Below are 57,336 nucleotides of genomic sequence, written 5' to 3'. Positions count from 1 at the left end.
CACGCGCGGCTGGTACGAGCGCGGGGCAGCCGCGTGACCCGGCGCCCGGGCCCCGCCTGTCCCTCCCTCGCCAAGGATGGTGGATGACCTTCGAACGCCTGCGAATCCTGCCCGAGCCCGATGCGCTGCCGGCGCTCGACCCGGCCTTCGCCCATCGCCGACCCGCGCAGGGCCTTGCGACCGATCAGCCGCCGCCGCGTATCCTGCTGCTCTACGGCTCGCTGCGGGAGCGCTCCTTCTCCCGGCTGGCGGTGGAAGAGGCGGCGCGGCTGCTCCGCTACTTCGGCGCCGAGACCCGCATCTTCGATCCGTCCGACCTGCCCTTGCCCGACCAGATCCGCGGCGACGACCATCCCGCCGTCCGCGAACTGCGCGCGCTGTCGCTATGGTCCGAAGGGCAGGTCTGGTGCAGCCCGGAGCGCCACGGCGCCGTCACGAGCATCATGAAGGCGCAGATCGACCATCTCCCGCTGGAGATGAAAGGCATGCGTCCGACCCAGGGCCGCACGCTGGCCGTGATGCAGGTGTCCGGTGGCTCCCAGTCGTTCAACGCGGTGAACACGCTGCGGCTGCTGGGGCGCTGGATGCGGATGTTCACGATTCCGAACCAGTCCTCCATCGCCATGGCCTATCAGGAGTTCGACGAGGCCGGGCGCATGAAGCCGTCCAGCTATTACGACCGTATCGTGGATGTGATGGAGGAACTGGTACGCTTCACCGTCCTGCTGCGGCCGCACGCGGACCAGCTGGTCGATCGCTACTCCGAGCGGCGCCAGCGCGGCACCCCGGTGGATGCGGCGACGGATCTTGCCACGGTGTCGGCGGGGCTGCGCGGGGAGGAATGATCGGCGACCGGTGCTGCTGTCGGCAAACAGCCCGTACAGCACCGCCTGCTGTGAGGCATACGGCATGCCGTGGTACGTAGCGCTGGTCGTTCAGCCGAAGCAGCTCGCTGCTGCCACATCCCGCGGCGCAACGGCGTCTATTTTCCTCGGAAGGAAAATGGTGCCCAGAAGAGGACTCGAACCTCCACGACCTTGCGATCGCCAGCACCTGAAGCTGGTGCGTCTACCAATTCCGCCATCTGGGCACGGGGTAGGCCGGCGCCTCTAGTGGAGGTTCGCGGGGGGTGTCAACGACTTTTTGCGAAAAATGTTGGACTTCGCGTCGCGCTTGCCGTTTAGCCCTTGGCACGGCATTGGGGCCGCACGTTGGCGAGGCAATGAGGCGCAAGATGAAGGATCGGCTGGTAACCCTGATCGGCGGTGGTGGCTTTCTGGGCCGCTACGTGGCGCAGGAGCTGCTCGCCGCCGGCGCGCGTGTCCGCGTCGTCGAGCGCAAGCCCCGCGACGCCTGGTTCCTCAAGACCCAGGGCAATCTGGGACAGACCCAGCTCGTCGTGGGCGACATCACCAGGCCCGAAACGCTCGCCCGCGCCTTGCAGGGCAGCGACGCCGTGGTGAACTTCGTCGGCATCCTGTCGGGCGATTTCGAGAAGGTCCATGTCGACGGCGCGCGCAACGTCGCCGAAGCGGCGAAAGCCGCCGGGGCAGCGGCGCTGGTGCACATCTCGGCGCTGGGTGCCGATGCGGCGTCGCCCTCCGCCTATGGCCGCAGCAAGGCGGCCGGCGAGCAGGCCGTGCTCGCCGCCTTCCCGGGTGCCACGATCCTGCGTCCCTCGATCGTGTTCGGTCGCGAGGATGCGTTCGTGAACCGCTTCGCCGGGATGATCACCGGCGCCCCGCTGAACATCGTCCCCGTCGTCCGCGGCGAGACCAGGTTCCAGCCGGTGTTCGTGGCCGACGTCGCGCACGCGATCACCGCGGCGCTCGCCGATCCGGCAGCGCATGGCGGCAAGACCTACACGCTGGGCGGGCCGGACGTGCTGAGCATGTCGGCGCTGCTCCGCTGGATCGCCGGCGCGATCGGCCGCAAGCCGCATTTCGTGGAGCTTCCCGATTCGCTTGCCGGGCTGATCGCCGCGCTGCCGGGGACGCCGATCACCCGCGACCAGTTCGCGATGCTGCAGGCCGATAATGTCGTGCCGGCGGGTGCCGAGGGGCTCGCCGCGCTGGGCGTGACGCCGACGCCGATGGCGACGGTGGCGCCGACCTGGCTGGTGCGTTTCCGCCAGGCCGGCCGCTTCAGCCGCTTCCGCGCGACCGCCTGATCCCGTTCCCCCTGCCGGGCGGCGCCTTGCAGGGGGTCGCCCGGCGCGACCCCCTGAAGGAGTCTCCCGCATGACCACGCTGTTGGTGGCGATCCTGCTCGGCATCGTCGAAGGCGTTACCGAGTTCCTGCCGGTTTCCTCGACGGGGCACCTGATCCTCGCCAGCGAGCTGATGGGCTATGATTCGGCGCGCTGGGCGATGTTCAACGTCGTGATCCAGCTCGGTTCGATCCTGGCGGTGGTGGTGCTCTACTGGCGCACCTTCTGGGCGGTGCTCGAAGGGCTTCTGAAGCTGAACCCGGTGTCGCTGCGGTTCGTGCGCAACCTGCTGATCGCCTTCATCCCCGCCGCGGTAATCGGCCTCGCGCTCCACAAGCATATCGAGGCGCTGCTCGGCGCGCCCAAGGTGGTCGCCTGGGCGCTGATCGTCGGCGGCGTCGCGATCCTGGTGATCGAGCGGCTGGTCAAGTCCGCCACGATCCACGGCATCGCCGAGATCCCGGTGGTGCGCGTGATCGGCATCGGGTTCGTCCAGTGTCTGGCGATGGTGCCGGGCGTCAGTCGCTCGGGCGCGACGATCATGGGTGCGCTGTCGCTGGGCGTCGAGCGGCGCACCGCGGCCGAGTTCAGCTTCTTCCTCGCCATTCCGACGATGCTGGGCGCCACGGCACTCGAGCTGCTCAAGAATCGCGAGATGCTGGCCACCAGCGGCGTGGGCTGGGGTGAGATCGGCGTTGGCTTCGTCGTGGCGTTCGTCGTTGCGCTCGCGGTCATCAAATGGTTTGTCGGCATCGTGAGCAAACATGGCTTCACGCCCTTTGCACTCTATCGCATTGTTGCGGGAACTGCCGCGCTGATTTGGCTGTCGATGCGATAGGGCCGGAGCGGACCTTAATGGGTGATGTTTTCGCGCTTTCGAGCTGATATTTCCGCCCCAAAAAGTATATAGGACAGCATTACTGTCTTTATCGTTCGGCCTCCCTCCTGTAGGGGGTCGGCATGGCTGACGATCCCATGCTCAAATTCGTCGGACGCGCGCAGGCGTATCCGGCAAAGCGCCCCGCCCAGCTGCGTGCGGAAGACTTTCGCGAGATCGCGGACCGCTATGCGGTGCCCGACGCGGAATCGCAGGCCGGGCGCTGCAGCCAGTGCGGCGTGCCCTATTGTTCGGTGCACTGCCCGCTGCACAACCATATCCCGGACTGGCTGCGCCTGACCGCCGAAGGGCGGCTGCAGGAAGCCTATCAACTCTCCAACAGCACCTCGACCATGCCCGAGATCTGCGGTCGCATCTGCCCGCAGGACCGACTGTGCGAAGGCAATTGCGTGATCGAATTCTCCGGCCACGGCGCGGTGACGATCGGCTCGGTCGAGAAGTTCATCACCGACACCGCCTGGGCCGAGGGCTGGGTGGAGCCGGTGCAGGTCGGGCGCGACCGCGGTCAGTCGGTCGGCATCATCGGCGCAGGACCTGCGGGTCTCGCTGCCGCCGAATATCTGCGCGGCTACGGCTATGCCGTCCATGTCTACGATCGCTACGATCGCTCGGGCGGGCTGCTCACCTATGGCATCCCCGGCTTCAAGCTGGAGAAGGATGTCGTGATGCGCCGGGTCCAGCGGCTGGAGGAGGGCGGCATCGTCTTCCACCGCAATTTCGAGGTCGGCCGCGATGCGACGCTGGGCGAGCTCCGCCAGCGACACGATTCGATCCTGGTCGCCACCGGCGTCTACAAGCCCCGCGGCATCAAGGCGCCGGGCGTGGGTGCGAAGGGCGTGGTCGATGCGCTCGATTACCTCACCGCCTCCAACCGCAAGAGCTTCGGCGACAGCGTGCCCGCGTTCGAGGACGGCAGCCTCAACGCGCTCGGCAAGCATGTCGTCGTCATCGGCGGCGGCGATACGGCGATGGACTGCGTCCGCACCGCGATCCGCCAGGGTGCGGCATCGGTGAAGTGCCTTTACCGCCGCGACCGCGCGAACATGCCGGGCTCGCAGCGCGAAGTCGCCAATGCCGAGGAGGAAGGCGTCGAGTTCGTCTGGCTCTCCGCGCCCGAGGCGTTCGAGGGCACCGAGCAGGTGAGCGGTGTCCGCGCCTCCAAGATGCGGCTGGGCGCGCCCGACGCCTCGGGCCGCCGTGCGCCGGAGGTCGATCCGGGCGGGGCGATGCAGATGCCGGCCGACCTCGTCATCAAGGCGCTCGGCTTCGAGCCCGAGGACCTGCCCAAGCTGTTCGGCACCGAGGAACTGGGCGTCACCCGCTGGGGCACGCTGCGCACCGACGGCAAGACGATGATGACCAGCATGGACGGCGTGTTCGCCGCCGGCGACATCGTCCGGGGCGCGAGCCTGGTCGTCTGGGCGATCCGCGACGGCCGCGACGTGGCCGCGCACATGCATGCGTGGATGAAGGCGCATGCCAAGGCGGCAGCTGCTCCTGCGCGTGCGGCTAGCCTGGCATGAAGCCGCTCGCTGCCGCGCTGCTGATGGCGCTGGGGACGCCCAGCCTCGCCTTCGCGCAGACTCCGCCGGAGACCCGTGCGCCGCAGGCCGGCGACGCGGCGCGACTGGCCGGCCTGCTCATTCCCGAATCAAAGATACCAGCGCTGATCGGTGTCGGCTTCCGCCAGGCTTTCGCGTTGAGCCTGGCGGCGAACGCAGAGGTGAAGGCGCGATACGACGCGCATCCCGGGATGCAGGATTTCGTCGCCGATCGCGTCTCGAAGGAAATCGCCCGGCTGGCGACCGCGGACCTGCCAAGCCTGCGGGAGCAGCTGGGGGAAGTGGTGCGCGACGAACTGGAGCCGGAAGAGATCGTCGACACGATCACCTTCTTCGAAAGCCCCACCGGCGTAAAGATGCGTGCCCGTGCCAATGCGGCGCTCCTCGAAAAGGGTGCGACCAGCGTCGAGGAAGGGCAGAAGACGGCGGTGCAGGCGGCGGTGTCAGACCTGACCGCCGATGATTATCCTGCGATCACCGCCTTCGGCGCCAGTTCGGCGGCGAAGAAGATGCAGCTGGTCAACGCCAAGGTCACCGAAGCCAGCAGGGCGTGGGGCGCCCAGCTCAGCAAGGCGAACGGGCCGGCGCTGGTTGCTGCGCGATCGGCCGCCGAGGCCGAGTTCCTGGCAAAGGAAAAGGTAAAGTGATGCGTCCGACATTGGCCTGCTTGGTGCTTGCGCTCGTCGCCACGCCGGCGCTGGCGCTGGCCCAGACCCAGACCCAGACCCAGACCGTTGCCTCGGCCCAGACCGTCACCGCACCCGATCCCGCCCGCCTCGCGGTCGCCCGCGAACTCTCCGACAAGCTGATCCCGCAGGGCATGTACCAGCGGATGATGGGCGAGAATTTCAACCGCATGATGGAGTCGATGGTCGGCTCCGCCGGCGAGTTGCCGATGCGAGACTTCGCCCAGATCGGCGGGTTGACCGAGGAGGAGGTCGCCCGGCTCGGCAAGACCACGCTCCGCGAGGTGATGGAGATCTACGATCCCTATTGGAAGGAACGCCAGCAGCGGATGATGCGCGCGATGATGGGCGAGATGGGCAAGCTGATGTCCACGCTCGAGCCCAAGGTGCGTGTCGCACTGGCCCGCGCCTATGCGCGCGAATATACGCTGCCCGAGTTGCAGGAGCTCCAGCGCTTCTTCGCCACGCCGGCCGGCAGCCATTATGCGCGCAGCTCGATGGAGCTGATGATGGGGCCGGACATGGCGCAGGCGATGGCCGAGGCGATGCCCGAGATCATGCGGCAGATGCCGGCACTGGTGCAGGCGGCCCAGGCGGGCACCAAGGACCTGCCGCCGCCGCGCAAGCCGGGCGACCTGACGCCGGAAGAACGCGAGAAGATCCTGAAGCTGCTGGGCACCAAGGCCGAGCAGCCCGCCAAGAAGTAAGCACCGCGTCCTCTTCGGGGGATGCGCGAACGAAGATCGAGGAAGACCATGGACGACATCAAGCTGGCCGCCGAGCGCGAACGCCTCGCCCGCGAGGGCATGTACCGCCCCGAATATGAAGGCGATGCCTGCGGCGTGGGCATGGTCGCGGCGACCGACGGCCAGTCGTCGCGCCGGGTCGTCCAGTCGGCGATCGATGCGCTGAAGGCGGTGTGGCACCGCGGCGCGGTCGATGCCGACGGCAAGACCGGCGACGGCGCCGGCATCCATGTCGACCTGCCGCTGCGCTTCTTCGACGAGCAGATCGTCGGCAGCGGCCACCGCGTGCTGCCGAACCAGCTCGCCGTGGGCATGATCTTCCTGCCGCGCACCGATCTGGGTGCGCAGGAGACCTGCCGCACGATCGTCGAGAGCGAGATCATCGAGGCGGGCTACACCATCTATGGCTGGCGGCAGGTGCCGGTCGACGTCTCCGTCATCGGCATGAAGGCGCAGGCGACGCGCCCCGAGATCGAGCAGATCATGATCGCCGGCCCGCAGCCCGATGCGATGGACGCCGCCGAGTTCGAGCGCCAGCTGTACCTGATCCGCCGCCGTATCGAGAAGCGGGTGATCGCAGCGCAAGTCGGCGGCTTCTACATCTGCTCGCTGTCGTGCCGCTCGATCATCTACAAGGGGCTGTTCCTCGCCGAATCGCTGTCCGACTTCTATCCGGACCTCAAGGATTCGCGCTTCGAGAGCCGCGTCGCGATCTTCCACCAGCGCTATTCCACCAACACCTTCCCGCAATGGTGGCTGGCGCAGCCGTTCCGCTGCCTGGCGCATAACGGCGAGATCAACACGATCCGCGGCAACCAGAACTGGATGCGCAGCCACGAGATCAAGATGGCGAGCATCGCGTTCGGCGAGCAGAGCGAGGACATCAAGCCGGTGATCCCGGCCGGCGCGTCGGACACGGCAGCGCTCGACGCGGTGTTCGAGGCGATCTGCCGCTCGGGTCGCGACGCGCCCACCGCCAAGCTGATGCTGGTGCCCGAGGCGTGGCAGCAGGACGAGGACACCCCCGCCTCGCACGCCGCGATGTACCAGTATCTCGCCTCGGTGATGGAGCCGTGGGACGGCCCCGCCGCGCTGGCGATGACCGATGGCCGCTGGGCGGTGGCGGGCATGGACCGCAACGCGCTGCGCCCCTTGCGCTACACCCAGACCTCGGACGGGCTGCTGATCGTCGGCTCGGAGACCGGCATGGTGCCGGTGCCCGAGGCGAACGTGGTCGCCAAGGGCCGGCTGGGGCCGGGCGAGATGATCGCCGTCGACCTCGACGAGGGCAAGCTGCTCCACGACCGCGCGATCAAGGACCAGATCGCCAGCGAGGCGGATTACGCCTCGATGGTGCAGGGCTTCCTGTCGATCGACGACCTGCCCGCGGCGCCGGCCGAGACCTATTACGACCGCGCCGAGCTGTCGCGCCGCCAGGTCGCCGCCGGCCAGACGCTGGAGGACATGGAGCTGATCCTCGCGCCGATGGTGGAGACCGCCAAGGAAGCGATCGGATCGATGGGTGACGATACGCCGCTCGCGGTGATCTCGTACAAGTCGCGGCTGATCAGCCAGTTCTTCCGGCAGAATTTCAGCCAGGTGACCAACCCGCCGATCGATCCGTTGCGCGAGCGCTATGTGATGTCGCTCAAGACGCGGTTCGGCAACCTCGCCAACATCCTCGACAATGAAGGTGCGGGCAGCCCGGTGCTGGTGCTGGAAAGCCCGGTGCTGACCAATGCCGACTGGCACCGCCTCCGCGCGCATTTCGGCGCCAACGCCGCCGAGATCGACTGCACCTTCCCGGCCGATGGCGATCCCGAATCGCTGAAGCTGGCGATCAAGCGGATCCGCCACGAGGCCGAGCAGGCAGTGCGTGCCGGCTGCACCGAGCTGTTCCTCACCGATGAGCATAGCGGCCCGGACAAGGCCGTGATCGCCGGCGTGCTGGCGGCGGCGGCGGTGCACACGCACCTCGTCCGCCGCGGCCTGCGCTCCTATGCCAGCGTCAACGTCCGCACTGCGGAGTGCCTCGACACGCATTATTATGCGGTGCTGATCGGCGTCGGCGCGACGACGGTGAACGCCTATCTGGCCGAAGCCGCGATCGCCGATCGCCATGCGCGCGGCCTGTTCGGCGAGATCAGCCTCGCCGATTGCCTCAAGCGCCATCGCAAGGCGATCGACGAGGGGCTGCTCAAGATCCTGTCGAAGATGGGCATCGCGGTGATCAGCTCGTATCGCGGCGGCTATAATTTCGAGGCGGTCGGGCTCAGCCGCGCGCTGGTGAACGATCTGTTCCCCGGCATGCCGGCCAAGATCTCGGGCGAAGGCTATGCCTCGCTCCACCTCTCGGCGATGATGCGCCACGACGCGGCCTATGATGCCGGCGTGGCGACGCTGCCGGTCGGCGGCTTCTACCGTCAGCGCGCGGGCGGCGAGGCGCATGCCTATTCGGCGCAGCTGATGCACCAGCTGCAGACCGCGGTGTCGAACGACAGCTATTCGAGCTACCTCGCCTTCGCGCGCGGGGTGCGCGATCTGCCGCCGGTCTATCTTCGCGATCTGCTCGAGTTCAACTTCCCGGAAACGGGCGTACCGATCGACCAGGTCGAGGCGATCACCGAGATCCGCAAGCGCTTCGTGACGCCGGGCATGTCCTTGGGCGCGCTCAGCCCCGAGGCGCACGAGACGCTGGCGATCGCGATGAACCGGATCGGCGCGCGCGCCGTCTCGGGCGAAGGCGGCGAGGATTCGGCACGCTACAAGCCGTATGAGAATGGCGACAACGCCAATTCGAGCATCAAGCAGGTCGCCTCGGGCCGGTTCGGCGTGACGGCGGAATATCTCAACGCCTGCGACGAGATCGAGATCAAGGTCGCCCAGGGCGCCAAGCCCGGCGAGGGCGGGCAGCTGCCCGGCTTCAAGGTGACCGAGTTCATCGCCAAGCTGCGCCATGCGACGCCGGGCGTGACGCTGATCAGCCCGCCGCCGCACCACGACATCTATTCGATCGAGGATCTGGCGCAGCTGATCTACGATCTGAAGCAGATCAATCCCCGCGCGCGGGTGTGCGTGAAGCTGGTCAGCTCGGCCGGCATCGGCACCGTCGCGGCGGGCGTCGCCAAGGCGCATGCCGACGTGATCCTGGTCGCCGGCCATAATGGCGGCACCGGTGCGTCGCCGTTCACCTCGATCAAATATGCCGGCACGCCCTGGGAAATGGGCCTGTCCGAGGTGAACCAGACGCTCACGCTGAACGGCCTGCGTGGCCGCATCAAGCTGCGCACCGATGGGGGCCTCAAGACCGGGCGCGATATCGTCATCGCCGCGATCCTCGGCGCCGAGGAATTCGGCATCGGCACGCTGAGCCTGGTGGCGATGGGCTGCATCATGGTCCGCCAGTGCCATTCGAACACCTGCCCGGTAGGCGTCTGCACCCAGGACGAGAAGCTGCGCGCCAAGTTCGTCGGCACGCCGGAAAAGGTCATCAACCTGATGACCTTCATCGCCGAGGAAGTGCGCGAGATCCTGGCCAAGCTCGGCTTCAAGAGCCTGGACGAGGTGATCGGCCGCACCGAGCTGCTCCGCCAGGTCAGCCGCGGCGCCGAGCATCTCGACGATCTCGACCTCAATCCCATTCTCGCCAAGGTCGATGCGGACGATGCCGAGCGCCGGTTCAGCCTCAGCACCTTCCGCAACGACGTGCCGGACAGCCTCGACGCGCAGATGATCAAGGATGCCGCCCCGGTGTTCGCGCGCGGCGAGAAGATGCAGCTCACCTATTCGGTGCGGAACACGCACCGCGCGGTCGGCACGCGGCTCTCGTCCGAGGTGACCAACAAGTTCGGCATGTCGACCCTGCAGGACGGGCACGTCCATGTCCGGCTGCGCGGCTCGGCCGGCCAGTCGCTCGGTGCGTTCCTGTGCAAGGGCATCACGCTCGAAGTGTTCGGCGACGCCAACGACTATGTCGGCAAGGGCCTGTCGGGCGGCGTGATCGTGGTGCGGCCGATGGTCAGCTCGCCGATCGAATCGTGGAACAACACAATCATCGGCAACACCGTGCTCTACGGCGCGACCTCGGGCCGGCTGTTCGCCGCAGGCCAGGCGGGCGAGCGCTTCGCGGTGCGCAATTCGGGCGCCGATGTCGTGGTCGAGGGCTGCGGGGCGAATGGCTGCGAGTATATGACCGGCGGCACCGCGGTGGTGCTCGGCCGCGTCGGCATGAACTTCGGCGCGGGCATGACCGGCGGCATGGCGTTCGTCTACGACGTCGACGGCAGCTTCGAGCGGCACGCCAATCCGGAGAACATTACCTGGCAGCGGCTGGCCTCCAGCCATTGGGAGGGCAAGCTCAGGGCGCTGGTCGAGGCGCATGCCGAGGAAACCGACAGCAAATGGTCGAAGGGCCTGCTGGAGGACTGGGACCGCGAAGTGGGCAAGTTCTGGCAGGTGGTGCCGAAGGAAATGCTCACCCGCCTGGCCCATCCGCTGAGCGACACGGTCGAGGCGGTGGCGGCGGAGTGATCGGAAGGGGCGGGGGCGTTACCCCGCCTCGGTCATCCCGGCGAAAGCCGGGATCCATTCGCCTCGCCGTCTAAGCAAGAGCCGAGATCGAGACCCCAATGGATACCGGCTTTCGCCGGAATGACGGACTTGAGGGCTGGGCTCAATCGAGGGCGGCGGCCACGTCGGTATAACGGAAGTCGTCGCCCTTGAAGAGCAGCGGGCAGTCCGCCAGTGCGGCAACCGCATAGGCCATGCAGTCGCCATAGTTGAGCCGCGCGGGATGGCGGCCTTTGCCGAAACGATCGAACGCGTCGGCGGCTAGCTGCAGGTGATCCTCGCCGAACGGGACGATCACGAACGGCGGCTTGGCGATCAGCGCTGACCCGGCGTCGGCAGCGGCGCGAGTAGATTGCCCGAGCACGACCATTCGAAATTCCAGCACCGTCGGTGCGCCTATCAGCACGGTGTCAGTTTCATCCAGCCTCGCTGCGATACGGTCCGCTTCTGGCTCGCCGAAGAGCAGGGCAACCAGTGCCGAGGTGTCGATGGCGATCACTGCGGCAAGCCGCGCTCATCATATCCCAGAATGTCGTCGGCGCTTCTATCGTTGCGCGGCTCAACCGCCGCGACTGCCTGCGCGCGCTTCAGCCGATCGGCAAAGCTGTCCGTACTCGTGCGATCGCGATCCATTGCCTCCCGCACGGCCATCCGGATCGCGGTGGTGTAGCTCACCCCCTTGGCGCGGGCATAGCGGCGCACCAGCCGGTCGGTCTCTTCGTCCTTGATGCTGAGCGCCATGGTGCGGCTCCGTTCTAGAATGCTTCTTGAAATATAGAAATGCGACCCGCGGCACAACGGCTCTTCCCCGTCCGATTTCCGCTGCTTATGGCTTCTCGCCATGTGGCAGCTCCTTCAATTCCCGCTCTGTCCCTTTTCGCGCAAGGTCCGGCTCCTGCTGGGGGAGAAGGGCATCGCCTATGAGCCGGTGCGCGAATCGCCCTGGCAGCGGCGCGACGAGTTTCTCGACCTCAATCCTACCGGCCAGACGCCGGTGATGATCGACGAAGAGCGCCATGTGACGCTGATCGACTCCACCGTGATCTGCGAATTTTTCGAGGAGACGGTGAGCAAGAACGCGCTGCTCAACGGATCGGCGGTGGATCGCGCCGAGATCCGTCGGCTGGTCGTGTGGTTCGACAATAATTTCTACAGCGACATCACCGCGCCGCTGCTCCACGAGCGGATGATCAAGCGCATCGTCTATCGCCAGCCCCCCGACGCCAAGGTGCTGCGCGACGCGATGAAGGCTGCGGTCGGCCATCTCGACTATATCGATTACCTGCTCGACCACCGCACCTGGCTGGCGGGGGCGACGATGAGCCTTGCCGACATCACCGCGGCGGCGCAGATTTCGGTCGCCGACTATCTGGGCGGCATCGACTGGAAGAGCCACGAACTCGCCAAGCGCTGGTATATCGGGATGAAGAGCCGCCCGAGCTTCCGCCAGCTGCTCGCCGAGCGGATGGAGGGAATCACGCCCCCGGCCGATTACGAGAAGCTCGACCTCTAAATGCGGGGATAATCGCGGGCGGAGGTGCGTTTGGCTGCCGAACGGGAGAGACCGCGATGCTCGAACACATACCGCACTGGCTGGGAAGCGCGCTGAAGGGCCTGCGTGCCGGCGCCAACAAGCTGGCCATCGTCCAGCCCGAACTGGGCAGCTTCGAGGTGCTGCACCTCGCCAGCCCGGCCTTTGCCAATGGCGGGCGGTTGCCGGAGCGCTTCACCGCCGACGGCGAGGGCGTCTCGCCGCCCTTGTTCTGGACGGGCGTGCCGGAAGGCACCGAATGCCTGGCGCTGATCGTGGAGGATCCCGATGCGCCGGCGCCGCAGCCGCTCGTCCACGCGGTGATCTGGGGCCTGTCGGTCGACGGCGACCTCAAGGAAGGCGAGATCCGCGCGGATGGCAGCGGCGATGCCGAGGGCAAGGATGTCGGCCGCAACAGCTTTCTCGGCGAAGGCTGGCTCCCCCCCGATCCGCCGACCGGCCATGGCCCGCACAATTATGCGTTCCAGCTGTTCGCACTGGGAGCCGGCTGCGCAATCGGCGAGAATCCCGGCCGCAGCGCACTGGTCAAGGCGATGGCGGGGCATGTGCTCGCCGCGGGGCTGCTCACCGGCGTCTATTCGCGCGGCGAGGAAGCGCCGACCGGGCTGGTCGGCGAAACCGCGCCGGTCTGATCCAGACCGGCGCGGCGCCGGCTCAGCCGTTCACCACGGTGCCGCCGTTGGGATGGAGCACCTGGCCGGACATGTAGCTCGAATCCTCGCACGCAAGGAACAGGAAGGCCGGTGCGACTTCGTTGGGCTGGCCGGGCCGGCCCATCGGCACGCTCTCGCCGAAATGCTCGAGCTTCTCCGGGGAAGCGCCGCCGCTGGGGTTGAGCGGGGTCCAGATCGGCCCCGGTGCCACCGCGTTCACGCGGATGCCCTTCTCGATCAGGTTCATCGACAGGCTGCGGGTGAAGGCGGTGATCGCGCCCTTGGTAGAACTATAATCGAGCAGCTCGGGCTCGCCCTGGTACATCGTCACCGAGGTGCAGTTGACGATCGTCGCACCTTCCTTGAGGTGCGGCGAGGCGGCCTGCACCATGAAGAACATACCGAAGATGTTGGTCTGGAAGGTGCGGCGGAGCTGCTGTTCGGTGATGTCGACGATGTCCTTGTCGGGATGCTGCTCGCCGGCATTGTTGACGAGGATATCGAGGCGGCCGAATTCGGCGATCACCTGTTCGACGGCCTGCTCGCAAAACGCCTTGTCGCCGACATCGCCGGGAATCGTGATCGCCCGGCGGCCTTCGGCGCGGACCGCCTCGGCGGTGTCCTCGGCATCCCGGTGCTCGTTCAGATAGACGATGGCGACATCGGCGCCTTCGCGGGCGTAGAGCGCGGCGACCGCGCGGCCGATCCCGCTATCGGCGCCGGTGACGATGGCCACCTTGTCCTTCAGTCGATCCGATCCGCGATAGCGCGGCTGCCACTGGGGCCTGGGATCGAGGGAGCGCTCCTCACCGGGGAGCGCATCCTCGTGGACTCGGTCAATGATATGCTGGTCGGACATCGGCACGGCTCCTGGGGCTTGGGGAGGGGTGCCGGAAGAACCGGGGGCACGCTGCCCGGGTTCCTGAAAAATGGGCCGCCGGAGCGGCCGGCAGGGTCAGCCGAGAATGCCCGAACCCTGCAGGCCGCTGCCGAGGATCATCACGCCGGTGATCGCGAAGGACGCGATGCCGATGAGGACGCTGCGGAACATGCTGATCTTCTCCATGGCTTCGAGCGTGATCATGCGACGGGGATCACGGGCGTGGAGAACAGGACGAGCGCGGCGGTGAGCAGGACGGCAGCGCTGACGGCGACGGTCTGGTGCAGCGAAACGAGACGAGCGGTCATGGTATTTACTCCCTGTGGTTCGGCTGGCGGACCATCCGGCGGCCGATGCCAGCTACTTTGCAGGGAGCGTGCCAAATTGCTAAGTTGTTGTAATAGAACGATGTGCGGCCGGGTGGATATGCCAAGTTGGCGTTACGCGCCACATCAAATGGTGAAATTTGCTACTCAGCGGCAAAAGTCGCTATAGCTTGCGCTGCCGGTCTTCACCTGGTTCCGCCCCTCGTTCTTCGCGAGATACAGAAGGCGGTCGGCGCGGTGGAACGCAGTCTGATGCATTTCGCCTGCCTCGACGGGGGTAAGGCCCGCAGAGAAGGTGATTTCGCCGAGCGGCGCGTCATTGTCCCGCAACTTGTACCGCTTGGTCTGCACCGTGCCGCGGGCATGTTCGAGCACCGCGCGGGCCTTGTCGAGCGGCACGTTGGTGAACAGGATCGCGAATTCCTCGCCCCCATAGCGCGTGACAAGATGGCCGCGGCAGCACTGGCTCAGCGCATCGGCTATTACCCGCAATACGCGATCGCCCACGGCGTGGCCGAAGCGATCATTGACCGACTTGAAATGATCGATGTCGCACACCGCAATGCACATCTGGCCGCCCACGGCTTCCTGGGCGGCGAAGGCTTCCTCGAACGCACGGCGGTTGGGCAACTGGGTCAGCGGGTCGCGGCGAGCATTGTCGCGCGCTTCCTCCAGCTTCTCGCGCAGTTCGCTGGCTTCGCGCGTGGCGGACTCCAGCTTGTCTTCGGCGACACGGATGCGATCGAGCATCGCCGCGGTGATCCGCACCACATCGTCGACCGCCTGGGGGGCGTCGTCGCCCGTCGAGATCGCTTCGGCGCTCGCCACCAGGTCGCGGCCGAAGTCGGCGGTCTCGGCACGCATCGCCGTCACCATGTCGGCAAAGCCTTCGACCTGCATCTGGGTGCGGGCGACCAGCCCCTCGGTCTGCGCCTTCAGCTCGGCAGGCGATTGTTGCGCGCCTTCGGGCGCGTGGTCCTCGGTCAGCGTCTGGATGTCGCGCGGCGTGATCCGCACGCCGCGTTCGGTGATCAGCTCCACGGCACGGGCGAGCGTGTCGTCGGGTTCGGTGAACAGCCGGTGGACGAAGGCATAATTGGTCGGCGTCGGCGCGAGCCGTTGATCGACGAGGAACGCGCCGATCCGCTCGAAAAGCGCGCGGCCTTCCTCTCCCTCTGCATCTGAACGAACGGCACGCGCGATGCGCATACGCTCCTAACCCCCGTGCAAATCACGGCATGACGGCCGCTATATTGCGCAGAAGCAATAAGCGGAGAGTGCTAATATCTGGTTGCTTGTTGGTTCATCCTGAACGGCGCATCCAGCGGTGCTGAACAGCATCCGTCCACATTGTCGCGGAAACTCAGAGGCTTGTGCCGATCTTCGGCGGTCATGTTCCGATCCGGAGGATTAATGCCTCCGGATCGGCATCACGCTCGCCGGTTTCGCACCGGCGCGATTCGGGTCAGCTCCGGTGAGTCGCGCGGTACTTTTGTACCGCAGCGAGCGTGAGTCGGATGTGATCGGCGGGGTTCGAGTCCGAATGCACGAACAGCACCTTGCCGTCGGGCGCGATCACATAGCTGGTGCGGCTGGTGAACTTGGCGACGGTGCCGTCGGGCTTCTTGGCTGCGACGTCATAGCCCTGCGCCACTTCGGGCGAGGCAGCGGCGACGGCGAACTTGCCCGCGCAATACTGGCTGCTGAACTGCTCCAACTGGTCGATATTGCCGGCGGTCATGCCGATCACGGTCGCGCCGGCCTTGGTGAAATCGGGCAGGGCTTCGGCAAAGGCATGGGCCTCCGCATTGCAGCCGGAAGTGAAGGCGGCCGGGAAGAAATACAGCACGACCGGGCCCTTCTTGAGCGCGGCCTTCAGGTCCACGGTGATCGGCTTGCCGGCGACCGCGCCCTTGGCGGTGAACAGCGGCACCTTGGCGCCGGGGGTGAGCGCCGCATCTGCCGGCATCATCGCGAAGGGCAGGGCAAGGGCGGCAAGGGCGAGCTTCAGGCGCATATCGATCTCCCTGATCTGGTTGGCATCGTATCTACGTCAGTGTTCGCGCGGCGGCTAGCGGGTCAAGGCGATGCCGATCCGCGCATGCGTATCGTTGACGGTGTAGCGGTCTAGCGCCTCGCCATAGCCCGTGAATGCCTGTCCGAAGAGGTAGATGCCGACCCCTCCGCCCAGCCGGCGCAGGGGATAGGAGACGAATGCCTCGGCCGCGCCGCGCCCGGTCTTCACATTGCCGCGCGCGCTGAGGGCGAGCTTGATCCCGTCCTTCTGCGCGATCGACGCGGCGAGGCCGGTATAGCCGAAATACGCCTTCATGTCGTGGAAGGTGCCGCTGTTGCCGACATAGACCCACGCCTGCGGCGCGACGTCGAGCCGCCAGTCGCTGCCCAGGTCGAACGTCTTCTCGCCGCGCACGAAGATGCGGTTGATGTCCACCGAATCGGTGACGCCCCGGCCGTTCGAATCATGCCGCCAGCCGAGTGCCACCCGCGTCGTCGCGTCCACCGGCACGTCGGCATAGAGTTCCGGGCTGTAGTTGGTCGAGCGGAAGGGGCCGGAGGGTTCGTTCAGCGCCCAGAACATCGTCTGCGTATAGGCGAAGCGCAGGTTGCCGAGCTGCAGCGGTGCATCCTCGGCGAAGGGGCGGAAGGCGAAGCTGACCTGCAGCTTGCCGCCGGCGTCGTCGAGGCCGAAGGCGCCATAGGTCGGCTCGTGCGGCTCGAACCGGGCGAGCACGCCGGCCGAACTGCCGGTCGCGCTCTGCACCACCGTTTCCTGCTCGGGGATCTCGGCAGGGCGATGTTGCGCAGCAGGCGGCATGGCGATGCCCGCCACGCCCACCGGTACATAGCGTGCCTTGGCGAACCCGCGGGGAGCGATGGTCGGCGTCGGGCCCGGCGTGCGCTCGAGCATCAGCCGCGTGCCGTCGGTGGCGGTCACTTCGATCTGGCGCGGGCCCGCATCGGCGATCGGGGCGTCGGTTTCGTTGACCAGGAACACCTCGACGCCGCGCAGCGCCGCCTGTTCGGAAGCGGGCTGTGCCGGCACGGCGCGCACCTGCGCCAGCGCGGGGGCTGCGACGAACAACGGGCCGAGCAGGGGCAGGGCGGCGATCACACGCATAAACGGCGAAGTGACAGGCGTTTGTGACCTTGGCGAGTCAAATTCCGCCCGGTAGGCAGGGGCATGGCCGTTTCCCAAACCGACATCGCGCTTGCCGCACGCCTCGCCGACGCCGCCGGCGCTGCGATCCGCCCCTATTTCCGTGCCGACCACGGCGTCGAGGCGAAGGAGGACCATTCGCCCGTCACCCTCGCCGATCGCGCCGGCGAGGAGGCGATGCGCAAGCTGCTGATCGCCGAGCGCCCGATGGACGGCATCATCGGCGAGGAATTCGGGGTGCGCGAGGGCACCAGCGGGCGGCAATGGGTGCTCGATCCGATCGACGGTACCCGCGCCTTCATCGCCGGGCGTCCGGTGTTCGGCACGCTGATCGCGCTGGTCGACAAGGGCTGGCCGGTGCTGGGCGTGATCGACCAGCCGATCATCGGCGAGCGCTGGCTGGGCGTGACCGGTCGCCAGACGCTGTTCAACGGCAAGCCCGCCAGCACGCGCATCTGTCGCGAGCTCAACCAGGCGATCCTCGGCACCACCTCGCCGGCGCTGTTCGACGACGGCCAGCTCCACGCCTTCGAGCATCTAGACGCCAAGGTGATGAGCACGGTGCTGGGCGGCGACTGCTATAATTATGGCTGCGTCGCGAGCGGCTGGCTCGACATCGTCGTCGAGGCGGGGCTCAAGCTGCACGACTTCGCCGCGCTGGTGCCGGTGATCGAAGGCGCGGGCGGGCGGATGTGCGACTGGCAGGGCGATCCACTCCACGCCGGCAGCAATGGCGAGGTGATCGCGGCGGGCGATCCGGCGCGGATCGACGACATCCTCGAAGCGATGGACTGCCGCGGGCATTGAGCCCGGTCGCCAAAACGGGCTTGATCACAACGGATACGCTAGCTGTTTGATTGCCTAGCGCCCGTCCCAGAACCCCGGATGCGCCTCGATCGCTTGGGAGAGCCAGTCGGCGATGCGGCGGTGTTCCTCCAGCCGGTAATGGCCGTGGCAAGCGGTTGCGCGAAACTCCCCGGCGGGGACGGGCAGGAACAGCACGTCGCGCGCGCCCGTTGCCAATGCCGCCGCGCCGATCCGGGCTTCGGCGGATCGCAGCAGCGCCGCCTGCTCGGGTGGCGCGCTGGCGGTGTCGAACCACCACAGGAGGAACACCGCACGCGGATAGCGTCCATGCAGCCGCGCAAGGAAGCGGCCATAGTGCGTGGCATAGTCGGCGACGAGCGTGTCCAGCGTCGGCCAGCGCGCATCGGGACGGAAGCCGACGAAATCGGCCTGCAGCTTGAGCATCACGATCTGCGGCTGCCAGCGTGGATCGGCGAACGGCGCGGGCTCGGCCGGCAGGCGGCGAGGCCATAGCGCGGTCATCGTCCCCTGCGGCGCGGTACCGCCGAAATTGCGGATCAGCCCGCGACCGGAGATCGCGTTGATCTGGTAGTCCGCGCCGAAATGTTGCGCAGCAAGTGCAGCGAAGGCGTCGGGCGTGTCGGTCGTCGCGCGGACCTGTTCCGGCGTGCAATCGACCCGGTCCGAACGGGCGCCATAGCCGGCCATCGACGAGTCGCCGATGAACTCGATCTGCCGCTTGCGGGGCGAGGGCGCGGCAAGGCTGCCGCCCTTGTCGACGAAGAAGCCGCCAAAGCGCGCGGGCGCCGTGCTCTCGGTGACCTTGTCGAGCCGTATCCGATGCGGGCCGGGTGCGAGGGCGTCGATCGTCACATCGGCGTTGCCGGGGCGATCGATCGCGATGGCCGGCCCGCCATCGATGCTCGCGCGCCACTCGTTGACCGTGTCCTCGAACCGCAGCACCACGCGGCCGCCGCGAAACGCCGCCTCGACATAGATGCCCGGCCATTGATGGCGGAAGCCGCGGGCGGTGCGTTCCACCCGGCCGCCGACATGAAGCGGCAGGGCCTCCGACACGTCCGCAGCCGGGCCGGCGATCCGCACCCGTTGCGGCGGGCGCACGTCCCCCGCCGTGGCGAGCGCAGCGGCAAGGGCGAGGAGGCGCAGCATCGCCGTCGATCCTGCGCTCGGCGCATCGCCCTGCGCAAGCGATCAGAAGATGCCCAGGAATTTCTTGCGCTGTTGCTTCGCCGCACCCGGGCTTGTCTTCCCGCTTTCCGACTTGGCGGTGGTGCCGCGGCCGACATCGTCGCGCGGGCGGCCCTTCGCGTCGCGCTGGTTGGCGGCGTTGGCGCCGGACAGGACGGGGCCGCAATCGGCGGCCTTGGCATCGCCGAAATCGACAAAGGCGAGCACCCCGGCGATCGGCGTGGCGGCCATTGCCAGGCCCAGCCCGGCGCCGGCGCGGCCGACCAGCTCGGGGCTGATCACGCTGATCGCGGGCTTGGCGAAATAGCCGCCGATGCCGATCGGCGACTGGCCGGAGAACAGGCTGAACCGCTTTGAATCGGCGCGGAAGGCGAGGTCGACCGTCTCGTTCTTGAAGCTGAACCCGCCGCGGCCGAGCATCACGTTCTTCTGCGTGTCGATCAGGATCGGATCCGCCGCTGCGATGCCGTCCCGCACGGTGAAGCCGATCAGCCCGCAATTGATCCGCACCGGCTCTTTCAACCGCTGCTCGAACATCTTCTGGACGAAGGTGCCGATGTCGAACTCGGCGAGTTCGGTATTGCGGGTCCAGAAATCGCCCTTGGGCAGGATCACCGCGATGCGGCCGTTGGCGCTGGCCAGCGAATCGCGCACGCTGTTGCCGCTGCCGCGCATCTGGATGCGGGCCTTGAGCATGCCGGTGGTGCCGGATTGCTCGGCGCCGAAACCCGCCAGCAGCACCCCCATCGGCGTCGGCGAGAGGCGGATATCATAGGTGGTGAACACCGGCGACTTCCGCGCGTCGATGCTGATGTCCGAGGCGACCGTGCCACGCGCCAGGCTGAAGTTGAGCGGGCTCAGCTTCAGCAATCGGTCGTCGAGGTCGAGGCCCAGCTCGATGTTCGACACCGGCAGGTTCGGCGCGCGGACGGTACGGACCTGCCAGTGCACCTTGGCGTCGAAATTCTTGAGCGCGTCCACCCGCAGCGGCGCATCCGGCAGCAGGCGCGGCGTTCCGGAGACCTGCGTCACCGCCGCCTGCGCGCCCTGGGCGGCGAGCGCATTCGGATTGTAGCCGATGAACGGCCCCGCATCGACGATGTCGAGCACATGGGTGAACAGGTCGGCGGTCAGCAGCATCCGCGGCTCGCGCAGCTTCACCGTGAACTTGCCGGATAGGTCGCTGTCGCCGAAGCGGCCCTTCATGCCGGTGAAGCGCCATTCGTCGTCCACCTTGGTGACGACCGAAGTCAGGCGGTACGTCCTGGTATCAGGTACGGCGATGCCGGCTACCATGAACACGTCGGCGAGATTCTGGCCGCGCAGGTCCATGTGGAGCTTCGCGCCTTCCAGCACCGTCGCGCCGGGCAGGGTGCCGGCGATGTCGACGCGGCTGCGCACCCCCTCCGCATGGAGGCGCAGCCGGTTCTCGCCGCCCGCCAGCGTCTTGTTGGAAGAGAGCAGGGCGCCCGCCAGCGTGAAGCGGGCGCCGCGCGCGGTGCCGTTGCCGTCGAACCGGATCGTGTCGGTGAAGCGATTGTCCTCGGCGGCGACGCTTTCGACGCGAATCGCCGCGTCCAGCTGGTGGCGCGGATCGAGGTAGCGGATCTGCGTGCCGGTGATTCGCGCGCGCTGGATCAGCGGCATCTCGAGCGGCTTCCCGCCGCCGCTGCCGAAGGTCCAGCTGTTCTGCTTGCCGTCGCGATCCCATTGCAGATCGATACGGCCGTCGGTGAGGCCGAGCCACTGGAACCGCTTCTGATGGGCGAGCAGCGAGAAGGTGGCGATTCGCGCATCGATTCGCGCGGCGCTGAAGAACGGGCTGGTGCCCGCCCAGTCGGGGTTCTCGACGCTGAGCCCCTCGGCCACGAACTTCAGGTTGAACGGGGCGAAATAGAGCTGGAAGTCGCCCGCTACCCGCACCTTGCGCTGGGCGCTGCTGCTCGCGATCGATTCGAACGTACCCTTGAGGAATCGTCCCTTGGTAACGAACAGGACGGCCCAGGCCAGCACCACCAGACCGATGATGCTGGTGAGGGCGGCGATGGTGGCGGCAAGCGGTGTGCCCATGGCACGAGCCGGCCGGGGCGGCGGTGCCTGGTCGGCGGCGAGCAGCGGGGCGTCCAGGTGAGCCATGACTGTCAAAATCCCGGCCTCGCGCGGGGTTCCCGGGTGGTTGCAAAGCGGTGATCCATCGGCTAATGGGCCGCCTTTCCGCGATCGAGGGACCGTCCGGCTAATAGGGCTGCCGCGGCTGTCTGCAATCGTCGAACCATAAGGAGACGAAAATGCCCAAGCTCAAGACCAAGAGCGGTGTGAAGAAGCGCTTCAAGTTCACCGCGACCGGCAAGATCAAGCACGGCGTCGCTGGTAAGCGTCACCGCCTGATCAGCCACAATTCCAAGTATATCCGTACCAATCGCGGCACTTCCGTGCTGGCCGATGCAGACGTCGCGCGCGTTGTCGCGTGGGCGCCGTACGGCCTGAAGTAAGGGAGCCCTGAAAAATGGCACGAGTAAAGCGTGGTACGACCACCAAGGCGAAGCATAAGCGGATTTTGGATCAGGCGAAGGGCTATTATGGCCGTCGCAAGAACACCATCCGCATCGCGCGCCAGGCCGTCGAAAAGGCCGGCCAGTACGCCTATCGCGACCGCAAGGTAAAGAAGCGCAGCTTCCGCGCCCTGTGGATCCAGCGCATCAACGCGGGTGTCCGCGCCGAAGGGCTGACCTATTCGCAGTTCATGCACGGCCTGAAGCTGGCGGGCGTCGAACTGGACCGGAAGGTCCTGGCCGACATCGCGATGCACGAAGGTGAGGCATTTAGCGCCATCATCGCGCAGGCGAAGGCGGCACTGCCCCAGGCCGCCTGAGCGGACCTGCGCGCAAGCTGAAAATGGGGCGTCGAGGCTTTGGCTTCGGCGCCCTTTTTCATTCCAACCGGGGGAGGGGTTTCCGTGGCGATGAAGACCTGGTGGCTCTACGTCACCGCCGTGTTTTTCGTGTCGATGACGCCGGGGCCGAACATGCTCCACGTGATGGTGCAGAGCATCCGCGAGGGCGCCGGCCGCGTGCTGCCCACGACGGCAGGGCTGATGAGCGCGAACCTGTTCTGCCTGATCGCCTCGGCGGCGGGGCTGGGCGCGCTGCTCAAGGCGTCGCCGGGGCTGTACGATGTGCTGCGCTATGCCGGTGTCGCCTATCTGCTGTGGCTGGGCATCAAGGCCTGGCGGGCGCCGGTGGCGGACGCGCATGCCGACGCGCCGCTGCCTGCCCGCCAGACGGTGCGCGCGCGCTACCTCACCGGGCTTGGCACGGGGCTGTCCAACCCCAAGCTGATCGTCTTCGCCGCCGCGCTGTTCCCGCAGTTCCTCGACGTAGGCCGGCCGTTCGTGCCGCAGCTGGCGATCCTCATTGCCACCTTCGCGGTGATCGAGGCCTTCTGGTTCTCGGTCTATGCGCTGGGCGGCCGCTCGCTCGCCGCGTGGCTGGCGCCTGCGCATCGGCAGCGCATGTTCAACCGCGTCACCGGCGGGGTGTTCGTGGCGTTCGGCGCTGCACTGCTCGGCAGCCGGGTGTAGCGTGCCCGCAAATACCTTGACCTGCGAGCCCGTCTGGGGTTCCAGCCACCTCGCACAGTGAACGGAAAACGATGACCACCGATCTCGATACCCTGCGCGGCGAGCTGCTTGCCGCGATCGATGCCGCCACCGCGCTCGATGCGCTGGAGGCGGTGCGCGTCCAGGCGCTCGGCAAGCAGGGCGCGATCACCGGCCTGCTCAAGACGCTCGGCAAGCTCACCCCCGAGGAGCGGCAGGAGCAGGGGCCGCGCATCCATAGCTTGCGCGAAGCCGTCACCGAGGCGCTGGCCACGCGCAAGGCGGCGATGGAACAGGCCGCGCTCGACGCGCGCCTTGCCAGCGAGACGGTGGACATGACGCTGCCGGTCGACGGCGTCGCGCCCGGATCGGTCCACCCGGTTTCCCAGGTGATGGACGAGCTGGCGGAGATCTTCGCCGATCTCGGCTTCGCGGTCGCCACCGGCCCCGAGGTCGAGGACGACTGGCACAATTTCACCGCGCTCAACATCCCGGAGACGCATCCGGCGCGCGCGATGCACGATACCTTCTATCTCGCCGGCGAGCATGAGCAGCCGATGGTGCTGCGCACGCACACCAGCCCCGTGCAGATCCGCACGATGACAAGCCAGAAGCCCCCGATCCGCATCATCGCGCCGGGCCGCGTCTATCGTTCGGATTCGGATGCCACGCACACGCCGATGTTCCACCAGATCGAAGGCCTGGTGATCGACAAGGGCATCACGCTCGGCCACCTGAAATGGACGCTGGAGACCTTCCTCAAGGCGTTCTTCGAGCGCGACGATATCGTGCTGCGCCTGCGCCCCAGCTATTTCCCCTTCACCGAGCCTTCGGCCGAAGTCGATGTCGGCTTCACCTGGAAGGACGGCAAGCGGGTGATCGGCGGCAGCGGCGACGCGCCCGGCGGCGGCTGGATGGAAGTGCTGGGCAGCGGCATGGTGCACCGGCGGGTGATCGAGGCCTGCGGGCTCGATCCGAACGAATGGCAGGGCTTCGCCTTCGGCACCGGCGTCGACCGGCTGGCGATGCTCAAATATGGGATGGACGATTTGCGCCCCTTCTTCGACGGCGATCTGCGCTGGCTCAAGCATTACGGCTTTTCGGCGCTCGACGTGCCCACGCTGAGCGGGGGAGTCGGCGCATGAAGTTCACCCTGCGCTGGCTCAAGGAGCATCTGGAAACCGAAGCCTCGCTGACCGAGATCCTCGAGGCGCTGACCCGTGTCGGTCTCGAAGTCGAGGGCGTCGAGAATCCCGCCGAGCGGCTGGCCGGGTTCCGCGTCGCCCGCGTGCTGACCGCCGAGCGCCACCCCCAGGCCGACAAGCTGCAGGTGCTCAGCGTCGATTTCGGCGAAGGTCCGCTGCAAGTGGTGTGCGGCGCGCCGAACGCGCGGGCAGGGCTGGTCGGCGTGCTGGGCCTGCCCGGCGCGGTGGTGCCGGCCAATGGCATGACGCTCAAGGTCGCGGCGGTGCGCGGCATCGAATCGAACGGCATGATGTGCTCGACCCGCGAGCTGGAGCTGGGCGAGGACCATGACGGCATCATCGAGCTGCCGGTGGACGCGCCGGTCGGCACGGCGTTCGCCGACTATGCGGGGCTGGACGATCCGGTGATCGACGTCTCGATCACGCCCAACCGCCAGGACTGCATGGGCGTGCGCGGCATCGCCCGCGACCTCGCTGCCGCAGGTCTGGGCACGCTCAAGCCGCTCGACGCGGTGTTGGCGGGCCTGCCGGCGATCGTGCCGCAGGGCGCAGGTCCCGACGTGCGCACCGACGACGCAGCGGGCTGCCCGGCCTTTTACGGCCAGGTCGTGCGCGGCGTGAAGAACGGGCCGTCGCCCGACTGGCTGCAGCAACGCCTCAAGGCGGTGGGCCAGAAGCCGATCTCGGCGCTGGTCGACATCACCAACTTCGTGATGTTCGGGCTCGGCCGCCCGCTCCACGTCTATGACATGGCCAAGCTCTCGGGCGGGCTGGTCGCGCGCAAGGCCAAGGACGGCGAGACCGTGCTGGCGCTGAACGGCAAGACCTACACGCTCACCGACGGCATGACCGTAATCGCCGACGACGCAGCCGTGCACGACATCGGCGGCATCATGGGCGGCGAGCATTCGGGCTGTTCGGACGAGACGACCGACGTGCTGATCGAATGCGCCTATTTCGACCCCGAGCACATCGCCCGCACCGGCCAGAAGCTGCTGCTGACCAGCGATGCGCGCACCCGCTTCGAGCGCGGCGTCGATCCCGCATTCCTCGACGAGGGGCTGGCGATCGCCAGCCGGCTGGTGCTGGCGCTGTGCGGCGGTACCCCGAGCGACGTCACCCGCAGCGGCACCCCGCCAAAGGTGGGCGCGGTTGTCGGCTATGATCCGGCGCTGGCGGAAACGCTGGGCGGTCTTGCTGTCCCCGCGACGCAGCAGGTGGAAATCCTGGAAAGCCTGGGCTTCGTCGTGCAGCCGCTGGACGGCAATGGCGATCCGGTCGAACTCGGCGATGGCTTCGAAGCCTTCCGCGTCACCGCGCCAAGCTGGCGCCGCGACGTGGACGGCCCGGCCGACATCGTCGAGGAAGTGATCCGCATCGCCGGCATCGACAACGTGCCCTCGGTGCCGCTGCCGCGCACCCCCGGCGTTGCGACGCCTACCGCTACGCCCGAGCAGAAGCTCGAGCGCAGGATGCGCCGCACCGCCGCCGCGCGCGGGCTGAACGAGGCGATCACCTGGAGCTTCCTCCCCGAAGCCCAGGCCGAAGTGTTCGGCGGCGGCGCCTGGACGCTCGCCAACCCGATCAGCGAGGACATGAAGGTCATGCGCCCCTCGCTGCTGCCCGGCCTGCTGGCAGCGGCGGAGCGCAACCTCAAGCGCGGGGCGACCAGCGTCCGCCTGTTCGAGGTCGGCCGTCGCTATCTGGCGGACAAGGAGCGGCTGACGCTCGGCGTGGTGCTGGCCGGATCCAAGGCCGCGCGCGGCTGGCAGGGCGGCAAGGCCCAGCCCTTCACTGCGTTCGACGCCAAGGCCGAGGCGCTCGCGCTGCTGGAGGCCGCCGGCGCGCCGGTCGGCAATCTGCAGGTGATGGGCGAGGCGGGTGGCGCCTACCATCCCGGCCAGTCGGCAACGCTGCGGCTCGGGCCCAAGAACGTCCTCGCCAGCTTCGGCATGGTGCACCCTAGCGTGCTCAAGGCGTTCGACCTCGACGGCGCGGTAGCGGCGGTGGAGATCCATCTCGACGCGCTGCCGGCCAAGAAGGCCAGCGGCTTCACCCGCCCGGCCTTCACGCCGCCTGCGCTGCAGGCGGTGACGCGCGACTTCGCCTTCCTGGTGCCGACGGCGCTGGCGGCGGGCGACCTCGTCCGCACCGTCAAGGGCGCGGACAAGGCCACGATCGTCGATGCGCGGTTGTTCGACGTCTTCACCGGCCAGGGCGTGCCCGAGGGGCAAAAGAGCCTGGCCATTGAAGTCACGCTGCAACCGGGCGAGAAGAGCTTCACCGATGCGGACCTGAAGGCGGTGGCCGACAAGGTCGTCGTGGCGGCGGCGAAGCTGGGCGCGACCTTGCGAGGATGATGCGATGATCGAGCGGTTCCTACCCGGGCTCGACGCCCTTCTGGCGGAGCCGCTCGACACGCACCGCGTGTCCGTCGCCTTTCCCGGCGACATGGACCCCCATGAACGCGAGGGTCGCTTCGGCGTGTTCCTCGATGCCGAGCTGCGCATCGCCGGGCTGGGCAGCTGCGGCGGCGGCACGCTGATCGAGACGCTCGACGATGGTGGCCAGTGGCGCCCTGCCTGCGCGATCCTCGACGTCGACCTGACCGATCTCGCGCGCGGCCGCGCCTTCTGCCGCGAGGAACTGGTCGCGCTGGGCTGCCCCGAAGGCACGCTGATCCAGTATGACGACCAGGAGGATCGCTGGGACGGCGCGACCTGGGAGCTCAACCAGCCGCGCTCGTTCGACGAGGATATGCTGCCCTATCGCGATAATTGACGCGAAGACTGCAAAAAGGGGGTTGCGCTACCCTGGAACCTCGTTTAGGCGCCGCACCTCCAATGCGCCCGTAGCTCAGCTGGATAGAGCATCAGACTACGAATCTGAGGGTCGGACGTTCGAATCGTTCCGGGCGCACCATTTTCCCCTGACATCGCGATACATGCCTGATCGCCCCCTGGGCGATGATGTTTCGCGTGCTTCCGGCAGGGACGCGGCCGCCGGTGCAGCCGCGCCTCGCCTGGGTCAGTCGCGCGCGCGCGCCAGTTCGCGCCAGCCGATGTCGCGCCGGCAGAAGCCGGTAGGGAAGTCGATGGCGTCGACGCCGCGATAGGCCGCTGCCTGCGCCGTCGCGATGTCCGGCCCGATCGCAGTCACGTTCAGTACCCGGCCGCCGCTCGCCACCAGCATATCGCCCTGAAGCTTGGTGCCGGCATGGAACACCTGCACGCCGCCGGCTTCTGCCGCGTCGATCCCTTCGATGCTGCCGCCGGTCTCCGGCGTGCCCGGATAGCCGCGCGCCGCCATCACCACGGTCAGCGCGGTGTCGGGGCGGAAGCGCGGCGCGGGACGGCCGGCCAGTTCGCCGCGGGCGGTTGCCAGCAGCAGTTCGAGCAGGTCGTCCTCCAGCCGCAGCATCAGCACCTGGCATTCGGGGTCGCCGAACCGGGCGTTATACTCGATCAGCTTCGGGCCGGCCTTGGTGAGCATCAGCCCGGCATAGAGCACGCCCGAATAGGGGATGCCCTCGGCCGCCAGCGCCGCAATGGTCGGCAGGACGATCCGCTCCATCGCCGCGCGCTCCAGCGCCGGGGTGAGCACCGGCGCGGGGCTGTACGCGCCCATCCCGCCGGTGTTCGGCCCGACATCGCCCTCGCCGACGCGCTTGTGGTCCTGCGCCGATCCGAAGAGCACCGCATCCGTGCCGTCGGTGATCACGAACAGGCTGGCTTCCTCGCCGTCGAGGAATTCCTCGATCACCGCGCTGGCGCCCGCATCGGCGAAGATCGCGGTGAGCGCGCCGACCGCCTCGTCGCGGGTCATCGCCACCGTCACGCCCTTGCCGGCAGCGAGGCCGTCAGCCTTCACCACCACCGGCAGGCCGAACGGTTCGAGCGCCGCCAGCGCCTCTTCGAGCCCGTGGACGCGGACATAGCCCGCGGTGGGGATGTTCGCGCGGGCGCAGAGATCCTTGGTGAAGCCCTTCGATCCTTCCAGCTGCGCCGGCAGACGATTGGGCCCGAACACCGGAATGCCGGCCGCGCGCAGCGCATCGCCCACGCCGGCTACCAGCGGCGCCTCGGGGCCCACGATGACCAGGCCGATGCCGTGTTCGCGCGCGAAGGCGAGCACCGCCGCAGGATCGGTCGCTGCGAGGTCGACGCACGACGCATGCGCCGCTATGCCCGGATTGCCCGGTGCGGCGAAAAGCTGCGTCAGCAGCGGCGATTGCGCGAGCTTCCAGGCGAGCGCATGTTCGCGCCCCCCCGAACCCAGTAGCAGGACGTTCATGGCCGACCCCTTATTCGAGACATCATCGGCGCGGCTCGTAGCCGAGGCGGTGCCCGGGGACAACGCGGCGCCGATGAGCGTCAGCGAACTCTCCGGCCGGCTGAAGCGGATGGTGGAGGGCGAGTTCGGCCATGTCCGCCTGCGCGGCGAGATTTCGGGCTGGAAGCGCGCCGCCTCCGGCCACGCCTATCTGGCGCTCAAGGACATGGACGCGGTGATCGACGGGGTGATCTGGCGCGGGGCGGCATCGGCGCTGCCGTTCCAGCCGCAGGACGGGCTGGAGGTGATCGCCACCGGCAAGCTCACCATCTATCCCGGCCGTTCCAAATACCAGATCGTCATCGAGCGGATGGAACTGGCCGGGGAAGGCGCGCTGATGGCGCTGCTCGAAAAGCTCAAGGCGAAGCTTGCGGGCGAGGGACTGTTCGATCGCGAGCGGAAAAAGCCGCTCCCCTACATGCCCCGCGTGATCGGCGTGGTCACATCGCCCACCGGCGCGGTGATCCGCGACATCCTGCATCGGCTGGAGGATCGCTTCCCCAGCCATGTCCTCGTCTGGCCGGTGAAGGTGCAGGGCGACGGTTCGGCACAGGAAATCGCGCGTGCGGTGCGCGGTTTCGACGCGATCCAGCCGGGCGGCCCGGTGCCGCGCCCGGATCTGGTGATCGTCGCGCGCGGCGGCGGCTCGGTCGAGGATCTATGGTCGTTCAACGAGGAAGTCGTCGTCCGCGCGGTGGCGGAATGCGCGATCCCGATCATCTCGGCGGTCGGGCACGAGACCGATACCACGCTGTGCGACTTCGCTGCCGATCTGCGCGCGCCAACGCCCACGGCCGCCGCCGAAATCGCGGTGCCGGTGCTCGCCGACGTCCGTCACGGCATCGCCACGCTGGCGCACCGCACCGAACGCTGCGTGCGCCGCTATCACGAGCGCGCCGGCGAGCAGCTGGCGGCGCTGGTCCGCGTGCTGCCGCGCCGCGACGCGTTGCTGGGTCCGCAGCGCCAGCGGCTCGACGATGCGGGCGCGCGGCTCGGGCTGGGGCTCGAACGCCGGGTGACGGTGGCGCGCGGCCAGCTCGATCGTGCGGGCGCGGCGCTGCGCCCGGCCACGCTCGAACAGAGGCTGGCTACCGCGCGACAGCGGCTGGGCGCCCTCGCGCTGGATCGCGCCGCCGATCGCGAGCTGGCGGCGCTGCGCCAGCGCTTCGCCCGCCCGGCCGAGGCGCTGAAGCCGGCGTCGCTCGAACGTCGTTTCGCGATTGCCGCCGAGCGGCTGGCCGCGATCGGCCGGCATCTCGAACTGCTCGATCCCGAATTGCCGCTCAAGAAGGGTTATGCCTGGGTGGAGGGGCGCGGCACCGGCAAGGTCGTCGCCTCGGCCGAGGATGCGCGCGCGGCGCAGGCCGTGACGCTGCATTTCGCCGACGGTTCGGTGGATGCCCGGGTTGAGCGCGGCGCGGGCAAGGCCTATGCTGCGCCCAAGCCCGAACAGCCGACGCTGCTGTGAGGCGCATCCAACCCACTCGAAAGCAGGAATGGCGCCGCCCATGCTGATGTCCAACACCGCCCGCGTCGCCAAGCTGCACTATATGGCCAACGGCTTCCGCGTCCTGTCGCCCGGCGACCATGTGCTGTGCGCAGTCACCGGCGAGCGCATCCCCGTCGACTCGCTGCGCTACTGGAGCGTCGCGCGGCAGGAAGCCTATGCCACGCCCGAGGCGGCGACCAAGGCGCTGCTCGAAGCATGATCGATCGGCGGCGGTTCGCCGCGGCGATGCTGGCGACGACGCTCATGGCGCGGACCGCGCGGGCGGGCGGGGATCCCTTCGCGCTGGACGGGCATTTCGAGCAGGGCGGCATCGCCCGCGGGCAGCTTCCCGCCGGCGCATCGGATCTGCGCTTCAACGACCAGCCGGTTCCCGTAGCGGCAGATCGCCGCTTCCTGATCGCCTTTGATCGCGACGCGCCGGCGGCGGCGGTGCTGGCGGCGACGGGCAGCGGCGGCCATGCGCTCCGCGCGGACCTTGCGATCGCGCCGCGCGCCTGGAACATCTCGCGGCTGGACCAGCTTCCCAAATATCCCGTGCCGAGTGCCGAGTTCGAAGCCCGGCGTCCTGCCGAGCTTGCCCGAATCGCGGCGGCGCGTGCGAAGCAGACCCTCGCCGAGGGGTGGCGGCAGCGCTTCGCGTGGCCGGCAACGGGTCGCATCTCGACCCTGTTCGGTTCGCAGCGCATCTATGCGGGTGAGCCGGGTGCCTATCATTCGGGCATCGACATCGCCCTGCCGACCGGCACGCCGGTCCGTGCGCCGGCCGACGGGGCGGTGATCCTCGCCGCCGAGGCGCCCTTCACGCTGGAGGGCAATCTCCTGATGCTGGACCATGGCATGGGGCTGTCGAGCGCCTTTCTGCACCTGTCGCGGATCGACGTGGCGGAGGGGGTTGTGGTCCGTCAGGGCCAGCTGCTCGGCGCGGTGGGCGCGACCGGCCGCGCCACGGGGCCGCATTTGCACTGGGGGATGATGTGGCGCGGCGCGCGGATCGACCCGCTGCTTGCAGCGGGGGCGATGCCTGCCTGAATTCTGTACAATGCTGCCATGCCCAGCGAAACTTTGTAACAATCCAGCGCGGATTTGTCGCAATTTCCTGTGCTAAGATGTGGCTTTTAAGCGACAGTTTCGTGAAACCGTAAACATCGTCAATAGCGTCGCTTTACAACACTCAAGCTTAGCTGCTTCCTTCTGCCGCAAGCTCTTCCTGCCGGTCCGACCGAAGGAAGAGCCGGGGAGACATTCCGGGGACCGACGCTTTTTGTTCGTGGCCTCGGTAGAAAGAGGTACTTGCATGAAGAATATGCACATGATGCTGCGGGGAGGCTGTGCGCTTTCCGCAGTTGTTGTTGCTGGCGCGCTGTTTGCGGCGCCTGCCATGGCGCAAGACACCACCGCCGTTCCGGGAAGCGGCGCTACCAGTGACGGGCCGCAGGAGATCCTCGTCACGGGCTCGCGCATCCCGCAGCCGAACCTTGAATCGGTCAGCCCGGTCACGGTGGTCAGCAGCCAAGACCTCAAGCTGCAGGGCATCACCCGCGTCGAGGACATGCTGAACTCGCTGCCGCAGGTGTTTGCCGGCCAGTCGAGCACGGTCTCGAACGGCGCGAGCGGCGCCGCCACCGTCGATCTTCGCGGCCTTGGCCCGCAGCGGACGCTGGTGCTGATCAACGGCCGTCGCCTGATGCCGGGCGATCCGACGACCTCCGCGGCCGACCTCAACGCGATCCCGGAAGCGCTGGTGAAGCGCGTGGAAGTGCTGACGGGCGGCGCATCGTCGACCTATGGTGCGGACGCGGTCGCCGGTGTCGTGAACTTCGTGATGGACACCGATTTCACCGGTATCCGCCTCGACGGCCAGTACAGCCTGTACCAGCACAACAACAGCAACGACATCACGCCGCCGCTGCTCGATGCGCGCACCAAGGCCGGCTTCTCCGGCTTCGGCTATCCCACGGGCAGCGTCACCGACGGTGGCACGGTCAACGCGACGCTGTCGGTTGGCGCCAAGTTCGACGACGATCGCGGCCATGCGGTCGCCTATTTCGGATACCGCAAGGTCGACGCCGTGGTTCAGTCGAACCGCGACTACAGCGCCTGCACCATCCAGAATGCGAACGCGACGGCGCTGCAGTGCGGCGGTTCGTCAACGTCCGCGCCGGGCAACATCGTGCTGTACAATGACGGCACCTCGACCTTCTTCCAGATCGGCAGCGGCCGCACCCTGCAGCCGGGCCGTACCCGCTATAATTTCGCGCCAACCAACTATTTCCAGCGCCCGGACGAACGCTACACCGGCGGCGCCTTCGTGAACTACGAAGTCAGCGATGCGCTGCATCCCTATCTCGAGTTCAACTTCATGGACGATCGCTCGGTCGCGCAGATTGCGCCGTCGGGTGACTTCGGCAACACGCTGACGATCAATTGCGACAACCCGCTGATGTCGGCGCAGCAGAAGTCGGTCGTCTGCGCGAACGAGAATCTGATCAACGGTTTCCTCGGCAACTTCCCGTTGACGGCGGTCTCCAACCCGGGTCCGGGCGCGCTCACCTATATCGATCCGACCACTGGCCAGCCTTACAACAAGGCCTTTTTCCAGCTGCTTCGCCGCAACGTCGAAGGCGGTCCGCGCGCGGCCGACTTCGGCCACACCCAGTATCGCGGCGTGATCGGCGCCAAGGGCGCGCTGGGCGAAGCCTGGAACTACGACGCTTATTACCAGTATGGCCGCACGATCTACTCGCAGATCTACAGCAACGAGTTCTCGGTCCGGAAGCTCAACAACGCGCTGGACGTCGTCAACGTCAACGGCACGCCGACCTGCCGTTCGGTGACCACGGGCGCCGATCCGAACTGCGTACCGTACGACATCTTCGGCGGCCTCAGCACCGTGACGCCGGCGGCGGTCAACTACCTGTCGGCGACCGGTTTCCAGCACGGCACCGTGTCGGAGCAGGTGGCGAGCGGCTCGATCACCGGCGATCTCGGCAACTATGGCATCAAGACCCCCTGGGCGGATCGCGGCGCCGTGGTCAACCTCGGCGTCGAATATCGTCGCGAGGCGCTGGAACTGAAGGTTGACGAAGGTTTCGCGACCGGCGACCTGACCGGCCAAGGTGGCGCTACGCTGCCGATCTCGGGCAGCTACCGCGTTACTGAAGGGTTCGGCGAAGCGCAGGTCCCGCTGGTCAACAAGAACTTCGTGTACGACCTGTCCTTCGTGGGCGGCTATCGCTTCTCGCACTATGAGATCAGCAACGGCCGGTCGTTCAACACCAATACCTACAAGCTGGGTCTCGAATTCGCGCCGGTACGTGCGGTCCGCTTCCGCGGCAGCTACAACCGCGCGGTTCGTGCGCCCAACCTGCAGGAACTGTTCTCGGTCCAGCATGTTGCGCTCGACGGCTCGACCGATCCGTGCTCGGACCGCGTGCTCACCGCGGCCGACAGGGGCTGCCTTGCGCAGGGCCTGTCGATCGGCCAGCGCGTCGCCTCGAACCCGGCCGGCCAGTATAACGGCCTGATCGGCGGCAACGACCAGCTGACCCCGGAAATCGCCACCACCAAGTCGTTCGGTGTGATCTTCCAGCCCGATTTCATTCCGGGCCTGAACCTGAGCGTCGACTATTTCGACATCAAGGTGCGCGGTGCGATCCAAGGCTTCGGTGCCGACGCGATCCTGGCAAGTTGCACGAACACGCTCAATCCGAAGGCGTGTGCGCTGATCAAGCGCAACCCCGTCACGGGTTCGCTGTGGCTGACCAACGACGGCTATGTGAACGACATCTCGAGCAATGTCGGCCGGGTCCAGACCAAGGGCATCGATGTCAATTTCGGGTATACGCGCAATATCAGCGGCGTAGGCAACTTCAGCTTCACCATGATCGGCACGTATCTGGACAGCTACGAGATCAACAACGGGCTGACCGACTCGTATGACTGTGCCGGCTACTACGGCACGAAGTGCAGCACCCTGACGTCGACGCCCTCGGCCCCGAACCCGCGCTGGCGCCACAAGGCGCGCCTGAGCTACACGTCGCCTGCCGGCATCGGCGCCTCGCTGCAGTGGCGCTACATCGATCCGGTCAAGGTCGACCTGTCGAGCAACGACGAGACGCTGAAGGGCAATTATTTCAACTTCGGCTCTCGCCTGGGTGCCCAGAGCTACTTCGATCTGGCGCTGACCTTCGCTCCGACCAAGCGGTACACGCTGCGTCTCGGCGTGAACAACCTGCTCGATCGCGAGCCGCCGCTGGTCGGTTCGGGCGATGCCGCGGGCAATGCTTCGGCCTGCCCGACCGGTCCCTGCAACGGCAACACCTATCCGGCGGTCTACGATGCGCTCGGCCGGTACGTCTTCGCGGGTGCGACCATCAACTTCTAACGCACCTCAATGTCGCTAGAGATGGGGCGGCGCGCCGTTGGAGCGCCGCCCATTTTTTTGTCCGACGAAGATTTCGCCGCTAGGATTTGCCCATGACCCGCCCCGCACCCCCGCTGACTGCCGACGAGACGACGGAGCTTCGCGCCATCCTTTCGCTGGCCTCGCGGGGAGATGTCGCCGGCGCGCGCGGCCGAGCCGAGCGACTCTATCGGAATGCCGGCGCGCCAGCGGTGGTCGCGGGGCTGGTGGGTGCGCTATGCTGCCAGATGGGCGATCTCGCAGCGGGCATCGGATTTCTGCGCACGGCGCACGTCGACGCGCCGGCCGACGTGGGCGTCGCCGTGAACCTGTTGCGCGCCTTGTCGGACGCCGGCGCCTTGGACGAAGCGCAGGCACTGGCGAACAATATCGACCCGCGCGCCGATCCGTCGGGGCGCCTGTGGCGCGCCTTCGGCTATGTCGCGCAGCGGCGCGAAGACTATGCGATGGCCGAGGCCTGCTACGCCGCGGTCGTCGCGGCGTTTCCCGAGGATGCGGAGAGCTGGAACAACCTGGGCAATGCCCGTGCCGACCAGGGTGATGCACCGGGAGCTGTCGAGGCGCTCACCCGCGCGGCTGCGCTTTCGCCTGCCGCGCCCATTCGGCTGAACCTGGCGAGCGCGCTGGCGCAGGCGGACCGGGCGGAGGAAGCCGTCGCCCTGCTGGCCCAGTGTGCCCGTGCGTTTCCGGCAGATGCCAAGCCCCTGGCGGAACTGGCGGCCCTGTCGAAGCAACTGGGACGGCCCGACCAAGCGATCGCGGCGCTGGAGGAGGCTGTGGGCCGGGATCCCGCCAATGTCGAACTACGCCTGGCGCTCGCCAGCGAACGGTTCGATCAATGGGATGCTGACGGCGCGGAAGCGGTAATCGCGGACATACTGCACGTGCGTCCGGACCATGCCGAGGCGCTCATCATGAAGGGGCTGCTGCTCGAACATCGGAACCGCGAGGAAGAGCTGCCTGCACTGCTCGAGGCGGCCCGTGCGAATGGCAGCGATCCCAGTGCGCAAGCCTTTCTGGAAGCACTGCTCTGTCGTCGCGAGAAGCGGTTCGCCGAGGGGCTGGCGGCGCTTGCGCGCGTTCCCGAGATCATCGAACCCATCCGCAGCGCGCAGCTCGCCGGCCAGTTCTACGACGGGCTGGGGGCGTATGACGATGCCTTCGCCAGCTTCCAGCGGATGAATGCCTTGCTCGCGGCCGATCCGTCCGACCCGCTATCCCGCGCAGCGACGACGCGAGCAGCCCTCGCGGCGGACGATGCGCTGCTGGATGCGGACTGGGTCCGCACCTGGCGCCCGATTGCCCATCTGGAAACGCGTCGCGTGGCGTTCCTGCTGGGCTTTCCGCGATCGGGTACCACGCTGCTCGACACGATGTTGATGGGCCATCCCGACGTGCAGGTTCTCGAGGAGCAACCGCCGCTTCGCCTGGTCGAGGAAGCAGCGGGCGGTCTCGCCGGCTTGGCGGCATTGACCGACGCGGATGCGAAGCAGTTCCGCGAGCGCTATTACGCGGAAGTCGAGCGATTGGCACCGCACAGGCCGGGCGCCTTGCTGGTGGACAAGTCTCCGCTCCACCTGCTGCGGCTTCCGCTGATCCGGCGCCTCTTCCCCGATGCGCCCGTCATTCTCGCCCTTCGGCATCCCTGCGACGTCGTGCTGAGCTGTTTCATCACCAACTTCCGCCTGAACAACGCGATGGCCAATTTCCTCACGCTGGAGACGGCGGCGGCCTTTTATGCGGAAGCCTTCGCCTATTGGTCGAAAGCGGCTTCGCTGCTGCCCGGCCCGGTGCACCCTGTCGCCTATGAGGCGATGATCGCGGCCCCCGAGGAGACGTTGCGGCCGTTGTTCGAGGCGCTGGGGCTCGGGTGGCAGGAGTGCGTGCTTGCGCATCGCGAAACCGCGCGGAAACGCGGGGTGATCTCGACGGCCAGCTATGCGCAGGTGACCGAGCCGCTGTACCGGCGGGCCATCGGACGCTGGGAACGCTACCAACGGCACCTGGCGCCGGTGTCCGAGGTGCTGCAGCCATGGGTTGAGCGATTCGGCTACGCGCCGCGCTGATCGGCGCGATGCGCCGGTCCAAGCTTGCGCGCGCGACCGTTTCCGAAGGGGTGGGGCGAGAATGCCGCGGAAAGCCCAGGCCTTTCTGCAGCGGCTCCCCCGCTTCATCCGTGGGAATATCTTGCGAACGCTCACACTTGTGCGCATTTTTTGAGCAGATTGTTGCGCCGCGCAACATAATGTTGCGCACTGTGTGACATGTGGGACAGGACATGTCTTAACTGTTGCAAAATGGAGACGTTTTCGTCCCATCATGGCCTCGAAATGAATGGAAGCTTTACGAGGACGGCGTTCCTTGCTTCCTTAGACCCATCTCTACCAGCCGGGCATGAGGCGCGGCGGGTGGAAGGGGAGACAATCCCGGCCTTGGGGAACGCAGCCGGGAAAAAACGAGGGACACCCATGAAGAAGATACAGAAGCGTTTGCGGACCGGGACCGCGCTGTCGGCGCTGGTTCTGGCGGGCGCAGGCGTGTTCGCCGGCATGCCGGCTTTCGCGCAGGATACCGCAGCTACCCCCACGCAGGAGGAAGCGCCGGCCGGTCAGGACATCGTTGTCACCGGTTCGCGCATCGCACGTCCGAATCTCGAAGGCTCCTCGCCGGTGACCGTGGTCACGGCCGATCAGCTGACGCAGACCGCGCGCATCTCGATCGGCGACGTCCTCAATGACCTGCCGCAGGTTCGCAGCACGTTCAGCCAGCAGAATTCGTCGCGCTTCCTCGGCACCGGCGGCCTCAGCCTGCTCGACCTGTACGGTCTCGGCACGCAGCGCACGCTGGTGCTGGTCAACGGTCGTCGTCACGTCGGCTCGGACATCCTGAACAATGCCGTTTCGCCCGATCTGAACACCTTCCCGACCGACCTGATCGAAGATGTGCAGATCACGACCGGCGGCAACTCGGCGGTGTACGGTTCGGACGCCATTGCGGGCGTGGTCAACTTCAAGCTGAAGGAAGACTTCGAAGGTGTCCAGATGCGGGGCCAGGGAGCGATCACCAGCCGCAGTGACGCCGGCAGCTATTCGGCAAGCCTCGTGGCAGGCAAGAACTTCGCAGGCGGTCGCGGCAACCTCGCCGTCGATCTCGAATATGCGCATCAGAACGACCTGTTCGCATCGGATCGCAGCTATTTCGCGCGCAACGACACGCTGCTGACCGTCGACACCGACCCGCCCGGCCTGCCGAACGGCTCGGACGGCGTCCCCGACAACGTCTTCTTCCGCGATGTGCGCAGTGCGTCGATCTACAGCGGCGGTCTCATTTCCTTCGCGCCTTCGACCGCTTCCGGCGCGGCGCCCTGTGGTCGCGACAGCCAGACGAGCGCAACGTTCCCGAACGGCCGGCCGTTCACCTGTAACTATGTGTTCGCTTCGAATGGCGACCTGATCCTGCAGACCGGCTCGCGCGTCGGCCTTCAGAATGCAACCACGGCGAGCGTGAACCCGACGACCATCACCAACACGACGCCGGGCGGTTCGTTCATCGGTGGCAACGGCAACACCCGCCGTGAGGACCAGCTGGTTCAGCTGCTGCCGCGCCTTGATCGCTACGCGGTCAACGTCATCGGGCACTTCGACATTTCCAGCGCCTTCGTGCCGTTCGTCGAAGCCAAGTATGTGCGGACGGATTCCTTCAGTGCCGGCGGTTCGGGCCCTGCCTTCTTCACCGGCGGTACCATCGACGCCCTGTACGAGCGTCCGCGACTCGACAACCCCTATCTGTCGACCCAGGCGCGGACTACCATCACCAACGCGCTGGTCGCCAGCGGTGTCGCGCCCGGCAGCATCACCGACGCCACGCGCTTCGTTCTCCGCAAGAACCTGACCGATCTCGGCATGCGTTCGGAAGCGGCACGTCGCGAAACCTTCCGCGTCGTGGGCGGCGTTCGCGGCGACCTCGGCTCTAGCTTCCGCTACGAAGTCGCGGGCAACTACGGCCAGTTCACCGAGAACACCCGCGTGCTCGGCAACGTGAACACGCAGCGTCTCGCACTCGCCCTGGACTCGACGCGGAACGCGTCCGGCCAAATCGTCTGCGCCTCGCAGATCGATCCGAGCCGCGCCGAAGATTTCGTCGGCAACGACGCAATCCTCCAGAGGGACATCGCCGGCTGTAAGCCGCTGAACCCGTTCGGGGTCGGCAACATTTCGCAGGATGCCAAGAACTACGTCCTGCAAGACACGGTTTCGCGCGGCAAGATCACCCAGCTGGACTTCACCGGCTTCGTTTCGGGCGATAGCAGCAGCTTCTTCAGCCTCCCGGGCGGTCCGGTCGGCGTTGCGCTGGGTGGTGAGTATCGCCGCGAGACGGCGTTCTTCAAGGCGGACCCGCTCGTCGAGGCAGGCTACACCTTCTACAACGCGCTGGCCGAATTTAACCCGCCGTCGTTCGAGGTGAAGGAGGCGTTCGGCGAAATCAACGTGCCGCTGCTGAAGGACATCTTCCTGATCCACAGCCTCAACGCCCATGCTTCGGCGCGCGTGTCCGATTACAAGGGTGGGGCCGGCACCGTCTGGGCGTACAACTTCGATGGCGTCTACAGCCCCGTGAAGGGCGTTACGCTCCGCGCCGCCTATTCGCGGTCGGTACGCGCACCGAATCTGACGGAGCTGTACTCGGCTGCGGGTCAGAACTTCGCGCCCGGTTTCAGCGACCCGTGCGCGCAGGCCAACCTCGCGCTTGGCACGCAGTATCGTGCAGCCAACTGCGCGGCGACCGTGGGTGGCGCGTTCAACTACAACTACGCCCAGTCGCTGGAGACGGTGTCGTCGGGCAACGCCAATCTCGGCGCAGAAAAGTCCGACTCCTACACCTATGGCGTGGTGTTGCAGCCGGCGCTGGTCCCGGGCCTCTCGCTGTCGGTTGATTACTACAACATCGCCGTCAACGATGTGATCACGGCGCCGAGCGCACAGCAGATCGTCAACGCCTGCTATGACTCGCCGACCACCGGCAACCAGTTCTGCAGCCTGTTCCAGCGCGACGACGCCGCAGGTACGCAGACCGGCACCGGGTTTCGGATCCTCGAAGGCAGCCTGATCCAGTCGCCGCTCAACTATGCGCAGCTGAAGGTGCGCGGCATCAACGCTGATTTTTCGTATTCCTACAAGTTCTCGCCGGAGAATACCCTTGGGCTGCGTGTGGTCTACACGCACCAGATCACGAACGAAGCGTTCCTGGATCCGACCCAGCCGGGCTTTGCCGACAATTATCGCGGTGAAGTCGGTGATCCGCGCGATGCAATGAACGTCAATGTCGACGGCAAGTTCGGCAAGTTCTACTTCGGCTATCAGCTGCGCTATCTCAGCAAGATGGCAGCGACCTCGATCGAGTCGCTCGAGGCGTTCCAGGGGCGTCCGGCGACCAATGTCGATTTCGCCGACATCCCTTGGTATCGTGCGATGACCTATCATGATCTGCGTGTCGGCGTTTCCATCCGTCCGAAGCAGCAGTTCTTCCTGGGCGTCGACAACCTCACCGACGAGCGTCCGCCGCTCGGTTCCACCGGCATCGGTGGCGGTTCGGGTATCTATGACAATATCGGTCGTCGCTTCTATGCGGGCTTCAACGTGAAGTTCTGATCGAGCGGCAACGCTGCTAACGACAGGGGAGCGGGCTTGCCCGCTCCCCATTTTTTTTGGAAGTTGCCATGGCATCCGACTATTCCGACGCCTCCGTGGATCAGCTGTTGCAGCAGCGAGACGTGTCGGCGGCAGTGGCGTTGGTTGAGAAAGCCAGCGCGGCCGGCGTACGCGATGCCTGTTTCCGCCTGGCGATGTGGCTGCTTGCGGGGGCGCCGATTGCGCGGGACTTGCCGCGCGCGATCGAGGCGCTGCACGGCGCCGCTCTGGCCGGACATGCGGATGCGGCGCTGATGGAGGCCGCGCTCGTCGCAAATGGCGCGGCGGCGACGCCCGACTGGGCGCGCGCGCTCCAACTGCTACGGGCGGCGGCCGACAAGGCCAATGCGGTTGCGCGACAGCATCTCCTGCTGCTCGACGAGATGGCGCTGAGCGACGCAGGTCATCCTTTGACGCTGCCCGCGCCCGAGGTGTTGCACGATGCCCCGCGGATCGTGCGGTTGCCGAAGCTGCTCACGCCGGCCGAGTGCGAGCATCTCGCAATGTCGGCGGCGGATCTGCTGCAGCCTGCCATGGTCTTTGATCCCAAGACCAACCGCATGGTCAACCATCCGGTGCGAACCTCGGACAATGCGGTGATCGGGCCGACCCGCGAGAGCCTGGTCGTCCAAGCGATCCTGCGCCGCGTCGCGGCCGCAACCGGCACCGATGTCGGCCAAGGCGAGCCCGTATCGCTGCTCCGCTATTCGCCCGGCCAGCAATATCGGCCCCATCTCGATACTATCAACGGATCCACGAACCAGCGCATCAAGACTGTGCTGCTCTACCTGAACGAGGGGTTCGCAGGCGGCGAGACGCGATTCGAGCTTCTCGGCATCGACGTGGTCGCTCGCGGTGGCGACGCGTTGGTCTTCGATAATGTGCTGGAAGACGGGCGCCCCGATCCTCGGTCACGCCACGCCGGCCTGCCGGTACGCGCCGGTGCGAAATGGGTCGCCACGCGCTGGATCCGCGCTGCCCCCTATTCGCCTTGGGACCAGAACTAGGGGGGAGGGCCACGGGGACGCAGCCCTCCCGTCTTTCACGCAACGCGCAACGTCAGCGCCCCGTCGCCTTCGTCGACATGCACCGTCGATCCGTCCTTCACTTCCCCGCGCAGGATCAGGTCCGCCAGCGGATCCTGCAGGTAGCGCTGCACCGCCCGCTTGAGCGGCCGTGCACCGTACACCGGATCATAGCCCACCCGGCCCAGCCACTCGCGCGCCGCCGGCGTCAGGTCGATCGTCACCTTGCGGTCCTTGAGCAGCTTGCCCACGCGGCCGACCTGGATGTCGACGATCGGCGCCATATGGTCCGCGCCAAGCCGGTGGAACAGGATGATCTCGTCCAGCCGGTTGAGGAATTCGGGCCGGAAATGCGCCCGCACCACGTCCATCACCTGCGGCTCGACCTCCTCTACCGGCTGGCCGTCGGCCAGGTTGGTGAGGAACTGGCTGCCCAGGTTCGAGGTGAGGATCACGATCGTGTTTGAGAAATCCACCATGCGGCCCTGGCCGTCGGTCAGGCGGCCGTCGTCGAGCACCTGGAGGAGGATGTTGAACACGTCGCCATGCGCCTTCTCCACCTCGTCGAACAGCACCACCTGATAGGGGCGCCGGCGCACCGCCTCGGTGAGCACGCCGCCCTCTTCATAACCGACATAGCCCGGAGGGGCGCCGATCAGCCGCGCGACCGCGTGCTTCTCCATGAATTCGCTCATGTCGATGCGCACCATCGCGTTGGGATCGTCGAACAGGAACTCGGCGAGCGCCTTGGTCAGCTCGGTCTTGCCCACGCCCGTCGGGCCGAGGAAGAGGAACGAGCCCAAAGGCCGGTTCGGATCCTGCAGCCCAGCGCGGCTCCGGCGCACGGCGGTGGAGACTGCCTTTACCGCATCGGCCTGGCCGATCACCCGCTTGCCCAGCTGCTCCTCCATGTGGAGCAGTTTCTCGCGCTCGCCCTCCAGCATCCGTTCCATCGGAATGCCGGTCCAGCGCGCGACCACGCCGGCGATGTCGTCCGCGGTCACTTCCTCGCGCAGCATCGCGCCCTTGGTGACGTTCTGCGCCTCGTCGAGCTGGCGGGTGAGCTGGGGGATCACGCCGTAGGACAGCTCGCCGGCACGTGCGAGGTCGCCGCCACGCTGCGCCTGTTCCAGTTCCAGTCGCGCCTGGTCGAGCTGGCCCTTGAGCACCGCCTCGGCGTTGATCTTGTCCTTCTCCGCCTGCCAGCGCGTGGTCAGCTCGGCCGATTGCTGTTCGAGATTGGCGAGATCCTCCTCCAGCGTGGCGAGCCGGTCGCGCGAGGCTTCGTCGGTCTCGCGCTTCAGCGCCTCGCGCTCGATCTTGAGCTGGATGATCCGCCGGTCGAGCGTCTCGATCTCCTCGGGCTTGCTCTCCACTTCCATGCGGATGCGGCTGGCGGCCTCGTCCATCAGGTCGATCGCCTTGTCGGGCAGGAAGCGGTCGGCGATGTAGCGGTTGGAGAGCGTGGCCGCCGCGACGATCGCCGCATCGGTGATCCGCACGCCGTGGTGCAGCTCATACTTCTCCTTGAGACCGCGCAGGATCGAGATCGTGTCCTCGACCGTGGGCTCGCCGACGAACACCGGCTGGAACCGCCGCTGGAGCGCGGGGTCCTTCTCGACATGCTTCTGATACTCGTCGAGCGTGGTCGCGCCGATGCAGTGCAACTCGCCGCGCGCGAGCGCGGGCTTGAGCAGATTGCCGGCGTCCATCGCGCCTTCGGCTTTCCCAGCGCCGATCAGCGTGTGCATCTCGTCGATGAACAGTACGACATGGCCCTCGGCGGCCTTCACCTCGTCGAGCACGCCCTTCAGGCGCTCCTCGAACTCGCCGCGATACTTCGCGCCGGCGATCAGCGACCCCATGTCGAGGGCCATCAGCGTGCGGTCCTTCAGCGTATCGGGCACGTCGCCATTGGCGATGCGCAGCGCGAGCCCCTCGGCGATCGCGGTCTTGCCGACGCCGGGCTCGCCGATCAGCACCGGGTTGTTCTTGGTGCGGCGGGCGAGGATCTGGATGGTGCGGCGGATTTCCTCGTCGCGGCCGATCACCGGATCGAGCTTGCCGGCGCGCGCCGCCTCGGTCAGGTCGCGGGCGAACTTCTTGAGCGCATCATACCGGTCTTCCGCGGACGCGGTGTCGGCGGTACGGCCGCCGCGCATGGCGTTGATCGCAGTGTTGAGCGCCTCGGGCTTCGCATTCGCGGCCTGCAGCGCCTTGCCGGCGGCGGTGTTGAGGCTCAGCGCCAGCGCGACCAGCAGCCGCTCGACGGTGACGAAGCTGTCGCCCGCCTTGGCACCGATCGTCTCGGCCTGGTCGAGCACACGGACGAGGTCATTGTCGAGGCCCGGGGTCGATTGCGCGCCCGAACCGCTGACGGACGGGATCTTCGACAGCGCGAGGTCGGTCTCGCTCAGCGCGCGCTTGGCGTCGCCGCCCGCCGCCTGGATCAGGCCGCTGGCCATGCCCTGCTCGTCCTCGAGCAGCGCCTTCAGCAGGTGTTCGGGGCTGATCCGCTGGTGGTTCATGCGGATCGCCACGGTCTGCGCCGATTGCAGGAAGCCTTTGGCGCGGTCGGTGAATTTTTCGAGGTTCATGCCTGATCCCTGTTCGAATGTGACCAGCAGATAGTGTTGCAAATTCGCAACACAAGAGGGGACTCTTGCGTGCCTTGCGATCCCTGCACCCGCCAAGGAATACCGGAAATGCGGAGTTTTCCGAGCGTTAACCGCGGCGTCACCGAAATGTCGCGGAAGCGCCGCGATTCTGCAATCGGAACAGCCCGATGTTGCAACGCAGCGCGCGTAGCGGCCGCAAAGCACGGGGCGAGGGGTCCGGTGCTTTCCCAAGGGGATTCATGCGCATGCGCATCCGTATGCTTGCCGCCGGCCTGCTTGCCGGCACGTCGCTCTTCACCGCCGGCGCCGCCTTCGCGCAAACCGCACCCGCCGCCACCCTCGTCGACGACACCGCCCCGCAGAGCGGCGGCGACGAGATCGTGGTGATCGGCAAGGGCGAAACCCGCCAGATCCAGACCCTCACCCAGAGCGACATCGCGCTGCTCGCCCCGGGCACCAGCCCGCTCAAGGCTATCGAGAAGCTGCCGGGCGTGAATTTCCAGGGTGCGGACCCGTTCGGTTCCTATGAATGGGCCGGCCGTATCTCGATCCGCAGCTTCAACCAGAACCAGCTCGGCTATACGCTGGACGGCATCCCGCTCGGCGACGCGAGCTACGGCAACGTCAACGGCCTGCACATCAGCCGCGCAATCATCAGCGAGAACATCGCCGAGACGCGGGTGGCGCAGGGCTCGGGATCAATCGATACCCAGGCGACCAACAATCTCGGCGGCACGCTGGAGTTCCTGTCGAGCGACCCCAGGGAGAAGCTGGGCGCCGAACTGAACGCCACCGGCGGTAGCGACAGCTTCTGGCGCCTGTTCGGCCGCATCGATACGGGCGAGCTGACGCCGGGCGGCACCCGTGCCTATGTGTCCTACCTCCACTCGGATACTGATAAGTGGAAGGGCTGGGGCTCGCAGCGCATCAACCAGGTCAATGCCAAGGTCGTAACCCCGCTTACCCTCGAGCTGCGCGCCGTCGGCACCTTCGACTTTTCGGATCGTCGCGAGAACGACTATCAGGACATGTCGCTCGATATGATCAAGCGGCTGGGCTACAACTGGGACAATATCTCGAACGACTACGCCAAGGCGATCCTGGTTTCCGATATCGGCGCGAACAACGGCTATACGGGCGTCACGCCGACCAATCCGGGTGCGGGCAAGGTCTACCCGGCGCCGTTCCTGAACCCCGACGATGCCTATTACAATGCAGCGGGCCTGCGCCGCGACTATCTGGGTTCGCTCGGCGTCGAGACGACCGGCAGTTCGTCGATCCACGGCGCGCTCAAGGGCTATTACCACAGCAACCACGGCCAGGGACTCTGGTACACGCCCTATCTCGCCTCGCCGGGCGGCGTGCCGATGTCGCTGCGCACCACCGAATATGACATCCGGCGCGGCGGGGTGTTCGGCAATGTCGGCACCAAGATCGGGATGCACGACGTGACCGTCGGCGGTTGGTACGAGCGGAACGACTTCCGCCAGGCGCGCCGCTTCTACGCGCTGTCCAGCCGCACCAACCCCGGCCGCGACAGTCTGTCGTTCCAGAGCGATCCGTTCGCGACCCAGTGGTACTGGAAGTACCAGACCGACACCGTACAGTATTTTGTGCAGGACAAGATCGAGCTCGGCGCGCTCACCGCCAACCTGGGCTGGAAGGGCTTTGCCGTCACCAATCGCGCGACGCCGCTCGTCGCGGGCGGACTCGCCGGCGGCCGGATCAAGGTGACCGACTGGTTCCAGCCGCATGTCGGCCTGAACTACCGCGTCACCGGCAACGCCGAACTGTTTGCCGGCTTCACCCAGGTGACCCGCGCCTTCGTGTCGGCGGCGACCAGCGGTCCGTTCGCCACCACCCAGGCCGGCTTCGACGCGCTCAACAGCGGTTCGACCAAGCTGAAGCCCGAAGCCTCGGATACCTATGAAGTCGGCGGGCGCTATCGCTCGGGCATCTTCACGGGCTCGCTCGCCGGCTATTACGTCAACTTCCGCAATCGCCTGCTGGCGGTGACGACCAGCGCCGGCATCGTCGGCAACCCGGCGATCCTGCAGAATGTCGGCGACGCGCGCTCGGTCGGCGTCGAGGCGACGGGCGACGTGCGCCTGCCGATGGGCTTCGGGCTGTTCGCCTCGTACAGCTACAACGACTCGACCTATCGCGACGACGTCCGCACCGCGACCGCGGTGATCCCGACCAAGGGCAAGACCGTGGTCGACTCGCCCAAGCACATGCTGAAAGGCGAAGTGACCTGGTCCGGGCAGGGCTTCAATGCTCGCGTCGGTGCGAACTACATGAGCAAGCGCTACTTCACCTACACCAACGACCAGGCGGTCGATGGCCGCGTGGTGGTGGATGCAACGCTCGGCTACAAGTTCGACCTGGGTGGGCGGAAACTGGAGCTGCAGGGCAATGTCACCAATCTGTTCGACAAGAGCTATGTGTCGACGATCGGCACCAACGGGTTCGGCAACAGCGGCGACAACCAGACGCTGATGATCGGCGCGCCGCAGCAGTTCTTCCTGACGCTGAAGGTCGGCCTGTAAGCGACCGAAGGCCGAGAACGGGGCGGGGCACCAGGGTGCTCCGCCCTTTTTCGTTCAGCCGGTGACGATCGGATAGGTGATCCGCAGTTCGTCGAGCAGCTTCTCCACCGCGGCGACGTCGCCCGGTGCGCCGCTGGGCGCCAGCGACCAGTTGCAGTGCGGGTGCGTCTCGGCGTCGTAGACGCGGACCTTGCCCAGCACCGTTTTCCAGCGCCGCACCGTGCCGCCATGGCGGCGGACGAGCTGCGCCACGATACGATCGATCAGGTCTGCTGCGGTCATCAGGCCCCGGCGGCGGTCAGGCGGTCGAGCTGGTCGCGGCTGAGCGCGACGTCCCAGGCGCCGATCAGTTCGTCGAGCTGCTCGATGCTCGTCGCGCTGGCGATCGGCGCGGTGATGCCGTCCTGCGCGGCCAGCCAGGCGAGCGCGATCTGGGCGAGGGTGGCACCGGTCTCGGCCGCCACCGCGTCCATCACCGCGAGCACCGCGCCGCCCTTGCCGGCAAGCAGCTTGGCCATGCCGCCGCCGCGCACGCTCTTCGAGAGATCGGCCTCGCTGCGATACTTGCCGGTGAGAAAGCCCGAGGCGAGCCCGTAATAGGGGATCACGCCCAGATTATGGGTGATGCACAGATCCTGCAACTCGCCCTCGAACTTGCGGCGGCTGACGAGGTTGTACTCCGGCTGGAGCACGCGGAAGTGCGGCAGGCCTTCCTTCGCCGCGAGATCGAGCGCCGACTTCAGCCGCATCGCATGGAAGTTCGAAGCCCCCAGCGCGCGGATCTTGCCGGCGTCGATCAGCGCGCCGAACGCCGCGAGAACCTCCTCCTGGGGCACGTCCTCATCGTCCTGATGCGCGAAATAGAGGTCGATCGTCTCGATGCCCAGCCGCTGGAGCGACGCCTCGGCCGCCGCCGCGATGCGGGCCGGGGCCAGCTTCGCGCCGCCTTCGCCCGGCAGCATGCCGACCTTGGTCGAGATCAGCACCTGGTCGCGCTTGCCCGAGCTGCGCAGCCATTCGCCGATCACGGTTTCGGATTCGCCGCCCGTGTGGCCGGAGACCCAGGCCGAATAGACGTCGGCGGTATCGATCATCACCCCGCCGCGCTCGGCGAAGCGATCGAGGATGCGGAAGCTGGCGGCCTTGTCGGCGGTCCAGCCGAAGACATTGCCGCCCAGCACGAGCGGCGCGATTTCGAGGCCCGAGGCGCCGAGGTGGCGAAGATGCGGCATGGGTGGTCTCCGAAGCGAGGGAAAGAATCATACCAGGGCGTATTGAGACTGGCTCATCTGCCCGCGATCGTCATCCCGGCGAAAGCCGGGATCCATTGGGGCCTCCGTGTTGGCGCCTGCTGCCACCCAGAGGCGACTGGATCCCGGCTTTCGCCGGGAGGACAGGGCCCTGAGAACGGAGGCCGTCCGTCACCGCGCGATCGGCATCAGTCGGTGATCTCGTTGCCCGCCGGGCCGCTCCCGTTCGAATAGGCGCTTTCGGCATTGGCGAAGGCGGCGTCCTCGGCGGCGTTCACGTCGGCGACGGCCTCGCCCATCGTGTTGCTGTCGCCGGCCATCGCCTCATTGGCTTCGGCGGCCTCGTTCTTCGCCTTGTTGCCGCAGGCCGACAGGCCGGTGAGCGCCAGCGCGGCGACGGGGAGGAGGAGAAGCTTGCGCATGGGAGATCGTTCCTTCACGGGGTTTGGGCCGGGCTAGCCAGAGGCGCAAACGCACGCAACCGCGCAGCGATGCGTTGACCTGATATAAAGATATCTTTATATCTCTATCCCGCCCATGACAGAACCCCTCGCCATCTTCCGCGCGCTCGCGGATTCGACCCGGTTGCGCATCGTCGCGCTGCTGCGGGCGATGGAGCTGAGCGTCGGTGAACTGGCGCAGGTGCTGGGGCAGAGCCAGCCGCGGGTCTCGCGCCATGTGAAGATCCTGTGCGATGCAGGGATCGCCGAGCGGCGCAAGGAAGGCAGCTGGGTGTTCGTGGCGCTCGGCCGTCGGGCGGTGACCGCGCCCGTGCTGGCGGCGCTCGACGCGTGGGAGCTGGCGGGCGACCCCTGGGTGATCGCCGACCAGGCCAGACTGGCGGCGGTGCGCGCCGATCGCGCGTCGGCGGCGGAGGCCTGGTTCGAGAGCAATGCCGGCCAGTGGGATGCGATCCGATCGCTCCATGTCGCGGAAAGCGAAGTCGAGGCGGCAATGGCGGCGGCGCTGGGCGACGGCTCGCTGGGCACGCTGGTCGATATCGGCACCGGCACGGGACGGATGCTCGAGCTGTTCGGGCCGCGCTCGGCCCAGGCGCTCGGCATCGATCGCTCGTCCGAAATGCTGCGGCTCGCGCGCGCCAAGCTGGCGGACCTCGGCCATGCCGAACTGCGCCAGGCGGATCTCTATGCGCTGCCCCTGCCGGACGGCGCTGCGGATACTGCTATATTGCATCATGTCCTCCATTTCGCGCAGCAACCGGCGGCCGCGATCGGCGAGGCGGGGCGGGTGCTCGGGGCCGGCGGGCGGCTGCTGATCGTCGATTTCGCGCCGCACGAGCGCGAAGAGCTGCGCACCCGCGATGCGCATGCGCGACTGGGATTTTCGGACGAGCAGATGCTCGGCTGGTTCGATCGCGCCGGGCTCGCCCCGGTGCAGGTGCAGACGCTGGAAGGCGGGGCACTGACGGTGAAATTATGGCTCGGTCGCAAGACCGGCGAGAGCGTGAAAAAGGTGAAGGCGGCATGACGATCGTAGACCCCATGGCACCGCCCCTGTTCGCCGATGTGGCGGGCGACGTGGCGGTGAGCTTCGAATTCTTCCCGCCCAAGACCGAGAAGATGGAAGAGACGCTGTGGCAGTCGATCGAGACGCTGTCGCCGCTCGGGCCGCGCTTCGTCAGCGTCACCTATGGGGCGGGCGGCACCACGCGCGAGCGCACCCATGCGACCGTGTCGCGGATCGCCCGCGAGACGCCGCTGGCCGCCGCCGCGCATCTCACCTGCGTCGAGGCGACGCGCGAGGAGATCGACCAGATCGCCGAGGAATATTGGGCGGCGGGCGTGCGGCACATCGTCGCGCTGCGCGGCGATCCGCCCCGCGCCGGCGAGAAGTATCGCACCCATCCCGGCGGCTATGAGAATGCGGCGGACCTGGTCGCGGGCCTGCGCCGGCTGCACCCGTTCGAGATTTCGGTGAGCGCCTATCCGGAATGCCACCCGGATTCGCCGAGCCCCGAGGCCGATCTCGACAACCTCAAGCGCAAGATCGACGCCGGCGCCAACCGCGCGATCACCCAGTTCTTCTTCGAGGCCGAAACCTTCCTGCGCTTCCGCGACCGTGCGGCGGCGGCAGGGATCGACGCCGAGATCGTGCCCGGCATCATGCCGGTGATGAACTATGCCAGCGTCGTGAAGATGTCGGCGATGTGCGGCACCGACGTGCCGGCCTGGATGGAAAAGCTGTTCGAAGGGCTCGACGAGCATCCTTCGGCGCGCCAGCTGGTCACGGCGACGCTGACGGCCGAGCTGTGCCGCAAGCTCTATGCCGGCGGCGTGCGGCAGTTCCACTTCTACACGCTCAACCGCGCGGAGCTGAGCTACGCGATCTGCCATCTGCTGGGGCTTCGCCCGCGGCAGCAGGCGGCGATCGCGGCGGCGTAACTGATCATAAGCCCCTCCTCCTGGGAGGAGGGGTTGGGGGTGGAGGGATGCCAGACCCTTGGTTGGTCTCGGTGAGACACAGCCCCACCCCAACCCCTCCCCTGAAGGGGAGGGGCTAAAGGAGCGAATGACATGACTGCACGCGAGAAACTGCTGGGCGAAGCCGCCAAGCGTATCCTGATCACCGACGGCGCGTTCGGCACCGAGATCCAGAACTGGAAGCTCGACGAGGCCGCCTATGCCGGCACCCTCGGCCTTGCCCATGACCAGAAGGGCAACAACGACATCCTCGCGCTGACCAAGCCCGAGGTGCCGGCGAGCATCCACCGCGCCTATTTCGAAGCCGGGGCCGACATCGCCGAGACCAACACCTTCTCCGCCAACCGGATCAGCCAGGCCGATTACGGCGCCGAGCATCTGGTGCGCGAAATCAACATCGAGAGCGCGAAGCTCGCCCGCCAGATCGCCGACGAGTTCGAGGCGAAGGACGGCCGCCCGCGCTTCGTCGCCGGCGCCCTGGGCCCGACCAACAAGACGCTGTCGCTCAGCCCGGACGTCAACGATCCCGGCTATCGCGAGATCGACTTCGACTATCTCAAGGACGTGTACCGCGAGCAGATCGACGCGCTGGTCGAAGGCGGCGTGGATTTCGTGCTGATCGAGACGGTGTTCGACACGCTCAACGCCAAGGCCGGCATCATGGCGGCGATCGAGGCGGGCGAGGCGCTGGGCCGCGACCTGCCGATCATGCTGTCGATGACGCTGACCGACCTGTCCGGCCGCAACCTGTCCGGCCACACGGTCGAGGCGTTCTGGGCGGCGGTGCGGCATGCGCGGCCGGTGACGATCGGGCTCAACTGCTCGTTCGGCGCCGAGCAGCTGCGCCCGCACGTCAAGACACTGTCGGCGCTGTGCGACACGCTGATCATGGTCTATCCCAACGCCGGCCTGCCCAACGAACTGGGCGCCTATGACGAGATGCCGGCAACCACCGCCGGCCTCGTCAAGGAATGGGCGGATGCGGGGCAGGTGAACATCCTCGGCGGCTGCTGCGGCTCGACCCCGGCGCATATCGGCGCGATCGCCAAGGCGGTGCAGGGGCTCACCCCGCGCGCCATCCCGACGCCCGAAGTGCGCACGCGACTGGCCGGCCTCGAGCCGTTCACCATGGCGGCGTAAGGCCGAAAAGCTGGGAGAGGGGCCGGACGACGCCCTTCTTCTCCACGCGACCAACGACACACTGCCCTCTCCCCGGCCCTCTCCCCGATGGGGAGAGGGAGAGAAAAAGAACCCAGATCATGACCACGCCTTCCTCCACCAACTTCGTCAATATCGGCGAGCGCACCAACGTCACCGGATCGGCCCGCTTCAAGAAGCTGGTGATGGCCGGCGACTATCCCGCCGCGGTCGAGGTCGCGCGCCAGCAGGTCGAGAACGGCGCGCAGGTGATCGACGTCAACATGGACGAGGGCCTGCTCGACGCGATCGAGGCGATGACCACCTTCCTCAAGCTGATCGCCGCCGAGCCGGACATCGCCCGCGTGCCGGTGATGATCGACAGCTCGAAGTGGGACGTGATCGAGGCGGGTCTGAAGTGCGTCTCGGGCAAGCCGATCGTCAACTCGATCAGCATGAAGGAAGGCGAGGAGGCGTTCCTGTATCATGCCCGCAAGTGCATGGCGTACGGCGCCGCCGTGGTGGTGATGGCGTTCGACGAGGTGGGGCAGGCGGACACGCAAGCGCGTAAGGTCGAGATCTGCGAGCGCGCCTACAAGCTGCTCACCGGCATCGGCTTCCCGCCGGAAGACATCATCTTCGATCCCAACGTGTTCGCGGTGGCGACGGGCATCGAGGAGCACAATAATTACGGCGTCGACTTCATCGAGGCGTGCCGCGAGATCAAGAAGCGCTGCCCGCACGTCCATATCTCGGGCGGCCTGTCGAACCTGTCGTTCAGCTTCCGCGGCAACGAGCCAGTGCGCCGGGCGATGCACAGCGTGTTCCTCTATCACGCGATCCCCGCCGGCATGGACATGGCGATCGTCAACGCCGGCCAGCTCGACGTGTACGACGCGATCGACCCCGAGCTGCGCGTGGCGTGCGAGGACGTGGTGCTCAACCGCGATCCCGAGGCCGGCGACCGGCTGGTCGCGCTCGCGGAGAAGTATCGCGGCACCGATGCGGTGGCGGAAAAGCAGGCGGCCGAATGGCGCAGCTGGCCGGTCGCCAAGCGGCTCGAGCATGCGCTGGTCAAGGGCATCGACGCGCATGTCGTCGAGGATACCGAGGAATGCCGCCTGATCTTCGCGCGGCCGATCGAGGTGATCGAAGGCCCGCTGATGGACGGCATGAACGTCGTCGGCGACCTGTTCGGATCGGGCAAGATGTTCCTGCCGCAGGTGGTCAAGTCCGCCCGCGTGATGAAGAAGGCCGTCGCCCACCTGCTCCCCTATATCGAGGCGGAGAAGGAAGAAGGCGCCAAGGGCAAGGGCAAGATCGTGCTCGCCACGGTGAAGGGCGACGTCCACGATATCGGCAAGAACATCGTCGGCGTCGTGCTCCAGTGCAACGGCTTCGACGTGGTCGATCTGGGCGTGATGGTGCCCTGGTCGAACATCCTGAAGGCCGCGGTGGACGAGGATGCGGACATGATCGGCCTGTCCGGCCTGATCACCCCGAGCCTCGACGAGATGGTCACCGTCGCGGAGGAGATGCAGCGCGCGGGCATGACGATGCCGTTGCTGATCGGCGGTGCCACCACCAGCCGCGTCCACACCGCGCTGCGCATCGACCCGGCCTATACCGGGCCGGTGGTCCATGTGCTCGACGCCAGCCGCGCGGTGGGCGTGGCGACCGCGCTCGTCTCCGATACCCAGCGCGATCCGTACGTCACCAAGATCGCCGACGAATATGAGCATGTCCGCGTCACCCGCGCCGGCAAGGGCCAGAGCGCGCTGCTGCCGCTGGAGGACGCTCGCGCCAATGCGTTCGAGGCGGACATGACGCTCAAGCCGGGCAAGCCGCGCATGCCGGGCGTGCATAGCTTCGACGACTGGGATCTGAAGGACCTGCGCGACTATATCGACTGGACGCCCTTCTTCCGCGCCTGGGAGCTGGCGGGCAACTATCCGGCGATCCTGACCGACGAAGTGGTCGGCGAGAGCGCGACCTCGCTGTTCGCCGATGCCCAGAAGATGCTCGACAAGCTGATCGCCGAGCGCTGGCTCACCGCGCGCGGCGTCGCCGGGCTGTGGCCGTGCCGGCGCGAGGGCGACGACGTGATCGTGCATCTCGAGGACGAGAACCATGTCCGCCTGCCGTTCCTGCGCCAGCAGATCGCCAAGCGCGAGGGCCGGGCGAACATGTGCCTGGCCGACTTCATCGATCATGACGGCGACTGGATCGGCGGCTTCGCAGTCTCGATCCACGGCATCGAACCGCACCTCGCCCGCTTCAAGGCGGCGATCGACGATTATTCCGACATCCTCCTCAAGGCGCTGGCCGATCGCCTCGCCGAAGCCTTTGCCGAGCGGCTCCACAAGTTCGTCCGCACCGCGCTGTGGGGCTATGCCGAGGGCGAGCAGCTCGACAACGAGGCGCTGGTCCGCGAGCAGTATCGCGGCATCCGCCCGGCACCGGGCTATCCGGCGTGCCCCGAGCACAGCCTCAAGCCGATCCTGTTCGACCTGCTGGGTGCCCACAAGCGCACCGGCATCAGCCTCACCGAAAGCTTCGCGATGCTGCCGACGGCGGCGGTGTCGGGCTTTTATTTCGGTCACCCCCAGGCCGAATATTTCGGCGTCGCGCGCGTCGGGCCGGACCAGCTCAAGGATTACGCGGTGCGCCGCGGGATCAGCGAGGAGCTGGCGACGCGCTACCTCCGGCCGAACCTGGACTGATCGACGCCGCCGGGCGCTCCTACAGCGTCCGGCGGATCTGCACGTAGAGATACTGCCCGCGCCGCTGGACGCGCCGCTCGCGGTAGAGCAGCGGCGAGGCGTTGCGATCGGCGGTATAGACGTCGCGGTCGTAGATACGCGCGGGATTGTTGATATTGCTCGCATCGAGCCGGATCGCCAGCCGCTTGCTCGGCTTCCAGATGCCGTAGATCTCGAAGCTCGGTTCGATCTCGGTCGTGCGGAACTCGTCGATCCGGTAGAGCCGCGTCCCCGGCTGGCCGCAGCTGCCATATACGCCATAGGTGAAGCGGCCGCCGAACAGGTCCTGGCTGAAGCTGCCGCTGCAGGTGAACGGCACTTCGTTGGTGTAGCGCCGTCGCTCCGCAGTCAGCGGATCGGTGACGTGGCTGCGCACCACCGCCGCATTGGCGCGCAGCCGTGCATTCTTGATGCCGAGCTTGTCGAACGGCAGCGTCAGCGTGCCCGACAGCGTGTCGCGCGTGCCGGTGCCGATATTGCCGATCGCATCGAACCCGCCCTCCAGCGGGATATAATCGATGACGTTGCGCGTCGCCTCGTGCTTGGCGCCCAGTTCCAGCGCGCCCTTGCCCCAGAAACGGTGCTCGACGACGGCTTCGACCGTCAGTGTCTGCTCGGGCACCAGATCGCCGTTGCCGGCGCGGACGGTGCCGAGGTTGATCTCGGTCGCCGCGACGAAATCGGAGAAATCCAGCTGGCTGACGCTCTGCTCCACCCGCAGCCGCAGCTGGTCGCGGCGGGTGGGGCGCAGGGTCAGCTGCACGCGCGGCTTGGGATAGAAGAAGGAGCGGGCGCGGTTGCTGTCGGCATCGGCGGCGATGCGCGAGACCTCGGCGCGCATGCCGGCTTCCAGCGTCACGCTGGCGGCGGGCTGCCACCGCGCCAGCCCGAACAGCTCGCCGCGCACCTCGCTGACGAACACGCTCTGGTCCGGCAGCGGCACGGGCTCCCCCGCTTCGGCATAGGCGGTGCGGTTGTCGAGGAAGTTGTAGGCGATCTCGCCGCCGCCCTCGAGCGAGAGCCTCTTGTCCGCCTTGTGGCGCAGGATCGTGCGGAGCACGGATTCGCCGGTGCGCGACTGCTGGCCGAAGGTCGAGGCGAAGCTGCCGATCTGGGTGTCCGAATCATAGCCGACATGGCCCAGCCGCTGGAGCGCGATCACCTCCACTTCGCTCTTCTGGCCGAGCGACCGCGTCCAGTTGGCGCCGAGTTCGCCCTTCCACTGGTGCGTGATGTCGGTCGCACGCGTATCGCTGCCGCTGCCTTCCAGCGTCGTCGCGGTGAAGCTGGTAGGGTAGTCGATATAGTCGAACCGCCCGTTGACCGTCAGCAGCCCCCCGCCGGCCGCGCGCTGGATCGAGGATCGCAGCGTCGCCGTCCGGAAGCGGTCCCACAGATCGAGCGACTGGCGAACCAGCAGATTGCCGGCGGCATCGCGGCGGACGCGGTTGCCCTGCGCGGTGCCGCTGGTGCGATCGCTGACCAGCTCGAGCGAGACTTCGTCGCGGCGATCGCCGTCGCGCCGCGCATATTGCAGCGTCACGTCGGGGCCGACATAGCCGTCGCGGTAGATATAGCTCTGGAAGTTGATCAGCTTCTCGGTCGCCGCCGTCCGCTTCAGCACCACGTTGGCGATCACCGCGCGGCCCTGCATGTCGATGCCGGGCGCGCCGCCGCGGATCAGCTCGATACGGGCTACGCTGCCGGCGCTGATCCGGCGCAGGATCTCGCCGAGACCGTCGGTCTTCGAGGCGGGCGGCTTGCTGTCGATCAGCACGTTGCCGGTGTTGCCGGCAATCCCGCGCGCATCGCCATTGCCGATGTCGAGCGTGAAGCCGGGCAGGCGCTGCACCATGTCCAGCGCCGTCGGCAGTGCGGTGTTGGCGAAGAATTCGGGTCCGTAGACCAGCACCCCCGAAGCAGGCGGCGTTCCGGCGGAGGTCCCAGCAGGATCAGCCTGCTGCTGTCCGAACGCGGTGACAGGGCAGGCCAGTGCGGCGGCCGCCAAAACGCACCTGACTTTCATTCGACTCGGAATGTCCCCCCAGGATCAACAAGATAGTTGCTCCTTGCAACAAGTCTGGCCGAACCGGCGCAAGCTTTGCAAACGAAAACGGGGTGTTAAGCAACTTTCCGCGGACGTACGTGGTGTCGGCGCAACACATGGCGAAGCGTTACAGCGCCTGCGCTGCCGCCCACCCGCTCGCCCATGCCCATTGGAAGTTGTAGCCGCCCAGCCAGCCGGTGACGTCCACCGCCTCGCCGATCGCGTAGAGGCCGGGCACGCGACGCGCTTCCATGGTCTGCGAGGAGAGGTCGGCGGTGCTGATCCCGCCGACGGTCACCTCGGCCTTGGCGAAACCCTCGGTGCCGTTGGGGGTGAAGGGCCAGGACGCGAGTTGCGCTTCGGCCTGTTCCAGCAGCGCGTCGCGGCAATTGCCGATCTCGCTGGGCAGGGCCACGCGTTCGGCCAGCGTGGTGGCCAGGCGCTCGGGCAGCTGGCGGTTCAGCAGGCTGCGCAAGCCGAGGCGGGGCTCGGTCCGCTTGGCGTTGCGGAGCCAGCCCTTGGGCTGATCGGGCAGGAAGTCGATCGCGATCCCCTCGCCGTGCCGCCAGTACGACGACACCTGCAGGATCGCGGGGCCCGAAAGGCCGCGATGGGTGAACAGCGCCGCCTCGCGAAACGCCGTCTTTCCCGCGCGGGCCGCGACAGGGGTGGAGACGCCCGAGAGGTCGCGGAACAAGGCCTGATCGGGGCCGAGGGTGAGGGGCACGAGGGCGGGGCGCGGCTCGACCACCTTCAGCCCGAAGCGGCGGGCGAGATCATAGGCGAAGCCGGTCGCGCCGAGCTTCGGGATCGCCGGGCCGCCGGTTGCGATGACGAGCGCGGGCGCTTCGGCCACGCCCTTGCTGGTGGTCACGCGGAAGCGCCCATCGGCGTGGTCGACATCGGTGATCGCAGCGCCGAGCTGGACCGTCACGCCGCCCATCGCGCATTCGCCCAGCAGCAGGTCGACGATCTGGCGGGCGGACCCGTCGCAGAACAGCTGGCCCAGCGTCTTCTCGTGCCAGGCGATGCCGTGCCGCTCGACCAGCGCGAGGAAATCCTGCGCGGTATAGCGGCCGAGCGCCGACTTGGCGAAATGCGGATTGGCGGAAAGATAGCGATCGGGCGCGGTGCCGAGATTGGTGAAGTTGCACCGCCCGCCGCCGGAGATCAGGATCTTCTTGCCCGGCGCCTCGGCATGATCGAGCAGCAGGACCTTGCGGCCGCGCTGGCCCGCCATGGCGGCGCAGAACAGGCCCGCCGCGCCGGCGCCGAGGAGGATTGCGTCATGGGTGCCGAGGGAAGGGGGCATGGTCGCGCGATAGCGGGGTTTGGCGGGCCGGGATAGCAAAACGCCGCCGGGGCTGCCGGCGGCGTTGTACTGTCTGCGTTGACGTAAGTCCCCCTCACCCTTCCCACCGCTTCCGGCGGCGGGCCCCTTCCCTCTCCCACAGGGGGAGAGGGAGTTGCGATCCCT

The 57,336-nt window shown here is 67.2% G+C and carries 45 protein-coding genes and 2 tRNA genes (1 of these 47 only partly in view); 30 read left to right on the top strand and 17 right to left on the bottom strand.

The genetic code is table 11. From position 1 onward, the window contains the following. On the top strand, positions 1-37 hold the end of the coding sequence (arsB, locus tag SPI01S_RS08590) for an ACR3 family arsenite efflux transporter (protein WP_066721201.1). It extends 1,037 nt beyond the left edge of the window; only the last 37 of its 1,074 coding nucleotides appear in the window; its start codon lies beyond the left edge, outside the window; the stop codon is at positions 35-37. 46 nt (positions 38-83) lie between these two features. Further along, positions 84-845, top strand: coding sequence for an arsenical resistance protein ArsH (gene arsH, locus SPI01S_RS08585; protein ID WP_066721199.1), 762 nt, complete (start codon positions 84-86; stop codon positions 843-845). A 158-nt stretch (positions 846-1,003) separates the two neighbouring features. Here the strand turns inward: arsH and SPI01S_RS08580 are convergent. Further along, positions 1,004-1,090 (bottom strand) — tRNA-Leu (locus SPI01S_RS08580). 144 nt (positions 1,091-1,234) lie between these two features. Between SPI01S_RS08580 and SPI01S_RS08575 the strand changes: the two genes are divergently transcribed. The 6 genes from SPI01S_RS08575 to gltB all read left to right on the top strand — a co-directional run bounded on the left by SPI01S_RS08575 (position 1,235) and on the right by gltB (position 10,631). Beyond that, complete coding sequence (locus SPI01S_RS08575; protein WP_066721472.1) at positions 1,235-2,170, top strand: complex I NDUFA9 subunit family protein; 936 nt, start codon at positions 1,235-1,237, stop codon at positions 2,168-2,170. Positions 2,171-2,240: 70 nt separating this feature from the next. Then, positions 2,241-3,047, top strand: a complete 807-nt coding sequence (locus SPI01S_RS08570; RefSeq protein WP_066721189.1) for an undecaprenyl-diphosphate phosphatase — start codon at positions 2,241-2,243, stop codon at positions 3,045-3,047. Between the two features lie 122 nt (positions 3,048-3,169). Further along, positions 3,170-4,630 carry an NAD(P)-dependent oxidoreductase gene (locus tag SPI01S_RS08565; protein WP_066721187.1) on the top strand — a complete coding sequence of 487 codons (1,461 nt, stop codon included), beginning with the start codon at positions 3,170-3,172 and terminating at the stop codon, positions 4,628-4,630. Continuing rightward, the gene (locus SPI01S_RS08560) at positions 4,627-5,316 is read left to right on the top strand and encodes a hypothetical protein (protein WP_066721185.1); all 690 of its coding nucleotides are present in this window, start codon (positions 4,627-4,629) and stop codon (positions 5,314-5,316) included. The genes SPI01S_RS08565 and SPI01S_RS08560 overlap by 4 nt, the downstream gene beginning before the upstream one ends. Beyond that, entirely contained in the window at positions 5,316-6,062 is a 747-nt protein-coding gene (locus SPI01S_RS08555) for a DUF2059 domain-containing protein (protein WP_066721183.1), read from the top strand. Before SPI01S_RS08560 ends, SPI01S_RS08555 begins: the two co-directional genes overlap by 1 nt. Positions 6,063-6,110: 48 nt before the next feature. Continuing rightward, complete coding sequence (gltB, locus tag SPI01S_RS08550) at positions 6,111-10,631, top strand: glutamate synthase large subunit (RefSeq protein WP_066721181.1); 4,521 nt, start codon at positions 6,111-6,113, stop codon at positions 10,629-10,631. A gap of 142 nt (positions 10,632-10,773) precedes the next feature. Here gltB and SPI01S_RS08545 read toward each other — a convergent pair whose 3' ends face one another. Together SPI01S_RS08545 and SPI01S_RS08540 are read right to left on the bottom strand one after the other, a co-directional pair. Further along, positions 10,774-11,169 (bottom strand): type II toxin-antitoxin system VapC family toxin, encoded by a 396-nt coding sequence (locus tag SPI01S_RS08545; protein WP_066721176.1) that lies wholly within the window; start codon positions 11,167-11,169, stop codon positions 10,774-10,776. Beyond that, on the bottom strand, positions 11,166-11,411 hold the full coding sequence (locus SPI01S_RS08540; protein ID WP_066721173.1) for a type II toxin-antitoxin system VapB family antitoxin: 246 nt from the start codon (positions 11,409-11,411) through the stop codon (positions 11,166-11,168). Before SPI01S_RS08540 ends, SPI01S_RS08545 begins: the two co-directional genes overlap by 4 nt. Positions 11,412-11,511: 100 nt before the next feature. On the opposite strand from SPI01S_RS08540, the gene SPI01S_RS08535 reads away from it, so the two are divergent. Together SPI01S_RS08535 and SPI01S_RS08530 are read left to right on the top strand one after the other, a co-directional pair. After that, positions 11,512-12,183, top strand: a complete 672-nt coding sequence (locus tag SPI01S_RS08535; RefSeq protein ID WP_066721170.1) for a glutathione S-transferase family protein — start codon at positions 11,512-11,514, stop codon at positions 12,181-12,183. A 56-nt stretch (positions 12,184-12,239) separates the two neighbouring features. After that, positions 12,240-12,854 (top strand): YbhB/YbcL family Raf kinase inhibitor-like protein, encoded by a 615-nt coding sequence (locus SPI01S_RS08530; RefSeq protein WP_066721167.1) that lies wholly within the window; start codon positions 12,240-12,242, stop codon positions 12,852-12,854. A 22-nt stretch (positions 12,855-12,876) separates the two neighbouring features. On the opposite strand, the gene SPI01S_RS08525 is transcribed toward SPI01S_RS08530, so the two are convergent. The 5 genes from SPI01S_RS08525 to SPI01S_RS08510 form a co-directional block, all read right to left on the bottom strand. After that, positions 12,877-13,734, bottom strand: a complete 858-nt coding sequence (locus SPI01S_RS08525; RefSeq protein WP_066721471.1) for an SDR family oxidoreductase — start codon at positions 13,732-13,734, stop codon at positions 12,877-12,879. Positions 13,735-13,830: 96 nt separating this feature from the next. Beyond that, entirely contained in the window at positions 13,831-13,959 is a 129-nt protein-coding gene (locus SPI01S_RS23235) for a hypothetical protein (RefSeq protein ID WP_281179433.1), read from the bottom strand. A 269-nt stretch (positions 13,960-14,228) separates the two neighbouring features. Next, a complete protein-coding gene (locus SPI01S_RS08520; protein ID WP_066721159.1) occupies positions 14,229-15,290 on the bottom strand; it encodes a GGDEF domain-containing protein in 1,062 nt (353 codons plus the stop codon). A 256-nt stretch (positions 15,291-15,546) separates the two neighbouring features. Then, positions 15,547-16,098: a peroxiredoxin gene (locus SPI01S_RS08515; protein WP_066721157.1), complete on the bottom strand. Its 552-nt coding sequence runs from the start codon at positions 16,096-16,098 to the stop codon at positions 15,547-15,549. 54 nt (positions 16,099-16,152) lie between these two features. Beyond that, the gene (locus tag SPI01S_RS08510) at positions 16,153-17,220 is read right to left on the bottom strand and encodes a phospholipase A (protein WP_245653516.1); all 1,068 of its coding nucleotides are present in this window, start codon (positions 17,218-17,220) and stop codon (positions 16,153-16,155) included. A 63-nt stretch (positions 17,221-17,283) separates the two neighbouring features. Between SPI01S_RS08510 and hisN the strand changes: the two genes are divergently transcribed. Next, positions 17,284-18,066: a histidinol-phosphatase gene (gene hisN / locus SPI01S_RS08505; RefSeq protein ID WP_066721156.1), complete on the top strand. Its 783-nt coding sequence runs from the start codon at positions 17,284-17,286 to the stop codon at positions 18,064-18,066. A gap of 54 nt (positions 18,067-18,120) precedes the next feature. Here the strand turns inward: hisN and SPI01S_RS08500 are convergent, their stop codons facing one another. Continuing rightward, complete coding sequence (locus tag SPI01S_RS08500; protein WP_066721153.1) at positions 18,121-19,236, bottom strand: SGNH/GDSL hydrolase family protein; 1,116 nt, start codon at positions 19,234-19,236, stop codon at positions 18,121-18,123. 42 nt (positions 19,237-19,278) lie between these two features. Beyond that, complete coding sequence (locus SPI01S_RS08495) at positions 19,279-21,411, bottom strand: AsmA family protein (RefSeq protein WP_066721150.1); 2,133 nt, start codon at positions 21,409-21,411, stop codon at positions 19,279-19,281. A 152-nt stretch (positions 21,412-21,563) separates the two neighbouring features. Here SPI01S_RS08495 and rpmI point away from each other — a divergent pair, with 152 nt between their 5' ends. The 7 genes from rpmI (at position 21,564) to SPI01S_RS08460 (ending at position 27,000) form a co-directional block, all read left to right on the top strand. Beyond that, on the top strand, positions 21,564-21,767 hold the full coding sequence (gene rpmI, locus SPI01S_RS08490) for a 50S ribosomal protein L35 (protein ID WP_066721148.1): 204 nt from the start codon (positions 21,564-21,566) through the stop codon (positions 21,765-21,767). Between the two features lie 14 nt (positions 21,768-21,781). Further along, complete coding sequence (gene rplT, locus SPI01S_RS08485; protein ID WP_066721145.1) at positions 21,782-22,147, top strand: 50S ribosomal protein L20; 366 nt, start codon at positions 21,782-21,784, stop codon at positions 22,145-22,147. A 90-nt stretch (positions 22,148-22,237) separates the two neighbouring features. Then, positions 22,238-22,855, top strand: coding sequence for a LysE family translocator (locus SPI01S_RS08480; protein ID WP_066721142.1), 618 nt, complete (start codon positions 22,238-22,240; stop codon positions 22,853-22,855). A gap of 71 nt (positions 22,856-22,926) precedes the next feature. Further along, positions 22,927-24,018: a phenylalanine--tRNA ligase subunit alpha gene (gene pheS, locus SPI01S_RS08475; protein WP_066721139.1), complete on the top strand. Its 1,092-nt coding sequence runs from the start codon at positions 22,927-22,929 to the stop codon at positions 24,016-24,018. Further along, complete coding sequence (gene pheT / locus SPI01S_RS08470; protein ID WP_066721136.1) at positions 24,015-26,438, top strand: phenylalanine--tRNA ligase subunit beta; 2,424 nt, start codon at positions 24,015-24,017, stop codon at positions 26,436-26,438. Before pheS ends, pheT begins: the two co-directional genes overlap by 4 nt. 4 nt (positions 26,439-26,442) lie before the next feature. Continuing rightward, positions 26,443-26,859 (top strand): hypothetical protein, encoded by a 417-nt coding sequence (locus SPI01S_RS08465; RefSeq protein WP_066721132.1) that lies wholly within the window; start codon positions 26,443-26,445, stop codon positions 26,857-26,859. A gap of 64 nt (positions 26,860-26,923) precedes the next feature. Further along, a tRNA-Arg gene (locus SPI01S_RS08460) sits at positions 26,924-27,000 on the top strand. 105 nt (positions 27,001-27,105) lie between these two features. Here SPI01S_RS08460 and purD read toward each other — a convergent pair. Then, positions 27,106-28,371 (bottom strand): phosphoribosylamine--glycine ligase, encoded by a 1,266-nt coding sequence (gene purD / locus SPI01S_RS08455; RefSeq protein ID WP_066721129.1) that lies wholly within the window; start codon positions 28,369-28,371, stop codon positions 27,106-27,108. On the opposite strand from purD, the gene xseA reads away from it, so the two are divergent. From xseA to SPI01S_RS08420, 7 genes are all read left to right on the top strand, one after another. Further along, the gene (xseA, locus tag SPI01S_RS08450; RefSeq protein ID WP_066721126.1) at positions 28,370-29,878 is read left to right on the top strand and encodes an exodeoxyribonuclease VII large subunit; all 1,509 of its coding nucleotides are present in this window, start codon (positions 28,370-28,372) and stop codon (positions 29,876-29,878) included. The genes purD and xseA overlap by 2 nt on opposite strands. A 40-nt stretch (positions 29,879-29,918) precedes the next feature. Further along, positions 29,919-30,119 (top strand): DUF2093 domain-containing protein, encoded by a 201-nt coding sequence (locus SPI01S_RS23310; RefSeq protein ID WP_066721469.1) that lies wholly within the window; start codon positions 29,919-29,921, stop codon positions 30,117-30,119. After that, positions 30,116-30,949, top strand: a complete 834-nt coding sequence (locus SPI01S_RS08440) for a M23 family metallopeptidase (RefSeq protein WP_066721124.1) — start codon at positions 30,116-30,118, stop codon at positions 30,947-30,949. Before SPI01S_RS23310 ends, SPI01S_RS08440 begins: the two co-directional genes overlap by 4 nt. A 265-nt stretch (positions 30,950-31,214) precedes the next feature. Then, positions 31,215-34,304, top strand: a complete 3,090-nt coding sequence (locus tag SPI01S_RS08435; protein WP_066721121.1) for a TonB-dependent receptor domain-containing protein — start codon at positions 31,215-31,217, stop codon at positions 34,302-34,304. A gap of 92 nt (positions 34,305-34,396) precedes the next feature. Then, positions 34,397-36,409, top strand: coding sequence for a tetratricopeptide repeat-containing sulfotransferase family protein (locus SPI01S_RS08430; protein WP_066721118.1), 2,013 nt, complete (start codon positions 34,397-34,399; stop codon positions 36,407-36,409). A gap of 402 nt (positions 36,410-36,811) precedes the next feature. Next, complete coding sequence (locus tag SPI01S_RS08425; RefSeq protein WP_066721115.1) at positions 36,812-39,991, top strand: TonB-dependent receptor domain-containing protein; 3,180 nt, start codon at positions 36,812-36,814, stop codon at positions 39,989-39,991. A 68-nt stretch (positions 39,992-40,059) separates the two neighbouring features. Then, on the top strand, positions 40,060-41,037 hold the full coding sequence (locus tag SPI01S_RS08420; RefSeq protein ID WP_066721112.1) for a prolyl hydroxylase family protein: 978 nt from the start codon (positions 40,060-40,062) through the stop codon (positions 41,035-41,037). A gap of 35 nt (positions 41,038-41,072) precedes the next feature. On the opposite strand, the gene clpB is transcribed toward SPI01S_RS08420, so the two are convergent. Then, positions 41,073-43,652: an ATP-dependent chaperone ClpB gene (gene clpB, locus SPI01S_RS08415; protein ID WP_066721108.1), complete on the bottom strand. Its 2,580-nt coding sequence runs from the start codon at positions 43,650-43,652 to the stop codon at positions 41,073-41,075. A gap of 260 nt (positions 43,653-43,912) precedes the next feature. On the opposite strand from clpB, the gene SPI01S_RS08410 reads away from it, so the two are divergent. Beyond that, entirely contained in the window at positions 43,913-46,222 is a 2,310-nt protein-coding gene (locus SPI01S_RS08410; protein WP_157084613.1) for a TonB-dependent receptor domain-containing protein, read from the top strand. Between the two features lie 54 nt (positions 46,223-46,276). On the opposite strand, the gene SPI01S_RS08405 is transcribed toward SPI01S_RS08410, so the two are convergent. From SPI01S_RS08405 to SPI01S_RS08395, 3 genes are all read right to left on the bottom strand, one after another. After that, positions 46,277-46,504, bottom strand: a complete 228-nt coding sequence (locus SPI01S_RS08405) for a hypothetical protein (RefSeq protein ID WP_066721104.1) — start codon at positions 46,502-46,504, stop codon at positions 46,277-46,279. Next, positions 46,504-47,454 carry an aldo/keto reductase gene (locus SPI01S_RS08400; protein WP_066721101.1) on the bottom strand — a complete coding sequence of 317 codons (951 nt, stop codon included), beginning with the start codon at positions 47,452-47,454 and terminating at the stop codon, positions 46,504-46,506. The genes SPI01S_RS08405 and SPI01S_RS08400 overlap by 1 nt, the downstream gene beginning before the upstream one ends. Positions 47,455-47,660: 206 nt before the next feature. Next, on the bottom strand, positions 47,661-47,894 hold the full coding sequence (locus tag SPI01S_RS08395; RefSeq protein ID WP_066721097.1) for a hypothetical protein: 234 nt from the start codon (positions 47,892-47,894) through the stop codon (positions 47,661-47,663). A gap of 115 nt (positions 47,895-48,009) precedes the next feature. Between SPI01S_RS08395 and SPI01S_RS08390 the strand changes: the two genes are divergently transcribed. The 4 genes from SPI01S_RS08390 to metH all read left to right on the top strand — a co-directional run bounded on the left by SPI01S_RS08390 (position 48,010) and on the right by metH (position 53,773). Next, a complete protein-coding gene (locus SPI01S_RS08390) occupies positions 48,010-48,960 on the top strand; it encodes an ArsR/SmtB family transcription factor (protein ID WP_066721093.1) in 951 nt (316 codons plus the stop codon). A gap of 14 nt (positions 48,961-48,974) precedes the next feature. Next, complete coding sequence (gene metF / locus SPI01S_RS08385) at positions 48,975-49,874, top strand: methylenetetrahydrofolate reductase (RefSeq protein WP_066721090.1); 900 nt, start codon at positions 48,975-48,977, stop codon at positions 49,872-49,874. 132 nt (positions 49,875-50,006) lie between these two features. Further along, positions 50,007-51,053 carry a homocysteine S-methyltransferase family protein gene (locus SPI01S_RS08380; protein ID WP_066721087.1) on the top strand — a complete coding sequence of 349 codons (1,047 nt, stop codon included), beginning with the start codon at positions 50,007-50,009 and terminating at the stop codon, positions 51,051-51,053. 119 nt (positions 51,054-51,172) lie between these two features. Beyond that, the gene (gene metH / locus SPI01S_RS08375) at positions 51,173-53,773 is read left to right on the top strand and encodes a methionine synthase (RefSeq protein ID WP_066721083.1); all 2,601 of its coding nucleotides are present in this window, start codon (positions 51,173-51,175) and stop codon (positions 53,771-53,773) included. 19 nt (positions 53,774-53,792) lie between these two features. Here metH and SPI01S_RS08370 read toward each other — a convergent pair whose 3' ends face one another. Both SPI01S_RS08370 and SPI01S_RS08365 read right to left on the bottom strand, forming a co-directional pair. After that, complete coding sequence (locus SPI01S_RS08370) at positions 53,793-55,724, bottom strand: TonB-dependent receptor plug domain-containing protein (protein WP_066721080.1); 1,932 nt, start codon at positions 55,722-55,724, stop codon at positions 53,793-53,795. Between the two features lie 262 nt (positions 55,725-55,986). Further along, positions 55,987-57,171: a BaiN/RdsA family NAD(P)/FAD-dependent oxidoreductase gene (locus tag SPI01S_RS08365; RefSeq protein WP_066721077.1), complete on the bottom strand. Its 1,185-nt coding sequence runs from the start codon at positions 57,169-57,171 to the stop codon at positions 55,987-55,989. Positions 57,172-57,336 lie beyond the last annotated feature (165 nt).

The sequence above is a fragment of the Sphingomonas pituitosa NBRC 102491 genome, from assembly GCF_001598435.1.
Taxonomy (GTDB): domain Bacteria; phylum Pseudomonadota; class Alphaproteobacteria; order Sphingomonadales; family Sphingomonadaceae; genus Sphingomonas; species Sphingomonas pituitosa.
This window is presented reverse-complemented; position numbering and strand designations above follow the sequence as displayed.

What these genes read in the sequence shown, in the direction of transcription:
- SPI01S_RS08365 (WP_066721077.1), bottom strand. Translation starts at nt 57,171, where the DNA reads ATGCCCCCTTCCCTCGGCACCCATGACGCAATCCTCCTCGGCGCCGGC.
- pheT (WP_066721136.1), top strand. Translation starts at nt 24,015, where the DNA reads ATGAAGTTCACCCTGCGCTGGCTCAAGGAGCATCTGGAAACCGAAGCC.
- SPI01S_RS08405 (WP_066721104.1), bottom strand. Translation starts at nt 46,504, where the DNA reads ATGACCGCAGCAGACCTGATCGATCGTATCGTGGCGCAGCTCGTCCGC.
- arsH (WP_066721199.1), top strand. Translation starts at nt 84, where the DNA reads ATGACCTTCGAACGCCTGCGAATCCTGCCCGAGCCCGATGCGCTGCCG.
- SPI01S_RS08410 (WP_157084613.1), top strand. Translation starts at nt 43,913, where the DNA reads ATGCGCATGCGCATCCGTATGCTTGCCGCCGGCCTGCTTGCCGGCACG.
- SPI01S_RS08540 (WP_066721173.1), bottom strand. Translation starts at nt 11,411, where the DNA reads ATGGCGCTCAGCATCAAGGACGAAGAGACCGACCGGCTGGTGCGCCGC.
- SPI01S_RS08510 (WP_245653516.1), bottom strand. Translation starts at nt 17,220, where the DNA reads ATGCGTGTGATCGCCGCCCTGCCCCTGCTCGGCCCGTTGTTCGTCGCA.
- pheS (WP_066721139.1), top strand. Translation starts at nt 22,927, where the DNA reads ATGACCACCGATCTCGATACCCTGCGCGGCGAGCTGCTTGCCGCGATC.
- SPI01S_RS08535 (WP_066721170.1), top strand. Translation starts at nt 11,512, where the DNA reads ATGTGGCAGCTCCTTCAATTCCCGCTCTGTCCCTTTTCGCGCAAGGTC.
- clpB (WP_066721108.1), bottom strand. Translation starts at nt 43,652, where the DNA reads ATGAACCTCGAAAAATTCACCGACCGCGCCAAAGGCTTCCTGCAATCG.
- hisN (WP_066721156.1), top strand. Translation starts at nt 17,284, where the DNA reads ATGGCCGTTTCCCAAACCGACATCGCGCTTGCCGCACGCCTCGCCGAC.
- rpmI (WP_066721148.1), top strand. Translation starts at nt 21,564, where the DNA reads ATGCCCAAGCTCAAGACCAAGAGCGGTGTGAAGAAGCGCTTCAAGTTC.
- SPI01S_RS08525 (WP_066721471.1), bottom strand. Translation starts at nt 13,734, where the DNA reads ATGTCCGACCAGCATATCATTGACCGAGTCCACGAGGATGCGCTCCCC.
- SPI01S_RS08480 (WP_066721142.1), top strand. Translation starts at nt 22,238, where the DNA reads ATGAAGACCTGGTGGCTCTACGTCACCGCCGTGTTTTTCGTGTCGATG.
- SPI01S_RS08395 (WP_066721097.1), bottom strand. Translation starts at nt 47,894, where the DNA reads ATGCGCAAGCTTCTCCTCCTCCCCGTCGCCGCGCTGGCGCTCACCGGC.
- SPI01S_RS08570 (WP_066721189.1), top strand. Translation starts at nt 2,241, where the DNA reads ATGACCACGCTGTTGGTGGCGATCCTGCTCGGCATCGTCGAAGGCGTT.
- SPI01S_RS08495 (WP_066721150.1), bottom strand. Translation starts at nt 21,411, where the DNA reads ATGGCTCACCTGGACGCCCCGCTGCTCGCCGCCGACCAGGCACCGCCG.
- gltB (WP_066721181.1), top strand. Translation starts at nt 6,111, where the DNA reads ATGGACGACATCAAGCTGGCCGCCGAGCGCGAACGCCTCGCCCGCGAG.
- SPI01S_RS08520 (WP_066721159.1), bottom strand. Translation starts at nt 15,290, where the DNA reads ATGCGCATCGCGCGTGCCGTTCGTTCAGATGCAGAGGGAGAGGAAGGC.
- xseA (WP_066721126.1), top strand. Translation starts at nt 28,370, where the DNA reads ATGGCCGACCCCTTATTCGAGACATCATCGGCGCGGCTCGTAGCCGAG.
- SPI01S_RS08560 (WP_066721185.1), top strand. Translation starts at nt 4,627, where the DNA reads ATGAAGCCGCTCGCTGCCGCGCTGCTGATGGCGCTGGGGACGCCCAGC.
- SPI01S_RS08390 (WP_066721093.1), top strand. Translation starts at nt 48,010, where the DNA reads ATGACAGAACCCCTCGCCATCTTCCGCGCGCTCGCGGATTCGACCCGG.
- SPI01S_RS08380 (WP_066721087.1), top strand. Translation starts at nt 50,007, where the DNA reads ATGACTGCACGCGAGAAACTGCTGGGCGAAGCCGCCAAGCGTATCCTG.
- SPI01S_RS08420 (WP_066721112.1), top strand. Translation starts at nt 40,060, where the DNA reads ATGGCATCCGACTATTCCGACGCCTCCGTGGATCAGCTGTTGCAGCAG.
- SPI01S_RS08530 (WP_066721167.1), top strand. Translation starts at nt 12,240, where the DNA reads ATGCTCGAACACATACCGCACTGGCTGGGAAGCGCGCTGAAGGGCCTG.
- SPI01S_RS23310 (WP_066721469.1), top strand. Translation starts at nt 29,919, where the DNA reads ATGCTGATGTCCAACACCGCCCGCGTCGCCAAGCTGCACTATATGGCC.
- SPI01S_RS08430 (WP_066721118.1), top strand. Translation starts at nt 34,397, where the DNA reads ATGACCCGCCCCGCACCCCCGCTGACTGCCGACGAGACGACGGAGCTT.
- SPI01S_RS23235 (WP_281179433.1), bottom strand. Translation starts at nt 13,959, where the DNA reads ATGATCACGCTCGAAGCCATGGAGAAGATCAGCATGTTCCGCAGCGTC.
- SPI01S_RS08400 (WP_066721101.1), bottom strand. Translation starts at nt 47,454, where the DNA reads ATGCCGCATCTTCGCCACCTCGGCGCCTCGGGCCTCGAAATCGCGCCG.
- SPI01S_RS08500 (WP_066721153.1), bottom strand. Translation starts at nt 19,236, where the DNA reads ATGCTGCGCCTCCTCGCCCTTGCCGCTGCGCTCGCCACGGCGGGGGAC.
- SPI01S_RS08465 (WP_066721132.1), top strand. Translation starts at nt 26,443, where the DNA reads ATGATCGAGCGGTTCCTACCCGGGCTCGACGCCCTTCTGGCGGAGCCG.
- SPI01S_RS08555 (WP_066721183.1), top strand. Translation starts at nt 5,316, where the DNA reads ATGCGTCCGACATTGGCCTGCTTGGTGCTTGCGCTCGTCGCCACGCCG.
- SPI01S_RS08435 (WP_066721121.1), top strand. Translation starts at nt 31,215, where the DNA reads ATGAAGAATATGCACATGATGCTGCGGGGAGGCTGTGCGCTTTCCGCA.
- SPI01S_RS08440 (WP_066721124.1), top strand. Translation starts at nt 30,116, where the DNA reads ATGATCGATCGGCGGCGGTTCGCCGCGGCGATGCTGGCGACGACGCTC.
- SPI01S_RS08515 (WP_066721157.1), bottom strand. Translation starts at nt 16,098, where the DNA reads ATGCGCCTGAAGCTCGCCCTTGCCGCCCTTGCCCTGCCCTTCGCGATG.
- SPI01S_RS08565 (WP_066721187.1), top strand. Translation starts at nt 3,170, where the DNA reads ATGGCTGACGATCCCATGCTCAAATTCGTCGGACGCGCGCAGGCGTAT.
- purD (WP_066721129.1), bottom strand. Translation starts at nt 28,371, where the DNA reads ATGAACGTCCTGCTACTGGGTTCGGGGGGGCGCGAACATGCGCTCGCC.
- metF (WP_066721090.1), top strand. Translation starts at nt 48,975, where the DNA reads ATGGCACCGCCCCTGTTCGCCGATGTGGCGGGCGACGTGGCGGTGAGC.
- metH (WP_066721083.1), top strand. Translation starts at nt 51,173, where the DNA reads ATGACCACGCCTTCCTCCACCAACTTCGTCAATATCGGCGAGCGCACC.
- SPI01S_RS08575 (WP_066721472.1), top strand. Translation starts at nt 1,235, where the DNA reads ATGAAGGATCGGCTGGTAACCCTGATCGGCGGTGGTGGCTTTCTGGGC.
- SPI01S_RS08425 (WP_066721115.1), top strand. Translation starts at nt 36,812, where the DNA reads ATGAAGAAGATACAGAAGCGTTTGCGGACCGGGACCGCGCTGTCGGCG.
- rplT (WP_066721145.1), top strand. Translation starts at nt 21,782, where the DNA reads ATGGCACGAGTAAAGCGTGGTACGACCACCAAGGCGAAGCATAAGCGG.